This window comes from Brenneria alni (assembly GCF_003666245.1).
Lineage (GTDB): Bacteria > Pseudomonadota > Gammaproteobacteria > Enterobacterales > Enterobacteriaceae > Brenneria > Brenneria alni.
In genome coordinates, this window is the sequence record NZ_MJLZ01000018.1 from 1 (window position 1) to 57,671 (window position 57,671).

The 57,671-nt window shown below is 50.5% G+C and carries 53 protein-coding genes, 9 tRNA genes and 1 other RNA gene (1 of these 63 running past the window's edge); 26 read left to right on the plus strand and 37 right to left on the minus strand.

Annotation, left to right across the window (positions count from 1 at the left end; translation table 11 throughout):
• Positions 1 to 184, plus strand: a 184-nt coding sequence (locus BIY29_RS20390) for a hypothetical protein (protein WP_205680322.1), incomplete at its 5' end; no start/stop codon positions are given.
• Positions 185 to 757: 573 nt separating this feature from the next.
• Here the strand turns inward: BIY29_RS20390 and BIY29_RS09650 are convergent.
• The 23 genes from BIY29_RS09650 to sdhC form a co-directional block, all read right to left on the minus strand.
• A tRNA-Lys gene (locus BIY29_RS09650) sits at positions 758 to 833 on the minus strand.
• Between the two features lie 36 nt (positions 834 to 869).
• Positions 870 to 999: non-coding RNA, RtT sRNA (locus BIY29_RS09655), on the minus strand.
• 15 nt (positions 1,000 to 1,014) lie between these two features.
• Positions 1,015 to 1,090: transfer RNA gene (locus BIY29_RS09660), tRNA-Lys, on the minus strand.
• 35 nt (positions 1,091 to 1,125) lie between these two features.
• A tRNA-Lys gene (locus tag BIY29_RS20205) sits at positions 1,126 to 1,266 on the minus strand.
• 175 nt (positions 1,267 to 1,441) lie between these two features.
• Complete coding sequence (cpoB, locus tag BIY29_RS09670) at positions 1,442 to 2,215, minus strand: cell division protein CpoB (protein WP_121574923.1); 774 nt, start codon at positions 2,213 to 2,215, stop codon at positions 1,442 to 1,444.
• 9 nt (positions 2,216 to 2,224) lie between these two features.
• Complete coding sequence (gene pal, locus BIY29_RS09675) at positions 2,225 to 2,731, minus strand: peptidoglycan-associated lipoprotein Pal (protein WP_121574924.1); 507 nt, start codon at positions 2,729 to 2,731, stop codon at positions 2,225 to 2,227.
• 41 nt (positions 2,732 to 2,772) lie between these two features.
• Positions 2,773 to 4,065, minus strand: coding sequence for a Tol-Pal system beta propeller repeat protein TolB (gene tolB, locus BIY29_RS09680; RefSeq protein WP_121574925.1), 1,293 nt, complete (start codon positions 4,063 to 4,065; stop codon positions 2,773 to 2,775).
• 263 nt (positions 4,066 to 4,328) lie between these two features.
• Positions 4,329 to 5,456, minus strand: a complete 1,128-nt coding sequence (gene tolA / locus BIY29_RS09685; RefSeq protein WP_121574926.1) for a cell envelope integrity protein TolA — start codon at positions 5,454 to 5,456, stop codon at positions 4,329 to 4,331.
• Between the two features lie 64 nt (positions 5,457 to 5,520).
• On the minus strand, positions 5,521 to 5,946 hold the full coding sequence (tolR, locus tag BIY29_RS09690) for a colicin uptake protein TolR (protein ID WP_121574927.1): 426 nt from the start codon (positions 5,944 to 5,946) through the stop codon (positions 5,521 to 5,523).
• 12 nt (positions 5,947 to 5,958) lie between these two features.
• Positions 5,959 to 6,645 (minus strand): Tol-Pal system protein TolQ, encoded by a 687-nt coding sequence (tolQ, locus tag BIY29_RS09695; protein WP_121574928.1) that lies wholly within the window; start codon positions 6,643 to 6,645, stop codon positions 5,959 to 5,961.
• On the minus strand, positions 6,642 to 7,046 hold the full coding sequence (gene ybgC / locus BIY29_RS09700; protein ID WP_121574929.1) for a tol-pal system-associated acyl-CoA thioesterase: 405 nt from the start codon (positions 7,044 to 7,046) through the stop codon (positions 6,642 to 6,644). The genes tolQ and ybgC overlap by 4 nt, the downstream gene beginning before the upstream one ends.
• A gap of 132 nt (positions 7,047 to 7,178) precedes the next feature.
• A complete protein-coding gene (gene ybgE / locus BIY29_RS09705) occupies positions 7,179 to 7,472 on the minus strand; it encodes a cyd operon protein YbgE (RefSeq protein ID WP_121574930.1) in 294 nt (97 codons plus the stop codon).
• Positions 7,469 to 7,585: a cytochrome bd-I oxidase subunit CydX gene (gene cydX, locus BIY29_RS09710; protein ID WP_121574931.1), complete on the minus strand. Its 117-nt coding sequence runs from the start codon at positions 7,583 to 7,585 to the stop codon at positions 7,469 to 7,471. The genes ybgE and cydX overlap by 4 nt, the downstream gene beginning before the upstream one ends.
• Before the next feature lie 16 nt (positions 7,586 to 7,601).
• Entirely contained in the window at positions 7,602 to 8,741 is a 1,140-nt protein-coding gene (gene cydB / locus BIY29_RS09715) for a cytochrome d ubiquinol oxidase subunit II (protein WP_121574932.1), read from the minus strand.
• 13 nt (positions 8,742 to 8,754) lie between these two features.
• On the minus strand, positions 8,755 to 10,323 hold the full coding sequence (cydA, locus tag BIY29_RS09720) for a cytochrome ubiquinol oxidase subunit I (RefSeq protein WP_121574933.1): 1,569 nt from the start codon (positions 10,321 to 10,323) through the stop codon (positions 8,755 to 8,757).
• A gap of 725 nt (positions 10,324 to 11,048) precedes the next feature.
• The gene (sucD, locus tag BIY29_RS09725) at positions 11,049 to 11,921 is read right to left on the minus strand and encodes a succinate--CoA ligase subunit alpha (protein WP_121574934.1); all 873 of its coding nucleotides are present in this window, start codon (positions 11,919 to 11,921) and stop codon (positions 11,049 to 11,051) included.
• A complete protein-coding gene (gene sucC / locus BIY29_RS09730) occupies positions 11,921 to 13,087 on the minus strand; it encodes an ADP-forming succinate--CoA ligase subunit beta (protein WP_121574935.1) in 1,167 nt (388 codons plus the stop codon). Before sucC ends, sucD begins: the two co-directional genes overlap by 1 nt.
• Before the next feature lie 133 nt (positions 13,088 to 13,220).
• Positions 13,221 to 14,447 (minus strand): 2-oxoglutarate dehydrogenase complex dihydrolipoyllysine-residue succinyltransferase, encoded by a 1,227-nt coding sequence (gene odhB, locus BIY29_RS09735; protein ID WP_121574936.1) that lies wholly within the window; start codon positions 14,445 to 14,447, stop codon positions 13,221 to 13,223.
• A gap of 15 nt (positions 14,448 to 14,462) precedes the next feature.
• Positions 14,463 to 17,270, minus strand: coding sequence for a 2-oxoglutarate dehydrogenase E1 component (gene sucA, locus BIY29_RS09740; protein ID WP_121574937.1), 2,808 nt, complete (start codon positions 17,268 to 17,270; stop codon positions 14,463 to 14,465).
• A 242-nt stretch (positions 17,271 to 17,512) separates the two neighbouring features.
• Positions 17,513 to 18,229 (minus strand): succinate dehydrogenase iron-sulfur subunit, encoded by a 717-nt coding sequence (locus BIY29_RS09745; protein ID WP_121574938.1) that lies wholly within the window; start codon positions 18,227 to 18,229, stop codon positions 17,513 to 17,515.
• Positions 18,230 to 18,245: 16 nt separating this feature from the next.
• Positions 18,246 to 20,012, minus strand: a complete 1,767-nt coding sequence (sdhA, locus tag BIY29_RS09750) for a succinate dehydrogenase flavoprotein subunit (protein ID WP_121574939.1) — start codon at positions 20,010 to 20,012, stop codon at positions 18,246 to 18,248.
• Positions 20,012 to 20,359, minus strand: a complete 348-nt coding sequence (gene sdhD, locus BIY29_RS09755) for a succinate dehydrogenase membrane anchor subunit (protein ID WP_121574940.1) — start codon at positions 20,357 to 20,359, stop codon at positions 20,012 to 20,014. Before sdhD ends, sdhA begins: the two co-directional genes overlap by 1 nt.
• Positions 20,353 to 20,742 carry a succinate dehydrogenase cytochrome b556 subunit gene (gene sdhC, locus BIY29_RS09760; RefSeq protein WP_121574941.1) on the minus strand — a complete coding sequence of 130 codons (390 nt, stop codon included), beginning with the start codon at positions 20,740 to 20,742 and terminating at the stop codon, positions 20,353 to 20,355. Before sdhC ends, sdhD begins: the two co-directional genes overlap by 7 nt.
• A 630-nt stretch (positions 20,743 to 21,372) precedes the next feature.
• Here sdhC and BIY29_RS09765 point away from each other — a divergent pair.
• Positions 21,373 to 22,659, plus strand: a complete 1,287-nt coding sequence (locus tag BIY29_RS09765) for a citrate synthase (protein ID WP_121574942.1) — start codon at positions 21,373 to 21,375, stop codon at positions 22,657 to 22,659.
• 113 nt (positions 22,660 to 22,772) lie between these two features.
• On the opposite strand, the gene pxpA is transcribed toward BIY29_RS09765, so the two are convergent.
• The 7 genes from pxpA to BIY29_RS09800 form a co-directional block, all read right to left on the minus strand.
• Entirely contained in the window at positions 22,773 to 23,510 is a 738-nt protein-coding gene (pxpA, locus tag BIY29_RS09770; protein WP_121574943.1) for a 5-oxoprolinase subunit PxpA, read from the minus strand.
• Positions 23,500 to 24,429, minus strand: coding sequence for a 5-oxoprolinase subunit PxpC (pxpC, locus tag BIY29_RS09775; RefSeq protein WP_121574944.1), 930 nt, complete (start codon positions 24,427 to 24,429; stop codon positions 23,500 to 23,502). The genes pxpA and pxpC overlap by 11 nt, the downstream gene beginning before the upstream one ends.
• A complete protein-coding gene (gene pxpB, locus BIY29_RS09780; RefSeq protein ID WP_121574985.1) occupies positions 24,423 to 25,079 on the minus strand; it encodes a 5-oxoprolinase subunit PxpB in 657 nt (218 codons plus the stop codon). Before pxpB ends, pxpC begins: the two co-directional genes overlap by 7 nt.
• Before the next feature lie 135 nt (positions 25,080 to 25,214).
• Complete coding sequence (locus BIY29_RS09785; protein WP_121574945.1) at positions 25,215 to 25,958, minus strand: type 2 GTP cyclohydrolase I; 744 nt, start codon at positions 25,956 to 25,958, stop codon at positions 25,215 to 25,217.
• Positions 25,951 to 27,417, minus strand: a complete 1,467-nt coding sequence (gene phrB / locus BIY29_RS09790) for a deoxyribodipyrimidine photo-lyase (protein WP_121574946.1) — start codon at positions 27,415 to 27,417, stop codon at positions 25,951 to 25,953. Before phrB ends, BIY29_RS09785 begins: the two co-directional genes overlap by 8 nt.
• Before the next feature lie 23 nt (positions 27,418 to 27,440).
• Complete coding sequence (locus BIY29_RS09795; protein WP_121574947.1) at positions 27,441 to 28,400, minus strand: YbgA family protein; 960 nt, start codon at positions 28,398 to 28,400, stop codon at positions 27,441 to 27,443.
• Between the two features lie 247 nt (positions 28,401 to 28,647).
• A complete protein-coding gene (locus tag BIY29_RS09800; protein WP_121574948.1) occupies positions 28,648 to 28,854 on the minus strand; it encodes a YbfA family protein in 207 nt (68 codons plus the stop codon).
• A 279-nt stretch (positions 28,855 to 29,133) separates the two neighbouring features.
• On the opposite strand from BIY29_RS09800, the gene BIY29_RS09805 reads away from it, so the two are divergent.
• A complete protein-coding gene (locus BIY29_RS09805; protein WP_121574949.1) occupies positions 29,134 to 29,562 on the plus strand; it encodes an EamA family transporter in 429 nt (142 codons plus the stop codon).
• A gap of 93 nt (positions 29,563 to 29,655) precedes the next feature.
• Here the strand turns inward: BIY29_RS09805 and pgm are convergent, their stop codons facing one another.
• Positions 29,656 to 31,299, minus strand: coding sequence for a phosphoglucomutase (alpha-D-glucose-1,6-bisphosphate-dependent) (gene pgm / locus BIY29_RS09810; RefSeq protein ID WP_121574950.1), 1,644 nt, complete (start codon positions 31,297 to 31,299; stop codon positions 29,656 to 29,658).
• Between the two features lie 29 nt (positions 31,300 to 31,328).
• Positions 31,329 to 31,859, minus strand: a complete 531-nt coding sequence (gene seqA / locus BIY29_RS09815) for a replication initiation negative regulator SeqA (protein ID WP_121574951.1) — start codon at positions 31,857 to 31,859, stop codon at positions 31,329 to 31,331.
• Positions 31,860 to 32,077: 218 nt separating this feature from the next.
• Between seqA and ybfF the strand changes: the two genes are divergently transcribed.
• Entirely contained in the window at positions 32,078 to 32,845 is a 768-nt protein-coding gene (ybfF, locus tag BIY29_RS09820; RefSeq protein ID WP_121574952.1) for an esterase, read from the plus strand.
• A 176-nt stretch (positions 32,846 to 33,021) separates the two neighbouring features.
• Positions 33,022 to 33,303 (plus strand): LexA regulated protein, encoded by a 282-nt coding sequence (gene ybfE / locus BIY29_RS09825; RefSeq protein WP_121574953.1) that lies wholly within the window; start codon positions 33,022 to 33,024, stop codon positions 33,301 to 33,303.
• Positions 33,304 to 33,360: 57 nt separating this feature from the next.
• Here the strand turns inward: ybfE and BIY29_RS09830 are convergent, their stop codons facing one another.
• Positions 33,361 to 35,031, minus strand: coding sequence for a methyl-accepting chemotaxis protein (locus BIY29_RS09830; RefSeq protein WP_121574954.1), 1,671 nt, complete (start codon positions 35,029 to 35,031; stop codon positions 33,361 to 33,363).
• Positions 35,032 to 35,478: 447 nt separating this feature from the next.
• Here BIY29_RS09830 and fldA point away from each other — a divergent pair, with 447 nt between their 5' ends.
• Both fldA and fur read left to right on the plus strand, forming a co-directional pair.
• The gene (fldA, locus tag BIY29_RS09835; protein WP_121574955.1) at positions 35,479 to 36,006 is read left to right on the plus strand and encodes a flavodoxin FldA; all 528 of its coding nucleotides are present in this window, start codon (positions 35,479 to 35,481) and stop codon (positions 36,004 to 36,006) included.
• Between the two features lie 329 nt (positions 36,007 to 36,335).
• Positions 36,336 to 36,785 carry a ferric iron uptake transcriptional regulator gene (gene fur, locus BIY29_RS09840; protein WP_121574956.1) on the plus strand — a complete coding sequence of 150 codons (450 nt, stop codon included), beginning with the start codon at positions 36,336 to 36,338 and terminating at the stop codon, positions 36,783 to 36,785.
• 67 nt (positions 36,786 to 36,852) lie between these two features.
• Here the strand turns inward: fur and glnS are convergent, their stop codons facing one another.
• Entirely contained in the window at positions 36,853 to 38,511 is a 1,659-nt protein-coding gene (gene glnS / locus BIY29_RS09845) for a glutamine--tRNA ligase (protein ID WP_121574957.1), read from the minus strand.
• A 172-nt stretch (positions 38,512 to 38,683) separates the two neighbouring features.
• Positions 38,684 to 40,177, minus strand: a complete 1,494-nt coding sequence (gene nagE / locus BIY29_RS09850) for an N-acetylglucosamine-specific PTS transporter subunit IIBC (protein ID WP_121574958.1) — start codon at positions 40,175 to 40,177, stop codon at positions 38,684 to 38,686.
• Between the two features lie 318 nt (positions 40,178 to 40,495).
• Between nagE and nagB the strand changes: the two genes are divergently transcribed.
• The 10 genes from nagB (at position 40,496) to BIY29_RS09905 (ending at position 46,592) form a co-directional block, all read left to right on the plus strand.
• Positions 40,496 to 41,296, plus strand: coding sequence for a glucosamine-6-phosphate deaminase (nagB, locus tag BIY29_RS09855; RefSeq protein ID WP_121574959.1), 801 nt, complete (start codon positions 40,496 to 40,498; stop codon positions 41,294 to 41,296).
• A gap of 82 nt (positions 41,297 to 41,378) precedes the next feature.
• On the plus strand, positions 41,379 to 42,536 hold the full coding sequence (gene nagA / locus BIY29_RS09860) for an N-acetylglucosamine-6-phosphate deacetylase (protein ID WP_121574960.1): 1,158 nt from the start codon (positions 41,379 to 41,381) through the stop codon (positions 42,534 to 42,536).
• Between the two features lie 21 nt (positions 42,537 to 42,557).
• A complete protein-coding gene (gene nagC / locus BIY29_RS09865; protein ID WP_121574961.1) occupies positions 42,558 to 43,781 on the plus strand; it encodes a DNA-binding transcriptional regulator NagC in 1,224 nt (407 codons plus the stop codon).
• A 304-nt stretch (positions 43,782 to 44,085) separates the two neighbouring features.
• Positions 44,086 to 45,747: an asparagine synthase B gene (gene asnB, locus BIY29_RS09870; RefSeq protein WP_121574962.1), complete on the plus strand. Its 1,662-nt coding sequence runs from the start codon at positions 44,086 to 44,088 to the stop codon at positions 45,745 to 45,747.
• Between the two features lie 220 nt (positions 45,748 to 45,967).
• Positions 45,968 to 46,044, plus strand: a tRNA-Met gene (locus BIY29_RS09880).
• Positions 46,045 to 46,050: 6 nt separating this feature from the next.
• Positions 46,051 to 46,135 (plus strand) — tRNA-Leu (locus BIY29_RS09885).
• A gap of 55 nt (positions 46,136 to 46,190) precedes the next feature.
• A tRNA-Gln gene (locus tag BIY29_RS09890) sits at positions 46,191 to 46,265 on the plus strand.
• Positions 46,266 to 46,302: 37 nt separating this feature from the next.
• A tRNA-Gln gene (locus tag BIY29_RS09895) sits at positions 46,303 to 46,377 on the plus strand.
• Between the two features lie 57 nt (positions 46,378 to 46,434).
• Positions 46,435 to 46,511, plus strand: a tRNA-Met gene (locus tag BIY29_RS09900).
• A 6-nt stretch (positions 46,512 to 46,517) separates the two neighbouring features.
• Positions 46,518 to 46,592 (plus strand) — tRNA-Gln (locus BIY29_RS09905).
• Between the two features lie 87 nt (positions 46,593 to 46,679).
• Here the strand turns inward: BIY29_RS09905 and ubiF are convergent.
• Entirely contained in the window at positions 46,680 to 47,846 is a 1,167-nt protein-coding gene (gene ubiF, locus BIY29_RS09910; protein WP_121574964.1) for a 3-demethoxyubiquinol 3-hydroxylase, read from the minus strand.
• Between the two features lie 353 nt (positions 47,847 to 48,199).
• On the opposite strand from ubiF, the gene miaB reads away from it, so the two are divergent.
• From miaB to BIY29_RS09955, 9 genes are all read left to right on the plus strand, one after another.
• Entirely contained in the window at positions 48,200 to 49,624 is a 1,425-nt protein-coding gene (miaB, locus tag BIY29_RS09915) for a tRNA (N6-isopentenyl adenosine(37)-C2)-methylthiotransferase MiaB (RefSeq protein ID WP_121574965.1), read from the plus strand.
• Positions 49,625 to 49,910: 286 nt separating this feature from the next.
• Positions 49,911 to 50,966 (plus strand): PhoH family protein, encoded by a 1,056-nt coding sequence (locus BIY29_RS09920; RefSeq protein ID WP_121574966.1) that lies wholly within the window; start codon positions 49,911 to 49,913, stop codon positions 50,964 to 50,966.
• Positions 50,963 to 51,442: an rRNA maturation RNase YbeY gene (ybeY, locus tag BIY29_RS09925; protein WP_121574967.1), complete on the plus strand. Its 480-nt coding sequence runs from the start codon at positions 50,963 to 50,965 to the stop codon at positions 51,440 to 51,442. The genes BIY29_RS09920 and ybeY overlap by 4 nt, the downstream gene beginning before the upstream one ends.
• Positions 51,443 to 51,554: 112 nt before the next feature.
• Entirely contained in the window at positions 51,555 to 52,433 is an 879-nt protein-coding gene (corC, locus tag BIY29_RS09930; protein WP_121574968.1) for a CNNM family magnesium/cobalt transport protein CorC, read from the plus strand.
• A 7-nt stretch (positions 52,434 to 52,440) separates the two neighbouring features.
• A complete protein-coding gene (gene lnt / locus BIY29_RS09935) occupies positions 52,441 to 53,970 on the plus strand; it encodes an apolipoprotein N-acyltransferase (protein ID WP_121574986.1) in 1,530 nt (509 codons plus the stop codon).
• A 389-nt stretch (positions 53,971 to 54,359) separates the two neighbouring features.
• Positions 54,360 to 55,259: an amino acid ABC transporter substrate-binding protein gene (locus BIY29_RS09940; RefSeq protein WP_121574969.1), complete on the plus strand. Its 900-nt coding sequence runs from the start codon at positions 54,360 to 54,362 to the stop codon at positions 55,257 to 55,259.
• Positions 55,260 to 55,413: 154 nt separating this feature from the next.
• Complete coding sequence (locus tag BIY29_RS09945; protein WP_121574970.1) at positions 55,414 to 56,154, plus strand: amino acid ABC transporter permease; 741 nt, start codon at positions 55,414 to 55,416, stop codon at positions 56,152 to 56,154.
• The gene (gene gltK / locus BIY29_RS09950) at positions 56,155 to 56,829 is read left to right on the plus strand and encodes a glutamate/aspartate ABC transporter permease GltK (protein WP_121574971.1); all 675 of its coding nucleotides are present in this window, start codon (positions 56,155 to 56,157) and stop codon (positions 56,827 to 56,829) included.
• A complete protein-coding gene (locus BIY29_RS09955) occupies positions 56,829 to 57,554 on the plus strand; it encodes an amino acid ABC transporter ATP-binding protein (protein WP_121574972.1) in 726 nt (241 codons plus the stop codon). The genes gltK and BIY29_RS09955 overlap by 1 nt, the downstream gene beginning before the upstream one ends.
• A gap of 67 nt (positions 57,555 to 57,621) precedes the next feature.
• On the opposite strand, the gene BIY29_RS09960 is transcribed toward BIY29_RS09955, so the two are convergent.
• Positions 57,622 to 57,671 carry the 3' portion of a zinc ribbon-containing protein gene (locus BIY29_RS09960; RefSeq protein ID WP_121574973.1) on the minus strand. 433 nt of this gene lie beyond the right edge of the window, so only the last 50 of its 483 coding nucleotides appear in the window; its start codon lies beyond the right edge, outside the window; the stop codon is at positions 57,622 to 57,624.

Here is a 57,671-nt window from a genome sequence, read left to right on the forward strand (position 1 = left end):
GTTTTATAAACAAAAATACCTAAGTCAAATTTTCCTTAAGTCAAATTCAGGCAAAAAATTGCCCAGACTTCCCAGATCGTTTGCAAACATTGCCCGAAAAGTGATTTATGCTAAAAGCCGGGCAAGAAGTTGCCCCAAATGCGCACTTGTTCTGAAAATTTTAGTTATTTACATGACAAATTGATGACATAAAACCATGGAGCCGATTAATTATAAAAAAATGAATGGTTTTTCCTATCAGTAACAGACTGAAACTATGCCCCAAAAAACCTCTCATACCGCCGTTAACAGAATACAGTCATCATCTCAACACGCTGTGCCAAGTAGGTTGAAGGGTTATACGCAGCACGGGTCGAGTTGGCATCGGTGGTTCTGGCAGTCGAACCAGGGCGTTTATAGCGTTTTTTACCACTGGTTCTGACGAACAAACAGTTCGTAACCTTTATCGGCGGGTTTTGCTTTCTGGACTTGTGCGGCAGATAACGGACGGGTAAGAATAGCCATAAAATCACTCCTTATATATCAGCGGAAAATGACAGTGATGGAGCAGCGCAATATTCTGTTTTCTGGAGCATTTTTCAGCCCGCACTCAAAATGGGCCTGCGGAATTCCCACCGTCGGAGACATAGGCCCATTCATAGGCCCATTTACTCCGATCCGGAAGGGCGCATACAGACGAAAAAAAACCGTATCCTATTGACAGTGATACGGTTTTTTTACTTCCCCGGACGCGATGAGACGTCCCAAGAATGTATGTTGGTGGGTCGTGCAGGATTCGAACCTGCGACCAATTGATTAAAAGTCAACTGCTCTACCGACTGAGCTAACGACCCGCAAAGCGGAACTACTGAAAAACTTACTGCTGAAATTGGTGGGTCGTGCAGGGTTACTCGGCCTGCGGCCTCGCCCCTTCGGGGTCAACGCTGACGCGTTGTTCAAAATCGATTACTCGATTTTGTCGAACCTTACGGTTCTCATCCTTTACGATTCAAAACCCATTTTCAAACTTGAAATTGGTGGGTCGTGCAGGATTCGAACCTGCGACCAATTGATTAAAAGTCAACTGCTCTACCGACTGAGCTAACGACCCGCAAAGCGGAACTGCTGAAAACTTACTGCTGAAATTGGTGGGTCGTGCAGGATTACTCGGCCTGCGGCCTCGCCCCTTCGGGGTCAACGCTGACGCGTTGCTGTCTCGCTTCGCTCGGCTCGAACCTGCGACCAATTGATTAAAAGTCAACTGCTCACCGCCTGAGTTAACGACCCAAATTTCATGCTGCTTTAGCGTTTCGTTCTTGCCTTGGCAACGGCGGCATATATTACTAATTTAAATTTTCAGCGCAACCTATTTTCCATAAAAACAGTTTGACTGCTTATTCTTAAGACGTTCAGGCACAAAAATTGCCCATAAAGAGCAACTTTTATGTCTGAAGAAAAGGGATCATGACGCAGATAGGCGTTTTTGAGCCAGCTTCGCGCTTTCAGTATTGGGATACATTTTGACGACCTGCTGGTAAACGGCTTTGGCTTTGTCAGCCTCTCCTTTTTCCTGCATGATCACCCCAACCTTCAGCAAGGCTTCCGCACTTTTAGGTGATTTAGGGTAGTTCTTTACTACATTAGCAAAGTAGTAGGCGGCATCATCTTTCTTACCCTTGTTGTAATTCAACTGCCCAAGCCAGTAATTGGCATTGGGTTGATACGTTGAATCCGGGTATTTCTTGACGAATCCCTGCAATGCGCTAATAGCCTGATCGTACTGTTTTTTCTCCAGTATCAAGGCAACCGCCGCATTGTAATCACTGTTTGCATCACCAGTGCTGGCCGATGATGCGCTATTACTATTCTCAGCCCCGGTATCAGCAGCAGGCTCACTCTGCGTTGCCGTTGCTGACGAGGACGGTGAACTCAATCCATCAATTTGCTGATAGATCTGTTTTTGACGCTCAACAACCTGATTCAACTGGTACTGACTTTCCTGAATCTGACCGCGCAAATTATCGATATCACGCTGCGTATCGGAAAGCTGTTGCTGAAGTTGAGTTAATAGCTGACTGTGAGCGTTGGAAATACGCTCCAATTGAGTGACCCGATCTTCTACCGAGCCAGAGCCGACATTACTGATTGGCGCAGCCTGGACAGTAGCGGCCCAGGGGGCCGCTACGCCAACCAATAACGACAGACCCAACAAGCGACGTCTGAAGTTACTGCTCATGCGATTCTCTTAATATACCAGAACGGCACGACGGTTTTTGGCATACGCCGCTTCGTCATGGCCCAGAACGGCAGGTTTTTCTTTACCGTAAGATACGATAGAGATTTGATCAGAAGAAACGCCTTTACCTTGCAGGTACATTTGTACCGCGTTAGCACGACGTTCACCCAGAGCAATGTTGTATTCCGGCGTACCACGTTCATCCGCATGACCTTCGATAGTCACTTTGTAAGACGGGTTACTACGCAGGAATGCCGCGTGCGAGTCCAACATTTGAGCAAAATCAGAGCGAATATCGTACTTGTCCAGATCGAAGTAAACGATATTGTTACGCTGTAATTCCTGCATTTGCAGACGAGCCTGCTCGGAAGAAGACATGTTGCCGTTTTCCATACCGTTGCTGCCAGCACCAATGGAAGATTGGTCGCTATCCGCATTTTTATTAGAACTACATGCGGCAACTGCCAGTACCGGCAGAGCCAACATTAGGCCTTTCAGCACTTTATTAAATTGCATCTCGTTATGTCCTTTAAATAGTTTATTGTACATATCTGCACTTATAGATACGGCGACCAGGCAGGGAATTTAACCTGTCCATCCGTCGCCGGAAGACGCGCTTTGAAACGCCCATCTGTCGAAACCAGCTGTAACACGGAACCCAACCCTTGTTTGGAGCTGTAGATCACCATGGTGCCATTAGGCGCGATACTTGGCGTTTCGTCCAGGAACGTGTCCGTTAATACTTGCACGGCGCCCGTTACCAGATCCTGTTTGGCAATATGCTGAACTCCACTATTGGATCCCACCATTACCAGAAATTTACCATCAGCGCTCACTTCAGAATCCTGATTTTGGGCACCTTCCCAAGTCAGACGTTGAGGCGAACCACCATTCACATTCGTTTTATAAACCTGAGGACGTCCAGCCTGATCCGAAGTATAAGCCAGGGTCTGGCTGTCCGGGAACCAGCTAGGTTCAGTGTTGTTGCTACGTCCATCTGTTACCTGACTAATTTGACCTGAACCCAGATTCATCACATACAGGTTCAGGCTACCGCTCTTAGACAACGCAAACGCCAGTTTGCTGCCATCCGGTGAAAACGAAGGCGCGCCGTTATGACGAGGGAATGATGCAACTTGTCTGATAGCGCCATTCGCCAACGTCTGGATAACCAGTGCTGAACGTCCGCTTTCAAAGGTCACATAGGCCAGTTTGCTACCATCCGGTGACCAGGCTGGAGACATCAGTGGTTCCGGAGAACGGTGAACCACAAACTGGTTATAACCATCATAGTCTGCTACGCGCAGCTCATAGGGGAACTGGCCGCCATTCGTTTGCACAACGTAGGCGATACGGGTACGGAATGCGCCTTTGATGCCGCTCAATTTTTCAAAAACTTCATCACTGGCGGTATGTGCGGCATAACGCAACCATTGTTTCGTCACTTTGAACTGGTTCTGCGCCAATACGCTCCCTGGATTACCTGAAGTATCAACCAGTTGGTAAGAAATAACATAGCTTCCATCCGCACTGGGTTGTACCTGACCGATAACCACGGCATCAATACCGAGAGCCGTCCAGGCGGCGGACGTCACTTCGGATGCGGTGGCAGGCTGCTGAGGCATACGGCTGGCATCAATGGGGTTAAACTTACCACTGTTACGTAAATCAGCGCCCACAATACCAGCGATATCTTCAGGCGCTGCACCGGGTCCCACCCATTTAAACGGCACGACGCCAATCGGGCGTGCAGAGTCTACCCCTTGAGTAATCTCAATACGGACTTCTGCGTGCAGCACTGCTGTCCACAGCATTAAAAAACTTAATGCGACTTTAAATACCTGCTTCATTTAATCTCCCATATCCAGACGCAGCGTCTGCGATAAATATACCCTTCATCTTTCAAGCTGCAGGTGTGTTGGCTGCCCTCTCTCACCCCAGTCACTTACTAATGTAAGCTCATGGGGATTCATTCGGTTGCCGCCTTCCTGCACCTCGAAATATATTGGCTATAGCAGAATTTTAACAAAAACAAACCAATGTCAACGAAACACCATAACCTGGTTCATTTACCATAGTAATAATCTTAAACCTATATCGGTAAACAACCCGGTTACTGCGGTTTAAAGTCTATCGGTGCATTTTTGAACGCCTCATACACATCCGAACTTGGCGGCTTCGGAATTCTGGCCTGTTTCGCTGCGGCGATCGCGGCCTGGCATAAAGCAGGATCGCCACCTTCAGCATTAACATCAATCAGCAAGCCATCTGGCGCAAGTTTAATACGTAATGTGCAGGTGCGCCCTTTATAGAGCTGCCAGTCATAAAATTTGCTTTGGATCGCCGACCGCACCTGACTACCATAGCTATCAAGCGCCGCGCCTGATGCGCCGCTTGTCTTACTGTTTCCTGCACCTGCTGGCGCACCACCACCTGACTTGGGCGCATTTTTTGATGATGCCAACCCGCCCAGTAAATCATCAACTGCGTTGTCCTGTTTAGCCGCTTGTGCAGCCGCTTTCTTTTTATCATCCGCTGCTTTTTTAGCAACGGCGGCAGCTTCCGCTTTCTTAGCGGCCTCAGCTTCTGCTTTTTGTTTAGCCGCTTGCGCGGCCGCTTTTTGTTTTGCCGCCTCAGCCTGTTTCGCTGCTTCAGCAGCTTTCGCCTTTGCCTCGTCTTCCGCTTGTTTCTTCGCGGCGGCAGCGGCCTGGGCTTGCTTCTGCATCTCTTCTTCGGCTTTTTTCTTCGCATCTGCCGCGGCTTTCGCCTGTTGCTCTGCTTCGGCCTTCGCTTTAGCCGCCGCCGCTTCGGCCTGTTTCTGCTGTTCTTTCGCCTGTTGCGCAGCCTCTTCTGCCTGCTTACGTTGTTGAGCCTGTTCCTGCGCCTGCTGTTTAGCCTCTTCCTGTGCCTGTAAACGTTCTTTTTCTAACTCTTTCAGCCGCTGCTGTTCCGCCGCCTGTTTCTGCTGTAATTCTTCGGCCTGTTGCTCCGCCTGCCTTTTACGCAATTCCTCTGAACGCTTCGCATCAATTTGTTGCTGTTGCTGACGATTATATTGCTCGGCAACAGCACTTGGATCGACCATGACGGCATCGATTGATGAGCCGCCACCGCCGCCACTGGCATCCATCGTTTGCGTGAATGAACTCCAGATCAGCAAAGCAATCAGTATGACATGCAGAACAGCCGAAATAATAACGGCGCGTTTCAGCTTATCGTTTTGTTCGGTTGCCTTTAGCACAATCGATTCCCAAAAACAGTATTGCCAACAATATGCCCAACGATCATTACGCTGATTCGCTCATTCAGATCGGTTGTGTCATTAGCCCCACGGATTTGACTCCGGCCTGATGCAACAGGTTCAGTGCTTTAATGATTTCATCATAAGGAACATCTTTTGCGCCGCCAATCAAAAACACCGCTTTAGGATTTGCAGCCAGACGTGCCTGAGCTTCAGCAACAATCTGTTCCGCCGGAAGCTGTTCCATCCGGTTCTGTTCAATCACCAGGCTATATTGACCTACGCCTGACACTTCGACGATCACCGGAGGATTATCATTACTGGAAACTGTCTTTGAATCCGTGGCATCCGGTAAATCAACTTCAACGCTCTGCGTGATAATAGGTGCCGTTGCCATGAAAATCAGCAGCAGCACTAATAGCACGTCCAGCAATGGAACAATGTTGATCTCGGATTTCAGTTCACGACGGCCTCTGCGTACTCGTGCCATGATCCCCCCTGATTATTTGCTGTTATCGCTGGAGAACGCCTGACGATGCAGAATGGCGATGAACTCTTCCATAAAGTTGTCGTAGTTCTGCTCCAGCTTGTTCACCCGCTGATTAAGGCGGTTATACGCCATAACCGCAGGGATCGCCGCGAACAGACCAATAGCCGTTGCAATCAGGGCTTCAGCGATACCCGGCGCAACCATTTGCAGCGTTGCCTGTTTCACCGCGCCTAAGGCGATGAACGCGTGCATAATCCCCCAAACAGTACCAAACAGGCCGATATAAGGGCTGATGGAGCCAACCGTTCCCAAAAACGGGATATGCGTCTCCAACGTTTCCAGCTCACGATTCATAGAAATACGCATCGCCCGTGATGCCCCTTCCACCACCGCTTCTGGCGCATGGCTGTTGGCGCGATGCAAACGAGCAAATTCTTTGAAACCGGAATAGAAGATTTGTTCTGTCCCGGTCAGGCTATCACGACGGGTCTGGCTTTCCTGATACAGACGAGACAGCTCAATACCTGACCAAAATTTATCTTCGAACGCTTCGGCATCCCGCGTGGCCGAATTCAGAATTCGGGTACGCTGGATGATGATCGCCCAGGAAGCAATGGAAAAACAGATTAAAATCAGCATGATTAGTTTGACCAGAAGGCTTGCCTTCAGGAACAAATCAAGAATGTTCATGTCAGTCACTGCTTAAACTCCGCGACAATAGACTTAGGAAGCGCGATTGGCTTCATTTGATGTGGATCGATACATGCGATCAAAACGTTAGCATGGCTCAATAAGCTGTCATGTGAATTTAGAATGCGCTGTGAGAAAGTCAGAGAAGCGCCACGTATCGAAATGATTTCGCTTTGCACCTCCAACAGATCGTCAAGGCGCGCCGGGGCAAGATACTCCACCGTCATTCGGCGAACAGCGAAAGCAACATGTTCATTCATTAAGGCTTGCTGGTGAAAATTGTGTTCACGTAACATTTCTGTTCTCGCCCGTTCATAAAAGGCGACATAACGTGCGTGATAAACAATACCACCTGCATCAGTGTCTTCAAAGTAGACCCGAACTGGCCAGCGGAACAACGTATTACTCACTCTACATCCCGGAAATGCAATAAACATTGTTACTATACGCAAGAGAATTGAGGTTTGGAATGGATTGCAACAGCGGAAAGAAAATAATTATGGGTTGCAGGCAACCCATAACCAAATGGAATAGACGGCATTCTAGCTGAAGAAGTAATACAAACCGAGGGCCAGGATCACAAAAGCAGGAAGAGGGCTGAAAAAAGCGCGCCAGAGCAGCCGTTGAGGGCAGAAACCAACGCCATGTACAACCCCGGTGCAAACGGCCCAAATCAGCAACAGCCCCTGCCATATCGATAATTCGCTGGTTCTTGCCGCAAAGCGAGTTGGATCCCAGAAAACACATCCTGCCGCCGCCAGCGCCATGATAAGGGAAAGAGCCCGGAGCGGGCTCTTATCCATCAGGCGATACAGCTTATCGACCAGATCACTCATTGAGTTTTATCTTCAGTCGCGCTACTTGCCTCGCTCTGCTCAAGCGCCAGGGCGGTAATAATCCCCAGTGAACAAGCAAGAAGCGTTCCGAGTATCCAGGCAAAATACCACATAAATTAAGCTCCTTACTTAGTACATCGAATGGGTGTTTTGCTCAATCTGTTCTTTGGTAATCCGTCCGAACATTTTGTAGTAACACCACGCGGTATAAGAAAGCACAATCGGGACGAAGATAATCGCAACCACTGTCATCACTTTCAGTGTCAACAGGCTTGAGGTCGCATCCCACATGGTCAGGCTGACGTTTGGCACGGTGACCGACGGCATAATGAAGGGGAACATCGCTACTCCCGCTGTCAGAATCACGCACGCGATGGTCAATGAAGAGAACAGGAACGCACACGCGCCTTTCTCCATCCGGGCCATAATGATAGTCAGCACGGGTAATACCACGCCCAATAACGGAATCGCCCACAGCACAGGATGATTGTTGAAGTTAATCAACCAGGCGCCCGCCTGATGCGCAACTTCTTTATGCAGCGGGTTAGACTCAGCCGCCGTATTCATAACCGAAGTCACGACATAACCATCAATGCCGTAAACCACCCAGACACCAGCCAGTGCGAAAGTCACCATCATTATCAGAGCCGAAATCTGTGCAGCAGACTTGGCGCGCACGTGCAGATCGCCAGTCGTGCGCATCATCAGATAAGTTGCCCCCTGCGCCACAATCATCGTCAGACTGACCACACCGGTTAGCAACCCAAACGGGTTCAGAAGCTGGAAGAAGTTACCGGTATAGTACAGGCGCAGATATTCATCGACATGGAATGGCACGCCCTGTAACAGGTTACCAAAGGCCACGCCAATCACTACCGGCGGAACAAAGCTACCGATGAAGATGCCCCAGTCCCACATACCACGCCAGCGTGGATTTTCGATTTTTGAGCGATAGTCAAAACCGACAGGGCGGAAGAACAGTGATGCCAACACCAGGATCATCGCAATATAAAAACCGGAAAACGCGGCGGCATAGACCATCGGCCAGGCGGCAAACAGCGCGCCGCCAGCCGTAATCAGCCACACCTGATTTCCATCCCAGTGCGGAGCAATACTGTTGATCATCACACGGCGCTCGGTATCGCCCCGGCCCATCAGCCGAACCAACACACCTACCCCCATGTCAAAACCATCGGTGATGGCAAAACCAATCAGCAGAACGCCGATCAACAGCCACCAGATAAAACGCAATACTTCATATTCAAACATAGTGGACTCCTGTTTACCGTGCTTCCTGCGCGACCGCTATGGGCTGTTCAAAGTGGTAACGCCCTGTTTTCAGGCTGCTTGGCCCCAGGCGTGCGTATTTGAACATCAGATACATTTCTGCGATCAGGAATAGCGTATACAGACCACAAATCAGCGCCATAGAGAACAGGATATCCCCTGCGGTCAGTGATGAAGTGGCGACCGCCGTCGGTAGTATTTCACCGATAGCCCAGGGTTGACGGCCATACTCGGCAACGAACCAACCCGCTTCTACGGCAATCCACGGCAGAGGGATACCGTACAACGCGGCACGGAGCAGCCATTTTTTCTCGCCGATTTTTCCACGCAGCACCGTCCAGAAAGAGAGACCAATGATCAGCAACATCAATACACCGCACGCCACCATGATGCGGAAAGAGAAATACAGCGGTGCAACGCGTGGAATGGAATCCTTCGTCGCCTGCTGAATTTGCGCTTCGGTCGCATCAGAAACCTTCGGCGTATAACGTTTCAGCAGCAGACCGTATCCCAAATCCTGTTTGGACTGGTTAAATGCCTCTTTAACCGCAGGATCGGTGTTGCCGGCACGGAGTTCTTCCAGCAACTGATAGGCCTTCATACCGTTACGGATACGCACCTGATGCATTTCCATCAGCTCTTTCAGGCCGGTCACTTGTTTATCGGTAGAGCGCGTGACAATTAAGCCCAGAATATAAGGGATGCGGATGGCATAGTTGTTTTCCATATTATCCTGATTAGGCAAACCAATCAGCGTAAAGGAAGCCGGTGCCGGCTGGGTTTCCCATTCGGCTTCAATGGCGGCCAGTTTGGTTTTCTGCACATCGCCCAGTTCATAGCCTGATTCATCACCCAGTACGATAACGGACAGAACAGAAGCCAGGCCGAAACTCGCTGCAATGGCGAAAGAACGCTTGGCGAAAGCAATATCGCGGCCTTTCAGCAGGTAGTAGGAACTGATCCCCAGAATGAACATGGCGCCAGTGGTATAGCCCGCTGCAACAGTGTGAACGAATTTCACCTGCGCAACCGGGTTCAACACCAGATCGGCAAAGCTCACCATTTCCATACGCATGGTTTCAAAGTTGAAATCAGAGGCGACAGGGTTTTGCATCCAGCCATTTGCCACCAGAATCCACAGCGCAGAGAAGTTGGAGCCCAGTGCGACCAGCCAGGTAACCGCCATGTGCTGAACTTTGCCCAAACGATCCCAGCCGAAAAAGAACAGGCCAACAAAGGTGGATTCAAGGAAGAACGCCATCAGGCCTTCGATGGCCAGCGGAGCACCAAAAATATCCCCGACATAATGCGAGAAATATGACCAGTTGGTGCCAAACTGGAACTCCATCGTCAGCCCGGTGGCAACGCCCAGGGCAAAGTTAATTGCAAATAACTTGCCCCAGAATTTGGTCATATCTTTGTAGATTTGTTTGCCTGACAGCACATATACCGTTTCCATAATCGCCAGCAAAAACGCCATCCCCAGCGTTAATGGCACGAATAGAAAATGGTACATTGCGGTTAAGGCAAACTGTAAGCGCGACAGTTCGACTATATCAAACATCTTGACTCCTTGCTCCTCGCAGGAAGGTTTTAGCTTGCAGAACCTAACAAGCCACTAAACACCCGTCAGTAAACACCCAAAAGAACACAACAATAAATTGCTTCAGCGCAGGCTTTAACAAACGCCGATATATAACCCGGCGAATCCAACAGCAAGCCAAAGAAAAATCACAACTTTTACAACTACCGTATCCTAAGACAACGTATCGGTATATTACGCCTGTAATCCCCCACAATAAATAGGTTTTTACGTGACTCAGCTTGGGTTTTTGGTTTCAAATCAACTTCCCAATAAATTCAACGCCGTCAATAATTGACCTGGCTCAATTTAATCGTATTTCTTGAAATATATCCATAGACAGATTTTGATCTAAAACAAATTAACTATTTTTTTGTTAATGCCAGTTTATGTTAATTTCACATTCATACACATTGTTAATGCAATGTAGATTTATAGTTTAAATTAAAATTAATTCGGTAATATATTTTTTACTTTAATAGTGAAAATTCATCCTGAATGGTGTTCACCACTCTTCCTCCTTTTTGGATAATGCACTCTGTTTTATAGACGATAATGAAGTATTTTTATTGTTGGTATGTTGTTATGGAAAATTAACAACAACCATTACACATTAGAACTGGCTGAATACATTTATTTTTCTCTACAAAAAAAGGCCACGCAACGGTGGCCAAACATGTCGAACGTTAAATCGTGTTATTTTCGCATCAGCGGGAAAGCACCGCTTTTACCGCCTCGCCGATGTCAGCCAGACTGCGTACCGTTTTTACACCGGCAGCTTCCAAAGCAGCAAACTTATCATCGGCAGTGCCTTTACCACCGGCGATAATCGCCCCGGCATGTCCCATACGCTTACCTTTAGGTGCGGTTACGCCCGCAATGTAGCTGACGACGGGTTTAGTCACGTGATCTTTGATGTAGGCAGCGGCCTCTTCTTCAGCCGTACCGCCTATCTCACCGATCATAACAATCGCTTCAGTCTGCGGATCCTGCTCAAAAAGAGCCAGAATATCAATGAAGTTAGCGCCGGGGATGGGATCACCGCCGATACCCACACAGCTGGATTGCCCCAGGCCGATATCGGTGGTCTGTTTTACTGCTTCATAAGTCAGGGTGCCGGAACGGGAAACGATCCCCACTTTGCCCGGCAGATGGATGTGGCCCGGCATAATGCCTATCTTACACTCACCGGGCGTAATGACTCCTGGGCAGTTCGGGCCGATCATCCGTACACCGCTCTGCTCCAGCTTCACCTTGACTGTCAGCATGTCCAGCGTCGGAATGCCTTCGGTAATACAAATAATCAATTCAATACCGGCATCAATGGCTTCCAGAATTGAATCTTTGCAAAAGGGGGCGGGTACGTAGATAACCGATGAAGTCGCACCGGTTGCATCAATGGCTTCGCGCACGGTATTAAACACCGGCAGCCCCAGATGTTCAGTACCGCCTTTACCCGGCGTTACGCCACCCACCATCTGTGTACCGTAAGCAAGCGCTTGCTCTGAGTGGAATGTCCCCTGACTGCCGGTAAAACCCTGGCAGATAACTTTGGTATTTTTATCGATCAGAATGGACATTATTTATCCCCCGTGGCTGCAACAACTTGCTGTGCCGCATCCGTCAGGCTGGTCGCAGCAATAATATTCAGGCCGCTGTCCGCCAGCTTCCTGGCGCCCAATTCTGCGTTGTTCCCTTCCAGACGAACCACTACCGGTACGTTAACACCCACTTCAGCGACAGCGCCGATAATACCGTCAGCGATCAAATCGCAACGCACGATACCACCGAAGATATTGACCAATACGGCTTTGACTTTGTCATCAGAAAGGATGATTTTGAACGCCTCTGTCACACGCTCTTTGGTTGCGCCGCCCCCCACATCAAGGAAGTTGGCCGGCGTTCCGCCGTGCAACTTGACGATGTCCATCGTACCCATTGCCAGACCGGCGCCATTCACCATACAACCAATGTTGCCGTCCAATGCCACATAGTTGAGTTCCCACTGAGCGGCATGTGCTTCACGGGAATCTTCCTGACTTGGGTCACGCATTTCACGCAGCTCAGGTTGACGGAACAATGCGTTGCCGTCAGCCGCCAACTTACCGTCCAGACAAATCAAATCGCCCTGTTTGGTGATAACCAGCGGGTTGATTTCCACCAGCGCCAAATCGCGCTCCAGGAACATGGTTGCCAGGCCCATGAAAATTTTGGTGAACTGCGCGACCTGCTTACCGCTTAAGCCTAATTTAAAGGCCAGTTCGCGCCCCTGATACGGCTGCGGCCCGGTCAGCGGATCCAGCGCGGCTTTATAAATCAGCTCCGGGGTTTCCTCAGCGACTTTTTCAATCTCTACGCCGCCCTCCGTTGACGCCATGAACACCACACGACGGCTGCCACGGTCGACAACGGCTCCCAGATAGAGTTCTTTATCAATATCGGTCGCCGCTTCCACCAGAATCTGATGAACGGGTTGCCCCAGTGCGTCGGTTTGATACGTGATCAGATTTTTACCCAGCCAACTTTCAGCAAACGCACGGATATCTTCTTTATTACCAACAACTTTTACACCGCCTGCTTTACCACGGCCACCGGCGTGAACCTGACATTTAACCACCCACGGGCCAGCGCCAATTTTCGATGCTGCTTCTTCCGCTTCGCGCGGCGTAGTACAGGCATAACCGACGGGGGCCGGTAACCCATATCGAGCAAATAGTTGTTTTGCCTGATACTCATGTAGATTCATGATGTTCTATCCGTCTAAGTTTATAGATAAGTCAATGACTCTCTTATATTTTTTAGAATGCCGCAAACTGAACGGTCTGCACAGCACATATGCGGAGGGCGGCAAGTATGCTATGACTCGCCGCCCGGTTGGATCAGACATCCAGCAGCAGACGTGTTGGATCTTCCAGCAACTCTTTTATCGTTACCAGGAAACTTACGGATTCACGTCCATCAATCAAGCGGTGATCGTAGGACAGCGCCAGATACATCATTGGCAGAATGACGACCTGACCATCCACCGCCATCGGACGATCTTTAATCGCGTGCATACCAAGAATAGCGCTTTGCGGCGGGTTAATGATCGGGGTAGACATGAGTGAACCAAAGACACCGCCGTTGGTAATGGTGAAATTACCGCCCGTCAGTTCTTCAACCGTCAACTTGCCATCACGACCTTTTACCGCCAGATCTTTGATCTTCTTCTCGATATCGGCCATACCCAGCATATCAACATCACGCAGCACCGGGGTAACCAGGCCACGAGGCGTGGATACCGCAATGCTGACATCGAAATAGTTGTGGTAAACCACGTCTTCGCCATCGATGGAGGCATTAACTTCCGGGAAGCGTTTCAACGCTTCAACCACCGCCTTGAGATAGAAAGACATAAAGCCTAAACGGATACCGTGGCGCTTCTCGAACACTTCACCGTACTGCTTGCGCAGATCCATAATGGGCTGCATGTTGACTTCATTGAACGTCGTCAGCATGGCGGTGCTGTTTTTCGCTTCCAACAGACGTTCCGCTACCCGTTTACGCAGGCGCGTCATTGGTACGCGTTTTTCACTGCGTCCACCTAACGCCGGGGCGGACGGGGCGGACGGCGCTGCCGGTTTATCTTCTTTCATAACGTCTTTCTTCTGCGCGGACAGATGTTTGTCAACATCTTCACGGGTGATGCGCCCCCCGACGCCACTGCCTTTAATGGCAGAAGCATCCAGGTCATGCTCGGCAATCAGGCGGCGGATCGCCGGACTGAGCGCATCGTTATTCCCTTCTTCCAGCGCCGCCGTATGGCGCTGCGCCGGTGTGGATTCTCTATTTTGAGACTTCTCGCTGGTTTCTTTACCGGAGCTGTCGCCTGGACGAAGGCGGGCCAGCACCTGACGGGCCGTCACTGTGGCCCCTTCATCTTCCAGAATCGCATCCAGAATACCGGCTTCAGGCGCAGGTACTTCCAGTATGACTTTATCGGTTTCAATTTCGACCAGCACTTCATCACGCTGGACGCTATCGCCCGGTTTCTTATGCCAGGTAGCGACAGTTGCATCAGCTACCGATTCAGGCAGGTCAGGGACGAGAATATCTACGCTACTCATTATCTATCCTTTTATTTAATCAACGTTCAGCGCATCATTAACCAGAGCTTGCTGCTGTTTCTGGTGTACGGACAAATAGCCAACTGCGGGTGAAGCGGAAGCTGGACGCCCGGCGTAACGTAAAGAGGCCCCAAATGGAATGATTTCACGTAAATGGTGCTGGCTGCAATACCAGGCCCCCTGGTTCAGCGGCTCTTCCTGACACCACACAAAATCATGCACCTGAGAGAACGGCTCCAGAACGGCCTGCACCGCCTGATGCGGGAAGGGGTAAAGTTGTTCGATACGCACCACCGCCACATCTTTCTGATCATTCTTACGACGCTGCTCCAATAGATCATAGTAAACCTTGCCGGAACAGAGCACGACGCGTTTCACCGCTTTGGGATCCAGGTCGTCAACTTCACCAATCGCTGGCAGGAATTGACCGTTAGCCAGATCATCCAGAGAGGAAACAGCCAGCGGATGACGCAACAGCGATTTCGGCGACATAACGATCAATGGACGACGCATACCGCGCAACGCCTGCCTGCGAAGCATGTGGTAAACCTGTGCGGGAGTGGACGGAATACACACCTGCATATTCTGTTCGGCACACAATTGCAGATAGCGTTCGAGCCGGGCCGATGAGTGCTCAGGCCCTTGTCCTTCGTATCCGTGCGGCAACAGCATGACCAGCCCGCACATCCGGCCCCACTTCTGCTCACCGGAGCTGATGAACTGGTCGATGACCACCTGCGCACCGTTAGCGAAGTCGCCAAACTGCGCTTCCCAGATAGTCAGGGTGCGAGGCTCTGCCGTTGCATAGCCATATTCAAACGCCAGTACCGCTTCTTCAGAAAGCACGGAATCCCATACTTTGAACTCGCCCTGCGCATTATGCACATGTTCCAGCGGCGTATAACCTGAACCATTTTTCTGATTATGCACCACGGCGTGGCGGTGGAAGAAGGTGCCACGGGCAGTGTCCTCACCCGACAGGCGAACCGAAATCCCTTCATCAACCAGCGTAGCATAGGACAGCATTTCCGCTCCGCCCCAGTCAAACGGCTTATCGCCGTTCGCCATTGCCGCCCGATCGTGATAAACCTTGGCTACCCGCGGCTGCATTTCTATCGCTTCCGGGATCTCACTGATTCGTTTGGCGAGTTCCTGCAAACGCTTCATCTCGACTTTATGCGGATAGGGTTCGTCCCACTCATGATTCAGGTAGGGCGACCAGGTGAAAGTCTGCATGTCCATCTCACGCCACTCTTCCACCACGCACTCTCCGCCATCCAGGGCGTCGCGGTACAGATTGACCATCTCGGTGGCATCTTCCAGCGTCACCACCTGTTGCTGTTCCAGCCGATCCGCATACACTTTGCGCGGCGTCGGGTGCTTTTTGATTTTCTGGTACATCATTGGCTGGGTAGCGCTCGGCTCATCGGCCTCGTTATGACCGTGCCGACGGTAGCAAATCAGATCGATAAATACGTCACGCTTAAAGGTGTTACGAAAATCCAGTGCAATACGGGTAACAAACGCCACAGCTTCCGGATCGTCTGAATTAACGTGGAAAATGGGAGCCTGCACCATTTTACCGATATCCGTACAATATTCCGTGGAGCGGATATCCAGCAGGTTAGAAGTGGTAAAACCGATGCGGTTATTAATGACAATACGTAATGTTCCGCCCACTTCATAACCGCGCACCTTGGACATATTCAGCGTTTCCTGCACCACACCCTGCCCGCTGATAGCCGCATCCCCATGAATGGTGACCGGCAAAACCAGCGTACCGACCGGATTATCCAGTCGGTCTAACCGGGCGCGCACCGACCCGGTCACCACCGGGCTGACAATTTCCAGGTGAGAGGGGTTGAACGCCAACGCCAGATGCACCAGCCCGCCTTCCGTCTCCAGATCAGAGGAAAATCCCTGATGGTATTTTACATCACCGGTTCCCAGGTGCTCTTTATGCTTGCCGGAGAATTCATCAAACAAATCCTGCGGTTTTTTCCCCACCACGTTAATCAGCACATTCAGACGGCCACGGTGCGCCATGCCCAGCACCACTTCACGCGTACCATTTTTACCCGCATGACGAACCATCTCTTTCAACATCGGCACTAATACATCGCCCCCCTCCAGCGAGAAACGTTTGGCGCCGGGGAACTTGGCACCGAGGTAACGCTCCAGACCTTCCGCTGCAGTCAGCTCTTTCAGAAAAAGTTTTTTCTCATCGGCGCTGAAAGAGGGCTGCCCCACCACGGACTCAATACGGTGCTGGATCCAGCGTTTTTCTTCCGTATTGGTGATGTGCATATATTCCGCCCCGATCGGCCCGCAATAGGTCTGTTTCAGTGCCTGATACAGTTCCCCCAGTTGCATGGTGTCCTTGCCGATGGCAAACGACCCCACGTTAAAGGTTTCCTGCAAATCATCCTGCGTCAGATTGTGATAATCGAGATCCAGTTCGGGCACCGGAATTTGAGGACGCAAATTCAAAGGATCAAGATTAGCCTGCTGGTGACCACGGAAACGGAAGGCGTTGATAAGCTGCAACACCTTAACCTGTTTTGCATCACTATCAGGATCGGTAATCGACGAAGTATGACGTGAAGAATCTTTCGCCAGACGGCGAAAATATTCACGTGTTTTAGAGTGGAGTTGATCCGGTTTGATCCCAGCCGTAGGCAACTGCTGGAAGATCGAGCGCCAGCTAAGATCGATAGAATCCGGATCAGTTAAAAAATCTTCATAGAGCTGCTCTATGTAGGACTGGTTCGCGCCCGCCAGATAGGAGGAATCCAGCCAGGCCTTCATTGCGCCGTTCTGCATTATGATCCCTTAAGCTAATAAGCTTCAGTTTTCGCCATGGCCAACATGTCATGCGTGCCGTATAAAATCGGTTGCCGTAAAAACAGTTCACTTGTCGTACATGGGTACGCGCTATCAAGGTATTCATTACCTTTTAAGGAACCTTTAAAAACCGGTTCTGGCGCATAAGCCGGGTTTTAAAGGTTTCCTACAAGCCCCCGCAGCATCACGCCACGGGGGAGTATTCTCTAACAACTGTTACGTTACGCACTACGCTGCAACAGCATAGATTTAATGTGACCAATCGCCCGCGTCGGGTTAAGCCCTTTCGGACAAACACTGACGCAATTCATAATGCTGTGACAGCGGAATACGCTGAAAGCATCGTCCAGATTGTCCAGCCGAGGCGTGGTTTCCGTATCACGGCTGTCAATCAGGAAGCGGTATGCGGCCAGCAGGCCAGCAGGGCCGACAAACTTGTCCGGGTTCCACCAGAACGACGGGCAAGACGTTGAACAGCAGGCACACATAATGCATTCGTACAATCCATCCAGTTTCGCACGCTGCTCTGGCGATTGCAGATGCTCACGGGCCGGCGGATTCTTCCCATTATTCAACAGGTAAGGTTTTATTTTCTCATATTGGGCATAGAATTGCCCCATGTCCACTACCAAATCACGCACAACGGGCAATCCAGGCAGGGGACGGATGACAATTTTGCTGTTTCCGCGTCGCAGTACCGAAACCGGCGTGATGCAGGCCAGGCCATTTTTGCCATTCATGTTAACACCATCTGAACCGCAAACACCTTCGCGGCATGAACGGCGGAATGACAGGGTCGGATCCTGTTCTTTCAGCAGGATCAGGGCGTCCAGCAACATCATGTCACGCCCCTCTTCCGCCTCCAACTGGTAGTCCTGCATCCGCGGAACACCATCAACATCCGGGTTATAACGATAAATAGAAAATTCGAGTTTCATCAGTTGATCTCCGCAGTTAATAAGTACGTACTTTCGGCGGGAAAGCCGCACGTAGTTTAGGCTGCATGTTCACCTTACGGCGCGTCATGCTATCGGTTTGCGGCAGATACAACGAATGACATAACCAGTTTTCATCATCACGATCAGGATAGTCGAAACGACTGTGCGCGCCACGGCTTTCGGTACGGAAATTGGCGGAAACCGCTGTGGCATAAGCGGTTTCCATCAGGTTCTCCAGCTCCAGACATTCCACACGCTGGGTGTTGAATTCGGTGGAGGTATCATCCAGTCGTGCATTTTTCAGGCGCTCACGAATCACTTTCAGCTCTTCCAGACCTTTCGCCATCGCATCCCCTTCGCGGAATACCGAGAAATTATTCTGCATACAGGCTTGCAGCGCTTTACGGATTTCGATCGGATCTTCACCAGAGCGTGTGTTGTTCCAGCGGTTCAGGCGGTCGAGCGATGCTTCAATATCCGACTCGCCAGCGTCACGGCTCACACCCTGTTCTTCCAGCGATTCCTGCAAATGCATACCCGCTGCACGGCCAAACACCACCAGGTCGAGCAGGGAATTCCCCCCCAGACGGTTGGCGCCATGAACCGATACACAAGCAATTTCACCGACGGCAAACAGGCCGGGGATCAGCACATCTTCCCCTTTTTCGTTGACCGTCAGCGCCTGACCGCTGACTCTGGTCGGGATACCGCCCATCATATAGTGACAGGTTGGAATAACCGGAATCGGTTCTTTGACCGGATCAACGTGGGCAAAAGTACGGGACAACTCAAGAATGCCCGGCAGCCGGGATTCCAGCACCTCTTTACCCAAATGATCCAGCTTCAGTTTGGCATGTGGCCCCCACGGCCCTTCACAACCGCGCCCTTCACGAATTTCGATCATAATAGAGCGAGCCACCACGTCTCGACCGGCCAAATCTTTGGCGTTCGGCGCGTAACGTTCCATAAAACGCTCGCCGTGCTTATTGAGCAGATAACCCCCTTCGCCTCGACAACCTTCAGTCACCAGTACCCCGGCGCCAGCAATACCCGTTGGATGGAACTGCCACATTTCCATATCCTGTACCGGCACGCCGGCACGCAACGCCATGCCGACACCGTCGCCGGTATTGATATGTGCATTGGTGGTGGACTGATAAATACGGCCCGCGCCGCCGGTAGCCAGTACGGTGGCCCGTGCTTTGAAATAGACCACTTCGCCGGTTTCGATGCAGATCGCGGTGCATCCCACTACGGAGCCATCCTGATTTTTCACCAGATCGAGCGCGTACCATTCGGAGAAGATGGTGGTGTGATTTTTCAGGTTCTGCTGGTATAGCGTATGCAGCAAGGCATGACCGGTACGGTCAGCGGCGGCGGCAGTGCGGGCAGCCTGTTCGCCGCCAAAATTTCTGGATTGCCCGCCAAACGGACGCTGATAAATACGGCCATCGTCCAGACGTGAAAACGGCAATCCCATATGTTCCAGCTCCAGAACCGCTTCCGGGCCGGTTTTACACATATATTCAATTGCGTCCTGATCGCCGATGTAGTCGGAACCTTTCACGGTGTCATACATATGCCATTCCCAGTTGTCTTCATGGGTATTGCCCAGCGCAACGGTGATGCCGCCCTGTGCGGACACGGTATGAGAACGGGTTGGGAACACTTTGGATAGCAGGGCGCAGGAGAGGCCCATTTGGGATATTTGCAGCGCGGCGCGCATACCTGCGCCACCGGCGCCGACCACAACTGCATCAAATTCTCTGATTGGCAAATTCATTACGCCCCCCACACCACAATAGATCCATAAATGACGTACACCACCAGCACAACCACAATCGCCAACTGTAACGTCAGGCGTAAGGGCAGCGGTTTAATGTAGTCGGTCAGCACTTGCCACATCCCTATCCATGCATGTACCAGGATGGAAAATAACGTAAGTAGTGTGAATACTTTGGTGAGAGCCATAGCGAAAAAACCATGCCAGACTTCATAGGTTAATTCATTGGCTGCGATAACAAATCCAACCAGATAAATCACATACAGCACGATGACGATGGCGGAAGCGCGAATCAGTAACCAATCGTGTACGCCATTGCGTCCTAACGCAGAAGCATTGCTTACCATACGAGGACTCCAGCCAGAAGTGAAAGCACGACAGTAATAAGAAAAGAGAAGTTTGCAGAACGTTTACCGGCAACAAGGTCTTCTTCTATATAGCCAAAATCCATCATCAGATGACGTAAACCACCCACGATATGATAGGCCAGCGCGGTGAGGATGCCCCAAACGACAAATTTAGCGATGAAGCCATCCATTATTTCCGCAGCCCGCAAGAAGCCTTCCTCTGAAGAAAGAGAAAGCCCTAACAGCCACAGTAAAATACCGACAGCGACAAAGGTAATAACGCCAGAGACGCGGTGAAGAATAGAGGCTATCGCAGTAACAGGAAACTGGATCGTTTGCAGATCCAGATTAACAGGTCTTTGTTTTTTCACGGATTCGCCCACACAGTTTTTATTATTGTATCTTCCTCCGGACCTGAATTGAGGTCAGACAGCATGAACGTCGAAAACCTGAAACCGGTTCTACGGTACGCGTTGAAACATCGACATTCCGGTGTCTAAACAGCGCATGATTCATTCATACTGGGTGCTCCTACTGCAGGGTATTCCGGAGACCTGGCCGAAGTATAGGTGCTTCACATTCCCATTACAATTCCCATACAAATTGTTTGGGAACTATTCCCTTGAATAGTGATTCAGATCACGAACTTCACAATTTATACATAACTAATTATCTATTTTGACAAAAAATCAACATTTAAATTACAACTACAGCGCTAAATTTCTTATGATGATATAAAGCACAGCGGTTACTCTTTCCCACTGACATAAGTTATGTAACAGTGGGAATAAGAACCCACGTAAAAATCATAGGTAATGGCTATGATCAACTCAGGGAATGAAAATTGTCTGAAGAATGATGTACGTGTCCTGGAAGTGGCCGGCAGGGTTTTATGGCCCTACTCTGTACCCTACTGACAAGTGTTTCGCTGGTTGTGGTTAATCCAGGGCACAGGCATAACGGTAATTCTTCGGTGGAAAAACTTTAAAATTAAAGCGCTAAGGAGAATGTAAATGGCTGATAAAAAAGCAACGCTTACTCTAGAGGGTAAGGAACCTATTGAACTTAACGTACTATCCGGTACGTTGGGGTACGATGAAATCGACATTCGTTCTCTTGGTTCCAAAGGCTATTTCACTTTTGATCCCGGTTATACTTCCACTGCATCCTGCGAATCAAAAATTACCTATATCGACGGTGAAGAAGGGATTTTATTGCACCGTGGATTTCCTATCGCCCAGTTAGCGGAAAAATCCAACTATCTTGAAGTTTGCTACATTTTGCTGTTTGGCGAAGTGCCGACGCAAGAGCAGTTCGACACGTTTAAAACCACGGTGACACGGCATACCATGATTCATGAACAGATTACCCGTCTGTTCCACGGCTTTCGTCGTGACTCACACCCCATGGCCGTGCTGTGTGGTGTGACTGGCGCGCTGGCCGCGTTCTACCATGATTCTCTGGATATCAGTATTGAGCGCCACCGTGAAATCGCCGCCTATCGCCTGCTGTCTAAAATGCCGACCGTCGCCGCGATGTGTTACAAATATTCACTCGGTCAACCGTTTGTTTATCCGAGAAATAACCTCTCTTATGCCGGTAACTTCCTGCACATGATGTTCTCCACGCCTTGTGAGGAATATGTCGTGAACCCGGTGCTGGAGCGAGCGATGGATCGTATCCTGATCCTGCACGCCGATCACGAACAGAACGCGTCAACCTCAACTGTACGAACCGCGGGTTCCTCCGGCGCCAACCCATTTGCCTGTATCGCCGCAGGGATCGCTTCTCTGTGGGGGCCGGCACACGGCGGCGCTAATGAAGCCTGTCTACGCATGTTGGAAGAAATCAGCTCCGTTGAACATATTCCCGCCTTTATTGAACGCGCCAAAGATAAAAACGACTCCTTCCGCCTGATGGGTTTCGGTCATCGCGTTTATAAAAATCATGACCCGCGCGCCACCGTGATGCGGGAAACCTGTCACGAAGTGCTGAGGGAACTGGGCAGAAAAGATGATTTATTGGAAGTCGCTATGGAGCTGGAAAACATTGCCCTGAACGACCCCTATTTCATTGAGAAAAAATTGTATCCCAACGTCGATTTCTACTCAGGCATTATTTTGAAAGCGATGGGGATTCCCTCTTCCATGTTCACCGTCATTTTCGCTATGGCGCGTACCGTGGGCTGGATTGCCCACTGGAATGAAATGCATGACGACGGGATTAAAATTGCACGTCCGCGCCAGCTTTATACCGGCTACGACAAACGTGATTTCGAATCCAATCTGAAAAACGGCTAACTGCATCTGTAACCTTTTTAGTCAGAGCCGGAGCAATTCCGGCTCCTGATATGATCTCTGACGATGCGTACACCGGGAAAACGGGCCTCCGTGCAGGTTTACCTGCGAAGAGATCAGGCTGCCGTAACGTTAATTTGATGCTGGGTAAAACAGTTACGTAATTTACGCGCAAATGTCAGCGCGTGCGAACCATCACCATGCACACAGACGGTATCCGCCTGCACGCTAACCCAGGAACCATCACTGGCGCGCACACGCTGACGTTGGATCATTTCCAGCGTTTGCGCCAGCGCCAGATCATCGCTATTGATCAGCGCCCCAGACTGCTTGCGCGGCACCAGAGAACCATCCGGCATATAACAACGATCGGCAAAGACTTCCTGTCGGGTCATCAACCCTAAGCGCTGCCCGGCCCGAATCAACTCACTCCCAGCCAGCCCCACCAGACGTAAGGCCGGATTAATCACTTTGACCGCACGGGCTATGGCATCCGCCAGCGCGGGTTCACGAGCCGCCTGATTATAGAGCATACCGTGTGGCTTGACGTGAACCAGCTTTCCCCCTTCTGCCTCCGCTATCGCGGCCAACGCGCCAATCTGGTAAACCACTTGCGCAAAGACGGTCTCCGCAGGCAGTTGCATCTCTTTACGACCAAAATTTTCACGGTCAGGAAAGCTCGGATGCGCGCCAATCGCCACGCCATAATCAATTCCCCAACGCACCGACTGGCGCATGGTCTGTGCATCCCCCGCATGAAACCCACAGGCGATATTTGCCGAGCTGACTAACTTCAACAACGCTTCATCATTTTGGCCGCCTTCTCCCAGGTCAGCATTCAGATCAATAACCATGTAGCCTCCACGCCAATTGTTCCAGATAACGCTGCTGTTCCTGTGCCGCATGTTGGGCTTCTGCCAACGTACAACGAATAAAATGCACCGGTTCGCCCAGACGGATTTGCGCCAAATGATACAAATCGGCCTCAATCACGCAGGCAATGCGCGGGTAGCCGCCGGTGGTTTGTGCATCGGCCAATAGCACAATCGGATGACCGCTATGCGGCACCTGCACAATCCCCGGCAACAGGCCATGCGATGGCATTTCACGCTGCGCCGTTCTTTGCAACTCCGGCCCTTGCAGCCGATACCCCATCCGGTTGCTTTGTGGACTCAGGTGCCAGGGCGTGCGCCAGAAGGCTTCCTGCGCTTCTTCACTGAACTCCCGATATTCCGGCCCTGGCAAGGCCCGCACACGGTTTCCAAACAGTAGCTGTTTCACCCCTGTCTCCCTGGCAGGCAATCGAGTGGCGGTTCCCAGCAAAAGCTCGTCGCCATCCATCAGCAAACGCCCGGCAAATCCACCAAAACCCGCTTTCAGATCGGTGCTGCGCGATCCCAACGCTTCCGGCACATCAACGCCGCCGGAGAGGGCCAGATAACTGCGCATGCCGTGACGCGGTAAATGCATTTTTAATGTTTGTCCGGCTTTTACGGCAAAGCGCCAGCCGGTCCACAACGGTTTACCATCCAGATCAGCATGGCAGTCAGCCCCGGTGAGCGCCACCCAGCAAGGCGACATAAAGGTAGCGACAAATTTCCCCAGCGTAATTTCCAGCGCTGCGGCATCCTGCGCATTACCCACCAGCAGATTGGCTAATTTCAGTGCGGGAATATCGAGTGCGCCAGACTGACTGATACCCAGGCGACGAAAGCCAAAACGCCCGGTATCCTGTACCGAGGTATACAATCCGGCATGAATAATTTTCAGCATATGCCCTCCTTCTGGGGCAGAAACCGAATATTATCGCCAGGACGCAGCAAGGTAGGCGGCATACTCTGTGGGTTAAACAAGCTCAGTGAAGTGCAGCCAATCAGTTGCCAGCCGCCCGGCGTGGATAACGGGTAAATGCCGGTCTGGGCGCCACCGATACCTACCGATCCGGCGGCTACCTTGAGCCGGGGTTCAGCGCGACGAGGAACATGCAACTTTTCATCCAGGCCGCCCAGATACGCAAACCCCGGCTGAAAGCCAAGAAAATAGACGATATAGCTGGCAGACGCATGTGCCTCCACCACCTGCTTTTCGGTCAGGTTACAGTGGTCGGCAACCAGCGCCAAATCAGGCCCCGCTTCTGTGCCATAAACCACCGGGATATCAATGTCGCGGGGATCGAATATCAACGACTCGCTGTCTTCCCACCAGCGTTGCAGGCGTTCAATGGCATCCAGCGCAACCTGCTGTGGATGCTCGAGCAAAACCGTCAGGTTATTCATCCCCGGAATCGCTTCCTGCACCGCTTCAAGATGATTCAAACGCTCGGCCAGTCCCCAGATGCGCTGCTGACTTTGCAGTGTCATTGGCGGTTCCAACTCCAGAACCACGGTCTTCTCGCCCAGCAGATAACATCGTGCCCGTTGCAATCTTTTCTCCTGCATCACGTTATGTGCTTTTCCTATAATTATGGGGAAAGCAAGAAAGATACCAAAATGCCTTTTTATGCTTATATTTATCGATTTTTATGCATCTCATTAATAAACAATAAAAAAGCATTACCGTCAGGCCGGGTTAGGGATATCAATAAACGTTACGTCAAAACCATGCTGCTCATCCAGCCACTCCCCCAGCGCACGAACGCCTCCCCGCTCAGTGGCATGATGTCCGGCGGCAAAAAAGTGCAGCCCCATTTCACGGGCAATATGAATCGTCTGCTCTGACACTTCACCCGTAATAAAGGCATCAACCCCAAAACTGGCAGCCTGCTCAATAAAGCCTTGTCCTCCGCCGGTACACCATGCAAGGCGCTGTATCCGTTGCGGTGCATTATCCCCACAATGCAGCACCGAACGCCCCAGACGGTTTTCCAGACGCTGGCATAAAGCTTCGCCGCTCAACGCCTGAGACAGCTCGCCATATGGCAACAGCGGCTCGATGGCGCCCAATATGTTGATTTCCAGCAAAGCGGCCAACTGCGCGTTATTACCCAACTGGGGATGGGCATCCAGCGGCAAATGGTAGCCATACAGATTAATGTCGTTAACCAGCAATGTTTTCAGCCGGTTACGCTTCATTCCCCTCACAATCGGTGATTCATTTTTCCAAAAATAACCGTGGTGAACCAGAATGGCATCGGCCTGGTGTTCAATGGCCGCCTCCAGTAACGCCTGCGAAGCCGTTACACCGGTGATAATACGTTGAACCTCGCTGCGCCCTTCAACCTGTAAGCCATTCGGCGCATAGTCCTGAAAGGACTCAACATTGAGCTGCTGGTTGATCAGTTTCTCCAACTCACTATTACGCATACTTACTCTTCTCTGTTTGATCATTGTTCGCCATTGCCGAATTTTTCGCCGCTTCAAAGGCCGCCAGCGTCTGCCGTCTCGCCTGTTTATGATCGACAATCGGTAGCGGGTAATTCAACTGACACCGCTGTCGATCCGCCCATCGATAAGGCTGGTGAATATCTTTATCGGGCACCGCTGCCAATTCCGGCAACCAGCGACGGATAAAAGTTCCCTGCGGATCGAACCGTTCCCCCTGGGTGGTTGGGTTGAAAATGCGGAAATACGGAGCGGCATCCGTTCCGGTTGAAGCCGCCCATTGCCAGCCGCCGTTATTCGCTGCCAGGCAGCCATCCAGCAACTGCGACATAAAATAACGTTCCCCCTCGCGCCAGTCGATAAGTAAATCTTTTACTAAAAAACTGGCGCAAATCATACGCAGACGGTTATGCATCCAACCGGTTTGATTTAGCTGCCGCATGGCCGCGTCCACTATCGGATAGCCGGTTTTCCCTTGCTGCCATGCAGCCAGCATGTCAGGAGACTGCCGCCATTGAACCCATTGAGTCCAGCCGATAAATGGCTTGTGCTTGCACAATTCCGGCCAGAACACCAATAAATGCCGATAAAACTCACGCCAGATCAGCTCATTAAACCAGGTAAACGCTCCGCTCTCGCGCTGTTCCAGCATATCGGGACATTCGGTGCGCAAGCGGTTAAAACACTGGCGTGGAGAGACTACGCCCAACGTCAGGTAAGGCGATAATTTGCTGGTTCCCGCCAGCGCGGGTAAATCCCGCTGGCGTGAGTAATCCTGTACCTGTTCACGGCAAAACTGGCGAAGCTGATGCAGGGCGGCTGCTTCCCCGGCAGTAATATCGCCGTCAACGTCATGCCGGGGATAACTAAATGGGGCTAACGCTGCCGTGATATCAACCGCCCCACCGCTTCTCTGCTCAGGGGCCGGCACGCTGTTGGTATCCGCATCCAGCAGGCGTTTGATGAAAGCCTGACGAAATGGCGTAAATATCTTATACATATCGCCATTACCGGTCAGTACGCTACCGGGCGGCAACAGCAGGCTGTCATCAAATCCCCGGCACTGAACCCGGCCGGCAAGCTGCGCTTCCACCAGCCTGTCCCGTTGACGTTCGTTAACTTCATACTGATGGTTATAGAACAAATGCGTGACAGCCTGCTGCTGACAAAATTGCATCAGCCAGTTCGCCGCGTCCGAAAAATCAGTACATTCATGGTAATAAAGTTCGATCCCTTTTTCGGCTAATGCCTGCTGTACCGTCTGGAGATTCGCCAGCAGGAAAGCCGCCTGCCGTGGCGCCATATCATGCCGCCGCCACTGCTGCGGCGTGGCAATGAATAGCGCCAAAACCCGCGCCAGCGGATCCTGACAAGCGTTATGCAGCGCTAAATTATCCGTAATGCGTAAATCATTACGCAGCCAGACCAAATGTGTGGACATGTCTCATCCTCATCAAGAAAAATCTAGTTACCGTACCGCAACCTCAACGCTTCCGGGTAAGGTTCAAAGTAACGCTGATCTGCCAGGTAATCATCCGGGTACTCCGCCATGTAATGCTTCAGCAGAGTGATGGGGGCCAGCAGGGGTTGTAATCCCTGCCGGTAGCGATCGATTAATTGAGTGAGTTCCTGTCGCTGCGACGTACTAAGCCGACGGCGGAAATAGCCTTGAATATGCATCAGTACATTGGTGTGATTACGGCGCGTTGCCGGATGCGCCAGCAGTTTCATCAGCCGCAAGCGATATTCCACCGCAAAATCGTCCAGCGATTCCCATTGTTCGATAGCCGCCACAAAACGCCCCAGCTCACGGTATTCGGGCTGCGAATGCGCCAGCAGCAACAGTTTATAACGACTGTGAAACGCAATCAGCGCCCCACGGCTAAGGCCCTGCCGCCAAAGCTGATGCAACTCATGCAGCGTATAAACCCGCTCAATAAAGTTTTCCCGCAACCCCGGATCATGTAAACGGCCATCTTCTTCTACCGGCAACCAGGGCAACTGATGCAGCAGTTCCTGAGTAAACAATCCTATACCGCTTTTGCGCGCATTCTTTTGCGACTCGTCATACACTCTCACCCGCTCCATGCCACAACTGGGCGACTTGGCGCAGACAATATAGCCACACAGATGCTGTAGCTGGCTGACTTTTTGGGTGGAGAACAAACGCATCTGCTCAGTCACATCCAGCGGCGAACCATTACTGGCGCGTAGGGTAATGTTTCCCTCTGTGTCTTTTATCAGCCGCAACGCCGGACGCGGCACCGGCAATCCTACCGACATCTCCGGGCATACAGGCTCAAAACGGAAATAGGGCGCCAGTTGCTCAACCGCAAATGCCAGACGTTTATGTCCACCGTCAAACCGCACCGGATTTCCAAGCAGACAGGAACTGATGCCAACCGGGATCTGATCGAACGCCATGATTTGCCCTCATAAAAAATAATCCGCTCTCACCAGCATAGCGGATACCGTCCTATTCAAGGCAAATGATAGGGAGAAAAAGGGAGGAAATCATAAGATTAACAGGTGCGCGTTACGTAAAAAAAACGCCGGGAGCGGTTTTAAACGCCGCTTGTGGCGGGCAGGAAGCCCGCCATAAAAAAAGACCTCGCCAAAGCGAGGTTTGAACAAAAAAGAGGTATGAGACAGAATTTATATAGCAGACTAATCAGTAAAAATCACGGGCTGCGGCTTCCGACTGAGCCAACCACACAGGCTTGTTGCTGGTTTTCAGCCAGACACGGTGCAGATAGCTGTAAAAGCGGGGGCGATCGCGCCGAAACAGCATCACCGGTAATGCCACGAGACCGATCGCCACCACGGCAGTGCGACGCAGGAGAATACGGTATAAAGGATAAGCGGTATAAAGCGACATGGCGATCCTCCTCAGAAATATGAGTGCCGCATTCAGCGGACCCTCACGTTGACGGTAAAGCCAGAACGGGAAATTGATTGAAACTTTACCGCCTTTAGTAAAATATTACTACTCATCGGACCAGATAGAGATGAAATAATCGCCGTTTTTTTCTCTATCTTTTAACCGAAACGACGATGGGTTATCGTTTTATGCCATGAATCTGGTTATCTACAACCACCCGGCGTAACATTCCGGTTTTAGCCCTTTCCTTTTCTGTCTATTCAGAGAGCTGACATCATGAGTAGCTGGTTAATCTACGCCTTGCTTTCTGCGCTGTGCGCCGCACTGGTTGCCTTGTTCGGGAAAATCGGCCTGCAAAATCTGGATGCCAATACCGCAACCGCCATTCGCGCCGTGGTGATGGCGCTTTTTTTGGTCGGTGTGGTGGTGGCGCAGGGGAAAATCGCGCTGATTGGCGAGGTCATGGCCAACAAAAAAGCCTTGTTGTTTATTCTCCTCAGCGGTGTGGCGGGCGCCATGTCGTGGCTATTTTACTTTGTGGCGCTGAAGGCCGGGAATGTCGCCCAGGTTGCGCCTATCGATAAACTCAGCGTGGTGTTTGCTGTTGTCCTGGCGGTAGTGTTGCTGGGTGAAAAAATTTCGCTAATGGTAGGCGCAGGCATGGCGTTAATTTCAGCCGGTGCGTTGATGGTGGCGCTGGGATAAAAACGCCGGGAACAGGTTTAAACGTGGCGTAACAACAGCCCACAGGACGCCCACCATACAAAAAGGCGCTGCATTGCAGCGCCCGTTATGCACTTATTTGGCGTTAGCCAATACCGCACTGACAATCTCTACCGCTTCTTTCTCAATACGCTCCCGGTGCTCGGCGCCCAGGAAACTCTCGCAGTAAATTTTGTAAGCCTCTTCAGTACCGGACGGACGTGCGGCAAACCAACCGTTATCGGTCATCACTTTCAGCCCGCCAATAGAAGCACCGTTGCCCGGCGCCGCCGTCAAGCGGTCGGTAATCGGATCGCCAGCCAGCGTATTGGCGGACACCTGTTCAGGCGATAATCGGGATAACGCCGCTTTTTGCGCCTGGGTCGCCGGTGCCTGTATGCGGTTATAGCTTGGCGCGCCGAAGCGTTTTGCCAGATCATCATAATGCTGCTGTGGGTTTTTACCCGTCACCGCCGTAATCTCCGCCGCCAGCAGGCACATAATAATGCCATCCTTGTCCGTTGACCACGGTGTGCCATCAAAGCGCAGAAATGATGCCCCCGCGCTTTCCTCACCGCCGAAGCCAAAGCTGCCGTCAAACAGACCATCGACAAACCATTTAAAGCCGACCGGGACTTCCACCAGCTTGCGGCCCAGATCAGCCACAACACGATCGATCATCGCACTGGATACCAGCGTCTTACCCACCGCCACAGATTGCCCCCACCGTGGACGATGCTGATACAGATAATTAATCGAGACGGCCAGATAGTGATTCGGATTCATCAGACCCGCAGGGGTAACAATCCCGTGGCGGTCATAATCAGGATCGTTGGCAAAAGCCAGATCAAATTTATCGCGCAGCGCCAGCAACCCGGCCATAGCGGAAACCGATGAGCAGTCCATACGGATCACACCATCGTGATCCAATGCCATAAAGCGGAAAGTCTGATCGATGGCATCGTTCACCAGCGTCAGATCCAATTTGTAATGCTCGGCAATGCGCTGCCAGTAAGCAATACCGGAACCGCCCAACGGATCGACGCCTAATTTCAAGCCCGCACGCTGAATCGCAGCCATATCAACCACGCTGGTCAACCCTTCAACATAAGGTTGTACCAAATCCTGCTCGTGCACATAGCCGCTCTTCCAGGCTTGATCCAGCGTAATCCGTTTCACCCCCTTCAGTTCATCCGTCAGCAACGCATTCGCACGTTGTTCGATCACGCTGGTGACGTTGGTATCGGCAGGGCCGCCATTTGGCGGGTTGTACTTGATTCCGCCATCTTCCGGTGGATTATGCGACGGCGTAATTACAATGCCGTCTGCCAGTACGTCGCCTTGACGGTTATGCACCAGAATGGCGTTAGAGACCGCAGGCGTCGGCGTAAAACCGTTATCCTGCTGGACAATGACGTCCACGCCGTTTGCCGTCAACACTTCCAACACCGAAATGAAGGCCGGTTCAGACAGCGCATGGGTATCTTTACCGACATAGCACGGGCCGCTTACGCCTTGCTTTTTACGTTCTTCAGCAATGGCCTGCGCAATCGCCAGAATATGCGCTTCGTTGAAACTATGACGCCCGGCGCTACCACGATGGCCTGATGTGCCAAACTTCACCGCATGTGCCGCATTTCCAACTTCCGGGCGCAGAACATAATATTGTGACGTCAACTGAGCCACATTGATTAAATCGCTTTGCCGGGTAGGCTGCCCGGCTCTTGGGTGATTAGCCATTGGCGTTTCTCCCTGACGCTGTCATTAAATTAGATAGTTCCGCAAACTTTCTCTGTCAGTTCTGCCGGGAACTGCATCGTTAGCATAATGTGTTCGATCATGCCGCGTTTACGGCCAGTGTTGGTATTGGTAATAACCCAGTATGGCGTACCCGGAATATGTTTGGGCTTAGTATGCGTGCCATTCTGAAGTAAGGTTTGCTGATCGCCTGCAAAATAAACCCGCGTGCGGCCATGAAGCGATTCCGTTGCCAGCGCAAATTCCTGTGGCGATAAGAGATACAATTTGGACAATATCAGCATAAAGCGATTGATTGCCTTATTCTGTACCGCATATTCATCCGATAACAGCAACTCACGCAACGTCCGAACCCGATCGCTCGGGCGTGGAGACGATGTGGATTGTGCATTTACCATGACATCCGCCGATGACGTCACGGTAGACTGACCGGCGGTAAATTTCAGCATACGCCGTAAAATATCCGATGCGCTTTCACCGATATGCTGCGTGTGGCTTGCGATATAACGATAAAGCTCTTCGTCGACCTCAATAGTTTTCATCTTTATCCAGTACTTTTTATTACCCAAATCAATCGTCAAGGAGTATACAAGCGATCAAGCACACTCGAACAGCAGCAGGGCACAGGCAAAGCAAAAAGTCGGATTATGCCTTGCTATCGCTGTTCCAGCTCATGTGGTCATACTTGCTTCTTCCACGGCAACATAACGTCGTAAAGTCATGATACCCTAAGCGCCTGTCTCTCTGAATGAACTTCACCATGAAATTGAATTATCGCTGGCATTATGCGCATCAACCCAATGGCAGATTACCCGTTATCCTCATTCATGGGCTATTTGGCACACAGGATAATCTTGGTGTACTGGGTCGGGATTTGCAAAGTCAGCACGATATTCTACAGTTTGATTTGCGTAATCACGGCCTGTCGCCACAGTCACCGCAGATGACCTACCCGGCGATGGCGCAGGACGTTCTGGAAGTCCTGGACGAACGGAATATTGAGCGGGCGATTGTTATAGGTCATTCGATGGGGGGAAAAGTAGCTATGGCACTCAGCGCCCTTATCCCGGAACGGCTGGAAAAGCTGGTGGTCATTGATATCGCACCGGTTGATTATCAGACTCGCCGGCATGACTCGGTGTTTGCCGCCTTACGGGCCGTCACCGATGCCGGGGTCACCTCCCGTTCGCAAGCCGCCAGTCTGATGCGTCAATATTTGCAGGAAGAAGGGGTCATTCAGTTTCTGCTGAAATCATTCCAGCAGGGTGAGTGGCGATTTAACGTGCCGGTGTTGTGGGATCAATACGAAAATATCGTTGGCTGGCAGGACCTTCCCGCCTGGCAGGGACGGATTCTGTTTATTCGTGGTGAAAACTCGCCTTATCTGGACGATATTCACCGTGATGCGCTACTGCGTCAGTTCCCGCAGGCCCGCGCTTATGTGATAAGCGGCGCAGGTCACTGGGTTCACGCGGAAAAACCAGACGCGGTATTACGCGCTATTCATCGTTTTCTGGACGCCAGTTAACCAGACACCCTGATTAACCGTTGTCGCCGCCAGTATGGCTGGGGTATGATGACGCCCGCAGTAGAGGGGAAGGCTGATTCAGCCACAGGCATTGTAGCCATATCATCGACATGCACGCGTTATATCGATAAAGATGTGTGCATTTTGGTCCAGAACACCTTGCAGTATCATTACCTATGGCAAAAGAACAAACGGATCGCACCACGCTGGATCTGTTCGCAGACGAGCGACGCCCAGGTCGTCCGAAGACTAACCCGCTTTCACGTGATGAACAATTAAGAATCAATAAGCGTAATCAACTGCGACGCGATAAAGTACGTGGGTTGCGGCGGATTGAATTAAAAATTAACAGCGAGGCTGTGGATATACTTAACCACCTGGCTGAACAACAGAATATCAGCCGTAGCGAGCTTATTGAGCAAATCCTGCTGGCTCAATTGGCCGGGGAAAAAGCCTGAAATACCGCTCTTTCTCCGGCAGGGCGGCATCATCCCTGACGTCATGTAAAATCGAAATCAGAATTTTTCCCAATTATCCTGACTGGGTGGCAGCGCTTTTTTGGCTGGCTCCGCTACCACTGACTTTGGTATCTGCGCTGATTTCGCTGCCGTCACAGGTTGTGAATATTGCTCAGACAGCCGGAATATAGATACCGTCTCGTTTAGTAACGACGCCTGTTCTTCCAGCGACAATGCCGCCGCAGATGCCTGTTCAACCAACGCCGCATTCTGCTGAGTCACACTATCCATCTCCGAAACGGCCTGAGCGACCTGGGCAATCCCTTTACTTTGCTCTTCCGATGCAGAGGCAATCTCACCCATGATATCGGTGACGTTAGTCACTGCACGGACGATTTCATGCATGGTATTCCCGGCGTCCTCAACCAAATGAGAACCGGTATCCACGCATCTGACCGAGTCAGAAATCAGCCCTTCAATCTCTTTGGCTGCCTGTGCGCTACGCTGTGCCAGACTACGCACCTCACCGGCGACCACCGCGAAACCACGCCCCTGTTCCCCCGCGCGCGCAGCTTCTACGGCGGCGTTCAGCGCCAGAATATTAGTCTGGAAAGCAATACCATTAATAACGGTGGTAATCTCGGCTATTTTCCTTGAACTACCGGAAATTTCCGACATGGTTTTCACTACATTCTCAACAATATCCCCCCCTTTCTTCGCCGTCGTCGAGGCTTGCAAAGCCAATTGGCTGGCATGGTTGGCGTTTTCTGCGTTCTGTTTCACCGTTGCAGTCAGTTGCTCCATACTGGCGGCCGTTTCTTCCAGCGCGGAAGCCTGCTGTTCCGTTCGTGACGAAAGATCGTTATTACCGGCTGATATTTCCGATGCCCCCTGATAAATAGAATCCGAGCTGTTTCTGATGGTGCTGACCGTATTGGCCAGACTGGTTTGCATTTCACGCAGCAGCGGAAACAGCTTGCCCACACAGTTACGGCCAAAATCGACAATAGGCTTACCTAACTGTCCTGATGCAATCACGCTGAAATGATCGCGCAAATCATTTAATGGCCGTACCAGACACCTCACCAGATAGCGATCGGTCAGAAACAACAGCATCAGGCCAATAAGCAAACCTGCCAGCAAAATATTTCGACCAATTACGCTGATTTGTTCAAAACGCACACCAGCGGCAGCGAACTTTTCAGAACCCGCTTTATTGAAGGCGGATATCGATGCGCCAAACTGACGGCTCAACGGAGGCACAACTTCTTTAGCCTGGAGCTGATAGTCGTCCAGCGCGTTGGCTACCGCTTTTTGATACAACGGTTCAATACCCTGAACAATCAGGTTATTCCAATCACGGCTGACCGCCTGAACCAGCGCATCATCCAGCCCTGCATGGTCTATTCCATTGAATGCCGCTAAATCTGATTTTAACGTATTAAGCGCATTCAATGCAGACGCCTGCTCTTTATCCGCCGCTGCATTGTCCCCGTTGCGGCGAGCATCGACGGCGCGGGCCAAACGCGTGACCATGCGGAAATACTGATCGTTGCCTTGATTAACAAAATTCATGTTTTGCACCAGCAGGCTGCTGGTTTTGGATGTTGCCGTCATCTCCTTGAAAGAAAATAGGGTATATATCGATACACCGCCCCAGAGCACACAAAAAATGCCAAGCACCCATAGCATGGCCGTTCTGATGGCAATGTTCTTAAACAGTTTCATGATTAACTCCAGACTAAAGAATATTTTTATAATTAATCAACAATGACATACAGAAACCAACACCAATAAAATGCGTCACCTTTCCGCAGTGTTGATGTTCCGTAATGTTGAAAGCAGATAAGATCACGTTAACTAATCGACAAAATTCAGGGAATATTTAGCCTTAGCGTGGAATCTGGCCAATGCTTATTACTTTTATGTGAACAATTTCATAACTTCACATAAACATAAGATTTTTGGGTTCAATAATATGCAGCTAAAAGATTTAATAACGGATCACTGATTGCCTGAAAGGCCAGGGGAAAACGCGCATGAACAAAATACACGCCACAATTTACTTATCCTTACCGATACGAGTTTCTCATGCAGGTCGTGTCTGCTATTATTAGCCGATAAGTGGGCAAGACGCCGTCCAATATCATTAAGAATCAAGAGGTTATTCAATTCATGGCACTCATAGGCATTTTCTTTGGCAGTGACACGGGCAATACCGAAAACATTGCCAAGACGATCCAACAGCAACTGGGAACCGACGTTGCCGAAGTTCATGACATCGCCAAAAGCAGTAAAGAAGATCTTGAAGCTTTCGATATTTTATTGCTGGGTATTCCGACCTGGTACTATGGTGAGGCCCAATGCGACTGGGACGACTTTTTCCCTACGCTGGAAGAGATCGACTTTACCGGTAAACTGGTCGCTTTGTTTGGCTGCGGCGATCAGGAAGACTATGCTGAGTATTTCTGCGATGCCATGGGCACCATTCGCGATATTATTGAACCACACGGTGCGACTATTGTTGGGCATTGGCCGACAGAAGGTTATTATTTTGAAGCGTCTAAAGGTCTGGCTGATGACAACCATTTCATCGGTTTGGCAATCGACGAAGATCGCCAGCCTGAACTGACCAGCGAGCGCGTCACCGCCTGGGTAAAACAGATCGGCGACGAGCTGAATCTGCAAGATCTGGTTGGTTAACATGGTTCCCTGGCTCTGATAACTTGCCCCGTCAGAGCCAAATCAATAGAAAAAACCTTTCATAAAAATCGATACATTTTTTTAACTTCTATCAACAAGCCTGTACAATAGCCCTATCGGTTTTGTGCGTTCATCAACGTTTTCCTCATTTACCAACAATACATTGCGTAAAACTACCGTATTGTGTGTGGGAACAGCATTGTTAACATTTCATTGTTTTCATTTTGAATGCGCGGTTCTATAATTGAAGCGCTATTACATTTTTGAGCCGACCGATGTCATAGGCTAAATAGCCTCCATTGATAAGTAAGCAACAGGACTAAATCCGCATGACTGACAATAACACTGCATTAAAGAAAGCCGGCCTGAAAGTCACTCTTCCGAGATTGAAGATTTTGGAAGTATTGCAGGACCCGGAGTGTCACCACGTCAGTGCGGAAGATTTATATAAGAAACTGATTGATATGGGCGAAGAGATTGGTCTGGCTACCGTCTACCGCGTACTGAATCAGTTTGATGATGCTGGTATCGTAACCCGACATAATTTTGAAGGCGGCAAATCAGTTTTCGAACTGACTCAGCAACATCATCATGACCATCTGATTTGCCTGGATTGTGGCAGAGTGATTGAATTCCGTGATGAGTATATCGAAGCACGCCAACGCGAAATCGCAGAAAGACACGCTATCAAGCTGACTAACCATAGTTTGTATCTGTATGGCCATTGTAGTGAAGGGGATTGCCGTGAAGACGAAACCCTGCACGACGCAAAAAGATAAATCGACCGTATAACTGCATAAAATAAAACCGCCAAGGCGGTTTTATTTTTGCAAGTGAAACCCGCTGCTACCCTACCCAGGTATCCCGCAAGCCTACCGTCCGGTTAAACACCAGATGTTGTGGCGTGGAGTAAACCCTGTCAGCACAGAAATACCCTTCACGCTCAAACTGATACGCTTTTTCCGCTTCCGCTTGTACCAGACTTGCTTCAACAAATCCCTGAACCACGTTCAGTGATTGCGGATTGATGGTCGACAGAAAATCATCCGCCGCCGCAGGGTTAGCCACGCTAAACAACCGCTCATACAGACGGAATTCCGCCGGTAAGGCATGAGCCGCTGACACCCAATGAATAACGCCTTTTACCTTGCGGCCATCCGCCGGATCTTTACTCAAGGTATCAGGGTCGTAACGACAATAGATAGCAGTAATAACGCCCTGATCGTCTTTATCAATACGTTCCGCTTTAATCACGTAAGCATTACGCAGCCGAACTTCCTTGCCCAACACCAGACGCTTATATTGCTTATTGGCTTCTTCACGGAAATCAGCGCGATCAATATAAACTTCGCGGCTAAAAGCGACCTGGCGGGAACCCATTTCCGGTTTATTTGGATGATTCGGCATGGTCACCCACTCTTCATGCCCTGAAGCCAGATTTTCAATCACCACTTTCACCGGATCCAGCACCGCCATGGCACGTGGCGCGTTTTCATTTAGATCGTCCCGGATGCAGGACTCCAGCGCCACCATTTCAACATTGTTATCCTGCTTGGTTACCCCAATACGATAACAAAATTCACGGATAGACGCGGCGCTGTATCCACGACGGCGCAAACCGGAGATAGTCGGCATACGCGGATCGTCCCACCCTTCAACAATTTTTTCCGTCACCAGCAGGTTCAGCTTACGCTTGGACATGATGGCGTATTCAAGGTTAAGGCGGGAGAATTCATACTGCCGCGGATGGCAAGGTATGGTGATGTTATCCAGCACCCAGTCATACAGGCGGCGATTATCCTGGAATTCCAGCGTACATAAAGAGTGCGTCACCCCTTCGAGCGCATCAGAAATACAGTGGGTAAAATCATACATCGGATAAATGCACCACTTGTTGCCCGTCTGATGATGTTCGGCAAATTTGATCCGATACAGAACCGGATCGCGCATCACGATAAACGACGACGCCATATCAATCTTGGCGCGCAGACAGGCGGTTCCCTCAGCAAAGCCGCCGTTACGCATTTTTTCAAACAGCGCCAGGTTTTCCTGCACGGTACGATCGCGGTACGGGCTATTTTTACCCGGTGAAGTCAACGTCCCACGGTATTCACGGATCTGCTCCGGCGTCAGTTCATCAACGTACGCCAATCCTTTACCGATCAGTTCAACCGCATACTGATGCAACTGATCGAAATAATCGGAGGAATAGCGAATGTCGCCGCTCCATGAGAAACCCAGCCACTCTACGTCATGTTTGATCGACTCAACGTATTCAATATCTTCTTTCACCGGGTTGGTATCGTCGAAACGCAGGTTACATTGCCCTTGATAATCCTCGGCAATACCAAAGTTCAGACAGATAGATTTCGCATGGCCAATATGCAAGTAGCCGTTAGGCTCTGGCGGAAAACGCGTCTGAATATGGTCATGCTTACCGGATGCCAGATCTTCATCAATAATCTGACGGATAAAGTTAGTTGGGCGGGCTTCAGCCTCACTCATGCTTGATTCCTCAATGCTAAAACGACATATAACCGCTAATGATCCAACAAGCCAAGCCGGGAAACAACCGTTAGTTTCATTAAAAAATAAAAACGGGATGAGATAGCGATCTCATCCCGCAAATTTCATCTGTTCGCCGTGGTTCACACGGCAAATCGCTGCGCTTTAGCTGTTACTCGTCACTGACCTTTTTCAATGCAGAAGCTATCGATTCGGCCTGCGTGCCAACCACAATCTGGACATTCTGCTTATTCAGCCGGATTACCCCCGCAGCGCCTAATCGCTTGGCCAAATCTTCATCAATCAGGCCGGAATCTGCCACACTCAAACGCAGCCGGGTGATACAGGAGTCAATACCTACCAGATTGTCTTTACCGCCGATGGCCCGCAAATATCCACGGGCCAGCGTGGTGACATCGCCGGATGCCGATGTAGCCGTCGCGCTATTCACATCATAACCATCCGCTTCACTGCCGCTGACCAACAGTTCGCGTCCCGGAGTAAACAAATTGAAACGAGTAATGGTGAAGCGGAATACCAGATAGTAAATGAAGAAGAATGCCAAACCTTGCGGTATCAACATATACCACTGTGTTGCCAGCGGGTTACGGGATGACAGCATCATATCCACCAACCCCGCACTGAAACCGAAACCCGCAATCCACTGCATACTGGCCGCAATAAACACCGAGATCCCGGTGAGGGCCGCATGAAGAACATATAGCACTGGCGCCACAAACATAAAGGAGAACTCCAGAGGTTCCGTGATACCGGTAAAGAAGGAAGCAAATGCTGCGGCAAGCATAATCCCCGCCACCTTGCTTTTATTCTCAGGGCGCGAACAGTGATAAATGGCTAACGCCGCCCCCGGCAAACCGAACATCATAATCGGGAAGAAACCGGCCTGATAGCGCCCGGTAATACCGACAACAGCTTTGCCAGCCTCAATAGACTGCCGACCGGCCAGGAAATTAGGAATATCGTTAATACCCGCGACATCAAACCAGAACACCGAGTTCAGGGCGTGATGCAAACCGACAGGGATCAACAGGCGGTTAAAGAACGCATAAACACCAGCGCCGATCGATCCTAACTGCTGAATATGTTCACCAAAAGAGACCAGCCCGTTATAAATCATCGGCCATACATACATCAAAATGAACGCAACCAGAATCATCAGGAACGAGGTAAGAATGGGAACCAGTCGGCGTCCGCTAAAGAATGACAGCGCTTTCGGCAACTCAACCTGACTAAAACGGTTATACAACTCTGCTGAAATTACCCCGACTAAAATACCGATGAACTGGTTTTCAATCTTACCAAACGCCGCTGGCACCTGATCCAGCGGGATTTTCTGAATCATAGCAACCGCCGCTGGCGAACAGAGCGTGGTCAGAACCAGGTAGCCAACAAATCCGGTTAACGCCGCGGCGCCGTCTTTATCTTTCGACATACCATAAGCAACCCCCACGGCAAACAGGACGGCCATATGCTCGATAATGGCAGCGCCGGATTTAATAAACAGCGCCGCCAATGCATTTTCACTTCCCCAACCAACAGGATCAATCCAGTAGCCGACCCCCATCAGGATCGCAGCAGCAGGCAGCGTGGCGACGGGCACCATCAACGCCCGACCTATTTTTTGTAAATAGCTAAGAATACTCACCTTTTCCTCTCTTCCCCTGTGGGACAAAAAACTGCCAGTTAGACTCGCTCACTACCGGATAAAACCACTAACAGGTGGTTTTGGCATAGATGTAAGAAAAATATTTCGCTACGCAAATTAAACCCAGTCATTATGTGATAATCATCACTAGAAAAGCACATGCAAAATCTTTATACCTGAATAAAACGCCAACTTATTTTAAGTTAAAAAAAAACGAGCTACACTAACACCTGGTTTTATCTCAACGCCGAAACGCACCAATAACGCGATTCTGTCTGATACTTTTTTTATCGCTATCGAACGATCAGGAGACCACTGATGAGACTCATCCCTCTAACCACCCCGGCTGAAGTCGGCAAATGGGCCGCACATTATATCGTCCAGCGAATTAACGACTTTAACCCCAGCAGAAGCCGCCCGTTTATTCTGGGCCTGCCCACCGGCAGTTCACCGCTGGAAGCCTACAAAGCGCTGGTAGATATGCATCAAGCCGGGCAGGTAAGTTTTAAGCACGTTGTGACATTCAATATGGATGAATATGTTGGTCTGCCCGGCGATCACCCCGAAAGCTACCGTAGCTTTATGCATCAGAATTTTTTTAATCACGTTGATATTCCGCCGGAAAACATTAACCTGCTGAACGGTAATGCGCAGGACATTGCAGAAGAATGTCGCCGTTACGAAGAGAAAATCAAGTCTTACGGTAAGATCCACCTGTTCATGGGTGGCGTAGGAAATGACGGACACATTGCCTTCAATGAACCCGCCTCTTCTTTAGCTTCCCGGACTCGTATCAAAACCCTGACGGAAGAGACTCGCCTCGCCAACTCCCGTTTCTTTGGTGGCGACGTCAATCTGGTGCCGAAATTTGCCCTTACGGTTGGCGTTGGTACTCTGCTTGATGCCGAAGAAGTGATGATTCTGGTCACCGGACGCAACAAAGCACAGGCATTACAGGCTGCGGTAGAAGGAAATGTAAACCATATGTGGACCATCAGTTGTCTGCAACTCCATGCTAAAGCAGTAATGGTATGCGACGAGCCTTCTACGATGGAACTTAAAGTCAAAACCGTTAAATATTTCCGTGAGTTAGAAACGGAAAATATGAAAAATCTTTAATCTGTATCCAATGGATTTCAAGGTGCGGGAAGCCAATATGCCTGCAACACGAAAGATAGATGGGTATAGCAAGGAGTTGATGATGTACGCCTTAACAAATGGCCGGATCTACACCGGCCACCAGGTGCTTGATAATCATGCCGTTGTGATTGCCAATGGTCTGATAGATAACGTTTGCCCCGTTGGCGAGCTGCCCGAAGGGATGGAAAAACATGATATTGGCGGCGCGCTGCTCGCGCCCGGATTTATTGATCTACAGTTAAACGGCTGCGGCGGCGTGCAGTTCAATGACTCGCTGGAAGCCATCTCGGTTCAAACGCTGGAAACCATGCATATGACCAACCTGAAATCCGGCTGCACCAGTTTTTTACCGACACTTATCACTTCCAACGATGAATTTATGAGGCATAGTGTGAATGTTATGCGTGCCTATCTGGCACAGAACAAACATCAGGCTCTGGGTCTGCACCTCGAAGGCCCCTGGTTGAACGTGATCAAAAAAGGAACGCATAATGCGGCCTTGATTCGTCAACCGACGCAGGAATTAGTAGATTTTCTGTGTAAAAATGCTGATGTCATCATCAAAGTCACGCTTGCCCCGGAGAAAGTAACGTCAGCGATAATCCATCAGCTAACCGAAGCGGGCATCGTAGTTTCCGCTGGTCACTCCAACGCCACCTGGGAACAGGCCAAACAAGGCTTTGCCTCCGGTATTCGCTTTGCTACCCACCTGTTTAATGCCATGCCTTATCTGACAGGCCGCGAACCCGGTCTGGTCGGCGCCATTTATGATGCACCGGAAATCTATTGCGGCATAATTGCAGACGGCTTTCACGTTAACTGGGCCAACATCCGTAACAGTAAACGGATTAAAGGGGAAAAGCTGGTGCTGGTTACCGACGCCGTGGCACCGGCAGGATCGACGATTGAGCAGTTCATTTTTGCCGGTAAAACCATATACTATCGTGATGGTCTGTGCGTGGATGAAAACGGTGTCCTCAGCGGTTCGGCCCTCACAATGATGGAAGCGGTACGCAACTGTGTGGAACAGGCGGGGATCCCGCTGGATGAAGCGCTTAGGATGGCAACGCTTTATCCGGCACGCGCCATCGGCACAGACAAGCTGCTAGGCAGCATTGAAAACGGGAAAGTGGCTAATTTGACCGTTTTTGACCGTAATTATCATATTCTCAAAACGTTTGTTAACGGCAACGATGTGTTAACGGTGACAACTCATTGACTACATGCGAGTAACTTTTTCATGAGCATAGGCGGACAAGCGCTGATAGGGAATGTTGATCTGGTTAAACAACTAAACAGTGCGGTGGTGTACCGCCTTATTGATCGACAAGGCCCTATTTCACGGATACAGATTGCAGAACAGAGCCAGCTTGCCCCCGCCAGTGTCACTAAAATCACCCGTCAGTTGCTGGAGCGCGGGTTAATTAAAGAGGTTGACCAACAGGCTTCAACCGGCGGCAGGCGCGCCATTTCCATTGTTACCGAAACGCGCTCGTTTCATACCATTGCCGTGCGCCTCGGGCGTCATGATGCCACTATTGCGCTCTACGATTTGCAGGGCAAATCCTTAGGGGAAGAACACTACAACCTGCCGGAAAAAACGCAGGAAACGCTGGAAACCGCGCTGTTTAAAGCCATCGGCCACTTTGTTGATAACTATCAACACCGTATCCGCGAATTGATAGCCATTTCCGTGGTACTGCCAGGTCTGGTCGACCCGCTGGCCGGTATTGTCCGTTACATGCCGCATATCCATGTCAACAACTGGCCGCTGGTCGACAATATTCAGCGCCATTTCCTTGTGACCAGCTTTGTCGGCCATGATATTCGCAGCCTGGCGCTGGCCGAACATTACTTTGGCGTAACGCACGACTCGCCGGATTCGATCCTGGTGCGTGTCCATCGAGGTACGGGCGCGGGTATTCTGGTTAACGGGCAAATATTTCTCGGCAATAATGGCAACGTTGGGGAGATCGGCCATATTCAGATTGATGCGCTGGGGGAGAGATGTCACTGCGGCAATTTTGGCTGTCTGGAAACGGTCGTCGCTAATGCGGCTATCGAACAACGGGTGCAACATTTATTACAGCAAGGCTACCCAAGTAAGCTAGCAGCAGACAACTGTACTATTTCAACGATCTGCAAAGCCGCCAACCGGGGCGATATACTGGCGCGAGAAGTCATTGAACATGCAGGACAATATTTGGGTAAAGCCCTATCTATCGCCATCAACCTGTTCAATCCGCAAAAAGTCGTGATTGCCGGTGAAATTACCGAGGCCGAAAAAATCTTGCTGCCAGCCATTCAACGCTGTATTAATGCGCAGGTACTGAAAGATTTCCGTCATAACCTGCCCGTTGAAGTGTCCAGTCTGAACCACCTCTCTGCGATTGGCGCCTTTGCGCTGGTAAAACGAGCGATGCTAAACGGTGTTTTATTGCAACATTTGCTGGAAAATCACTGATTGCCGGATTCCCCCCTCAATGCCGAGGTATGGGATCGCTAAAAACCCAGCGATTCTGCCAGGGCAAATTATCGATTATTCATCAAAGCGCCATATAAATTATTCAAATAGCATCAACATAGCTTTTTTCATTAGATGATATTGAATTCTTATGGCATTTTGATGCTAAATCAATGTCACTGACACGGCATCTGTAATCATGATGCGGGTACAACGGAATACGACATTGGTATTCGTACGTTGCATCGGGTTAATCTGAAACAATTCGTCGCTTGGTCGTACAAGTGAACTGAGGGAGTTATCTATGTGTTCTATTTTCGGTGTGCTCGATCTTAAAACCGATCCTGTTGAACTGCGTAAGAAAGCGCTGGAATTATCACGCTTAATGCGTCACCGCGGGCCTGACTGGTCCGGCGTTTACGCCAGTGATAAAGCGATTCTGGCCCATGAACGCCTGTCCATCGTTGACGTGAACACCGGTGCTCAACCATTGTACAACGTTGAGCGTACCCACGTTCTGGCTGTTAACGGTGAAATTTATAACCATCAGGCGTTGCGTCAGCAATATGGCGACCGTTACACGTTCCAGACTGGCTCCGATTGCGAAGTTATCCTGGCGCTGTATCAGGAAAAAGGCCCGGAATTTCTGGACGACCTGCAAGGTATGTTTGCCTTCGCACTCTACGACAGTGAAAAAGATGCTTATCTGATCGGTCGCGATCACCTGGGCATCATCCCGTTGTACATGGGCTACGATGAGTTCGGTAACTTCTATGTGGCTTCAGAAATGAAATCGCTGGTTCCCGTGTGCCGTACGATTAAAGAGTTCCCTGCTGGCAGCTATCTGTGGAGCAAGGACGGAGAAATCCGCGAATACTATCATCGTGACTGGTTCGATTATGAAAATGTAAAAGATAACGAAACCGATGCCAGCGCCCTGCGTGACGCGCTGGAAGAATCGGTAAAAAGCCACCTGATGTCCGATGTGCCTTACGGTGTTCTGCTCTCTGGCGGCCTGGACTCCTCTGTTATCTCCGCCATTACTAAAAAATATGCCGCTCGCCGCGTTGAAGACGACGAGCGTAGTGAAGCCTGGTGGCCGCAACTGCACTCCTTTGCCGTTGGCCTGGAAGGCGCGCCCGATTTAAAAGCGGCGCAGGAAGTTGCCGATCATCTGGGCACCGTCCACCACGAAATCCATTTCACGGTACAGGAAGGATTGGATGCGATTCGTGATGTGATTTATCACATTGAAACCTATGATGTTACCACTATTCGCGCGTCTACGCCGATGTACCTGATGTCCCGTAAAATCAAAGCAATGGGCATTAAAATGGTTCTGTCTGGTGAAGGTTCTGACGAAGTGTTTGGTGGATATTTGTATTTCCACAAAGCGCCAAACGCCAAAGAGCTGCACGAAGAAACTGTGCGCAAATTACTGGCGCTGCACCAGTATGACTGCGCCCGTGCCAACAAGGCCATGTCAGCCTGGGGCGTGGAAGCTCGTGTGCCGTTCCTGGATAAAAAATTCCTTGATGTGGCAATGCGTATCAACCCTCGCGACAAAATGTGCGGCAACGGTAAAATGGAAAAACACATTCTGCGCGAATGCTTTGAATCATACTTACCGCACAGCGTCGCATGGCGTCAGAAAGAGCAATTCTCTGACGGTGTCGGCTATAGCTGGATCGATACACTGAAAGAAGTTGCCGCTCAACAGGTTAGCGACCAACAGTTGGAAACCGCGCATTTCCGTTTCCCGTACAACACGCCTACCTCCAAAGAAGGCTATCTGTACCGTGAAATCTTCGAAGAGCTATTCCCGGTTCCCAGCGCCGCAGAATGTGTGCCGGGCGGCCCATCTGTCGCCTGTTCTTCGGCTAAAGCCATTGAATGGGATGAATCCTTCAAAAAGATGGATGATCCATCTGGCCGTGCGGTTGGCGTGCACCAGTCTGCATACTGATCACTGGTTTTGTTTTTCTCACGACAACGGGCCGCGCAGGCCCGTTTTTCTGTTTGATTTATCAGGAAAGCCTGCTTTTTGGCGCTTTTCTCACCAGACTGTTCACAACCCAAACAAACGGCTCTTTGTATGCGCTTTTCGGGAAAAAATTTGTTGACGCAATTAGACCAACTACGCATAATGCGCCCCGCAACGCCGATGAAGGTGACGCGGAAAAGATGGCTACGTAGCTCAGCTGGTTAGAGCACAGCACTCATAATGCTGGGGTCACAGGTTCGATTCCCGTCGTAGCCACCATCTTTTGCGGGAGTGGCGAAATTGGTAGACGCACCAGATTTAGGTTCTGGCGCCGCAAGGTGTGCGAGTTCAAGTCTCGCCTCCCGCACCATTACTTTCACGGTTTGAAATGGCTTCTCGAAGCTGTTAGTCGTTTTATAGCATTTTGGGGTATCGCCAAGCGGTAAGGCACTGGTTTTTGATACCAGCATTCCCAGGTTCGAATCCTGGTACCCCAGCCATACTTTAAACAGCAATACTGAAAAGTTTTTGCCCTGTTGGGGTATCGCCAAGCGGTAAGGCACTGGTTTTTGATACCAGCATTCCCTGGTTCGAATCCAGGTACCCCAGCCATATGTTTGATAATTAAAGATTTTTGTTGTAATATAACAAAAAATGGTAGTACGATTCGGCTACGTAGCTCAGCTGGTTAGAGCACAGCACTCATAATGCTGGGGTCACAGGTTCGATTCCCGTCGTAGCCACCACATTTTTGGGGTATCGCCAAGCGGTAAGGCACCGGATTCTGATTCCGGCATTCCGAGGTTCGAATCCTCGTACCCCAGCCAAATAAAGCTGATAAAACAGCAAGTTATGGGGCGATAGTCGCAAGACGTCGCCCCGTTTTCTTATGTGTGGCGACAAAGACTACTCAATTAAACACCGATGGCGTATTTCAAGGCCTGTAGTTTAAGCTTTCCAGCACGTTGTGCGGCCATCAAAGCCAGATTGCGAGCAAGGCTCAATGGCGGTAAAGAATTGCTGAAGGCGTTATAGAATAAATCCATTCCGCTTTGCATCAGCAGGTTATCAGGCATACGGCGGCACTGGTAGCGGCGTAATACCCGCTCTGAATACCACTCCTCGCCCGCATCGCGGGCGCGCATTAAAACGTCAAGCAACGCATCCACGTCCCGATAGCCCAGATTAACGCCCTGTCCCGCCAGCGGATTGATGGTATGTGCGGCATCACCCAGTAATGCCAGCCCCTGTTGAACATACTGGTGCGCGTGGCGGCGCACCAGCGGAAACGAACCGGCAGACAGCGATTTAACCGCCCCCAGGCGCTCAGGGAAAGTCGCAGCAATCTCTTTATCCAGCTGTGTTAGCGGCATAGTCTGAAGCTGGCGGATCCTCTGGGGGCGGTCATACCATACCAGCGATCCCCAGCAGTCAAACAGCGGTAAAAACGCACGCGGGCCGGCTGGCGTAAAATGTTGCCAGGTAACATCCTGCTGCGGCGATGACATCTCAACACTTATCAACATGCAGGACTGACGGTACTGCCAGCCGCTGATACCAATCCCTGCCATTTGCCGTACCTGAGAATTGGCCCCGTCCGCACCTATCACCAGCTTCGCCGTCAGGACTTGCCCATCATCAAGCTGAAGAAGCCAGCCCTCTTTCGTCCGTTGCAGACTTTTCAGGTTGCCCGGGCAATAACACTGGCAAGTGTCCACATCACTCAGGCATTCCCACAGCGCCAATTGCAATACCCGGTTTTCCACCATAAAACCCAGTTCAGGCAAATGGATATCCGCCGCATTAAACACCACACGGGCATTCTCCCATTCCCACGTTTCCAGGCGGCGATAAGGCGCACTCCGCATCTGCTGAACCCGTTGCCAGGCCCCCAATTGCTTTAACAGCGCAACGGATGCATACCCAATTGCCGATATACGCAGGTCTGGCAAGCTGGCAATATCAAACGGCACCGGCCGTTCATGCTCAATAACGGCCACCCGAAACCCATTCCGGGCCAGTCCCAATGCGGCGGCAGCGCCCACCATTCCGCCCCCGACAACAATCGCATCATGATGCATACTGGTTTCATCCCTAATCTGTCTATGCCCGTCATACTTCAAGTTGCATGTGTGTTGGCTGCGCTCAGTCACCCAAATCACTTACCTGAGTAAGCTCATCGGGACTCCTTCCCTTGCCGTCTTCCTGCAACTCGAATTATTTAGGGTCTATGCTTAATAACAGCAAAAGATACATAAAAGCAGTGTACTGGATTTCAGATGACTTTTTCAGAAAAGCGAATGCTTTATCGATCCGTCGTTTTTTTACAAAAACGAAAATTTTCGGACTCTGGTCACAACGACGGCAAAAGATTACAATACGCGCCCCGAATAAAGGGAAAGCTTTCTTACCCGCACTGAGTAATGGCAAGTCGATGACAAAAAAACTGCATATTAAAACCTGGGGCTGTCAGATGAACGAGTACGACTCATCCAAGATGGCTGACTTACTGGGAAGTACGCACGGTTATGAACTAACCGAGGTCGCGGAAGAGGCCGATGTTCTGCTGCTGAATACCTGTTCTATCCGTGAAAAGGCGCAGGAAAAGGTCTTCCATCAACTTGGCCGCTGGAAAGCGCTGAAGGATATCAACCCAAATCTGATTATCGGTGTTGGCGGCTGTGTGGCTTCACAGGAAGGGGCGCACATCCGTGAACGTGCGCACTATGTTGATGTCATTTTTGGCCCTCAGACATTACACCGCCTGCCGGAAATGATTAATCACGTACAAGGGACCCGCAGTCCGATCGTGGATATCAGCTTCCCGGAAATTGAGAAGTTTGACCGTCTGCCGGAGCCAAAAGCGGAAGGGCCGACGGCATTTGTCTCCATTATGGAAGGCTGTAATAAATACTGTACCTTTTGCGTCGTGCCCTATACGCGCGGCGAAGAAGTCAGCCGCCCGTGCGATGATGTGTTGTTTGAAATTGCGCAACTGGCGGAACAAGGCGTACGTGAAGTGAACCTGCTGGGGCAGAACGTTAACGCCTACCGTGGCGCGACTTACAACGGTGAAATCTGCTCATTCGCGGAACTGCTGCGTCTGGTGGCGGCGATTGACGGCATCGATCGTATTCGTTTCACCACCAGTCATCCGATTGAATTTACCGACGACATCATCAGCGTTTATGAAGACACGCCGGAACTGGTGAGCTTCCTGCATTTGCCGGTACAAAGCGGGTCTGACCGTGTGCTGACCATGATGAAACGCCGTCATACCGCACTCGAATACAAGTCGATTATCCGCAAGCTGCATAATGCGCGACCAGGAATTCAGGTCAGCTCAGACTTTATTATCGGTTTTCCCGGTGAAACCCAGGCTGACTTTGAACAAACCATGAAGTTGATTGCCGATGTGAATTTCGATATGAGTTTCAGCTTCATTTATTCTGCGCGACCGGGAACGCCAGCGGCGGACATGGTCGACGACGTACCGGAAGAAGAGAAAAAACAGCGTCTTTACATCCTGCAAGAGCGTATCAGCCAACAGGCAATGCAGTTCAGCCGCCGTATGCAGGGAACCATTCAGCGTATTCTGGTGGAAGGCACATCGCGTAAGAGCGTGATGGAGCTGTCCGGACGCACGGAGAACAACCGTGTGGTTAACTTTGAAGGATCGCCCGATATGATTGGTAAATTTGTCGATGTGGAAATCGTTGACGTTTACCCTAATTCATTACGCGGTATCGTCGTGCGAACCGAAGATCAAATGGATTTACGCGTTCATGAATCTCCTTCCGCCGTTATTGCCCGTACCCGTAAAGAGAACGAAATCGGCGTGGGTATCTACCAGCCTTAACTGTCGTCAGAACAGGCAACATCTTCATTGTGGGTGGCATTGCCGCCCATTTTTTATGGCGGGCTATCCCTGTCCCCCCCTGAGAGCCGTTACTTCATAATGTTAAAAAACGCTCCCGGCCCTGTTGTTGCAATTGGTTTTGCGAAGCGGCATCCCAATATAGATATTGCTACTTGCACCATTTGGCATTAGCGATAAATAATTCATAAATCTGGTGCAGCGAAAACTGCGCAATCTGATACAGGCCTGCACTCGGCCTGTGCGATAAAGCCCAACGAGGAATAATTTGAACGTAACGACAAAAGAGATTGCCCTTGACCCTGCGGATAATCAACGCCTGCTCAACCTCTGCGGCCCGTTTGATGACAACATTAAACTGATGGAGCGCCGTTTAGGTATCGAAATTAGTCGGCGGGATAATAAATTCAAGCTGGTAGGCAAAGCGCTCTGTGTTGAGGCCGCCGCTGATATTCTGCAACGTCTGTATGTCGATACCGCACCTGTACGTGGCGCCATTGGCGATATTGAACCCGAGCAAATTCACCTCGCGATTAAAGAATCTCGCGTGTTGGAACAATCCGCCGAAAGTATTCCTGATTACGGTAAGGCCATTAATATCCGAACCAAGCGTGGCGTGATTAAACCGCGCACCCCCAATCAGGCGCAGTATATTGCCAACGTGCTCGACCACGACATCACCTTTGGCGTGGGCCCTGCGGGGACAGGGAAAACCTATCTGGCCGTGGCGGCTGCCGTTGATGCCCTGGAGCGTCAGGAGATCCGCCGTATTCTGCTGACCCGCCCGGCGGTTGAAGCCGGTGAAAAGCTGGGGTTTCTGCCCGGTGACCTGAGCCAGAAAGTCGATCCTTATCTGCGTCCGTTGTATGACGCGCTGTTTGAAATGCTGGGGTTTGAGAAAGTCGAAAAGCTGATCGAACGCAATGTGATCGAGGTGGCGCCTTTAGCCTACATGCGTGGTCGTACCTTGAACGATGCGTTTATCATTCTGGATGAAAGTCAGAACACCAGCATCGAACAGATGAAAATGTTCCTGACCCGTATCGGCTTTAATTCCAAAGCAGTGATTACCGGTGACGTGACGCAGATTGACCTGCCACGCAACCAGAAATCCGGTCTGCGCCATGCTATTGAAGTGCTGGCTAATGTCGAGGAGATCAGCTTTAACTTTTTTAATAGCGAAGATGTCGTGCGCCACCCGGTTGTGGCCCGAATCGTCAACGCCTACGAAGCCTGGGAGCTTGCCGACCAAAAACGCAAAGACGCCCTGACTGAACAGCGTAAACGTGAAGCGCAGTCGACTTCGGAGCAGGAACATAAATGAGTCAGGTCATTCTTGATTTACAGATCGCCTGCGAACAGGCACAGGGATTGCCTGATGAAAAGGATTTTCAACGCTGGCTGGAAGGAGTTCTGCCCCAGTTTCAGGACGTTTCAGAGGTGACAATCCGCATCGTTGACGAGGCGGAAAGTCACCACCTGAATCACACCTACCGGGGTAAGGATAAACCGACCAATGTGCTCTCCTTCCCGTTTGAAGCACCGCCGGAAGTAGAGCTGCCTCTGCTGGGCGATTTGATCATCTGCCGACAGGTGGTTGAACGGGAAGCGGCGGAACAGGAAAAGACGCTGGAGGAGCATTGGGCACATATGGTTGTGCATGGTAGCCTGCATCTGCTAGGTTATGACCATATCGAAGACAGCGAAGCCGAAGAGATGGAAGCGCTGGAAACGGAGATTATGCAAAACATGGGGTATGCCGATCCCTATCTTGCAGAGAAAGATGGCCTTGCCGACTAAATAACCCGATTTGTTTTATCCAGTTTTATATTACGTCAGTCAGGCTGCATCGTTATTATTCCCAGCCTGTTGATAATGATCCATTAACATGAGTGATATTAATTAAAACGCCATGAGCGACGACCATTCTCAAAACAGCGACAGCCCCAGTCCCAAGAAGGGTTTCTTTTCCCTTATTCTCAATCAGCTTTTTCATGGTGAGCCCAAAGATCGTAATGATCTGCTGACGCTCATCCGTGATTCGGAACAGAACGATCTGATTGATCCGGAAACCCGCGATATGCTTGAAGGCGTGATGGATATCGCTGAACAGCGCGTGCGCGACATCATGATCCCGCGTTCACAAATGATTACCCTGAAACACAATCAGACGCTGGAAGAGTGCCTGGATGTCATCATCGAATCCGCCCACTCCCGCTTTCCGGTGATCAGCGAAGACAAAGATCATATTGAAGGGATCCTGATGGCCAAAGATCTGCTGCCGTTTATGCGCAGCGAGTCCGAGCCATTCAGCATGGACAAAGTGCTGCGCTCCGCAGTGGTGGTGCCGGAGAGCAAACGCGTTGACCGGATGCTCAATGAATTCCGCTCGCTACGCTATCACATGGCCATCGTGATTGACGAATTTGGCGGCGTCTCTGGGCTGGTGACCATTGAAGACATTCTAGAATTGATTGTGGGTGAAATTGAAGACGAATACGACGACGAAGAAGATCGTGATATTCGCCAGCTCAACCGTCAAACCTATACCGTCCGCGCCCTTACCGATATTGAAGATTTCAATGAAGCGTTTGGTACACAGTTCAGCGATGAAGAGGTGGATACCATCGGCGGCTTAATCATGCAGTCTTTCGGCCATCTACCTGCCCGCGGGGAAACCATTGAAATAGAAGGTTACCTGTTTAAAGTTGCTATGGCTGACAGCCGTCGTATCATTCAGGTACACGTCAGAATCCCTGACAATGCGCCTCAACCGCACCTGGAAGATTGAATTTAACATGCCTGTAGCCTCTTTACTGCAACGCCAGCAGGTTCGCATCTTGCTGGCGCTCTTGTTCGGCGCCTGCGGCACGCTGGCCTTCTCTCCATTTGACGTCTGGCTGGCTGCGTTGATCTCGTTAATGGGATTGCAAACGCTGACGCTGAACCGTACCGTACGCCAGTCAGCCGGGATTGGTTTCAGTTGGGGATTTGGCCTGTTCGGCAGCGGCGTCAACTGGGTGTACGTCAGCATCTCCCAGTTTGGCGGTATGCCCGGGCCGATCAATATCGCGCTTGTCATACTGCTGGCCGCCTATCTGGCACTCTATCCCTTACTCTTTTCCGCACTGATCTCACGTTTATGGCCGAAAACCACCTGGTGGCGGCTGGCAATCGCCGCCCCCGTGTTATGGCAGTTGACGGAATTCCTGCGCGGATGGGTGCTCACCGGCTTTCCGTGGCTACAGTTTGGCTACAGCCAGATTAACGGGCCGCTGAAAGGCATTGCGCCTATTCTTGGCGTCGATACCATTACCTTCATGCTGATAAGCATCAGTGGACTGTTGGTTTTCGCGTGGTATCAGCGCAGGATAGGGCCTGCGGTTATCGCCCTGGCGCTGCTCGCCTTGCCGTGGCCGTTACGTAATATCAAATGGTTCAATCTGCTGCCCGAACGCACGGTCAATGTTGCGCTGGTACAGGGGAATATCCCACAGGAAGTAAAGTGGAACCCGGATCAGCTACTGAGTACGCTGCGTATTTACCTCGATAACAGCCTGCCCTATATGGAAAAGGCGCCGATTATCATCTGGCCGGAATCCGCGGTTCCCGATGTCGAAAGCAATCAGGGGGCTTACCTCACTCAGATCGACGATTTACTGCGCAGCCACAATAGCAGTCTGGTCACTGGCATTGTTGATTCGCGCCACAATGGCACTCAGTTTGATTATTACAACAGTATTATTGTGCTCGGTGATAAAACGCCTTATCACTACCCGACCAGCAACCGCTACAACAAGCATCACCTGGTTCCATTTGGCGAATTCGTCCCCCTGGAGACACTGCTGCGCCCGCTGGCTCCGCTCTTTGATTTGCCGATGTCCTCTTTCAGCCGCGGCAATTACCGCCAACCTCAGCTAACAGTCAACGGCTATAAGCTGACGTCAGCCATCTGCTATGAAATTATTCTGGGCCAGCAGATGCGTGATAACTTCCGGGAAGACACGGATATGCTGTTAACCATCTCGAACGATGCCTGGTTCGGCCACTCTATCGGGCCGTGGCAGCACTTCCAGATGGCACGGATGCGTGCGCTGGAATTAGGCCGTCCTTTGGTTCGCGGCACCAACAATGGCGTTACTGCCGTGATTGCTCCCGACGGTGAAATCAGCGCCAGCTTGCCGCAATTTACTCGCGCAGTACTGGATACCCAGATAGTTCCCGCTTCCGGACTCACGCCCTATGCCCGTTTCGGCTCCTGGCCGCTATGGGTTATCAGCCTGCTGTTCGGCTTTATCGCCATTATATTCAGCTGGCGTCGCCGTTAATCCTCGTCTCTCCAACTAAAGGCATGTTAATGGATGCCTTTAGTTATATATGGCATGATCTTTGCCTGTTAAACATATTGTAAATGGTTGTCTCAATGTTTTTTATCGTTTCGCTTCGGTACAGCACAGCTTTAGGGCATATAGTGCACCGTTTTTGTGCGAAGTGATTTTATTGCCACCATATGGTGCGAGACGCTTTGTAAAAAATAAACATTTGCATATCAAATCATTTACAATAAGCTATTTTTAACAGCATATGTCGTTACTTCGCTCTTTCGCGGTGCATGATTTTCATGCCGCAGAAGCATCAGAGCGTTATCATTAATTTAGCGGCACAACTTTATAGAGCCACAATTACAGCGCCACAACTACAGCAAAGGAGTTAGAACATGCAAATGCGTAAACTGGCACTATCACTGCTTCTGCTTGGCACCACAGCCAGCCTGGCTGCCCAAGCCGAAGAGCTGACGGGTACGCTGAAAAAAGTAAAAGATAATGGCGTTATCGTTATCGGTCATCGTGAATCTTCCGTTCCTTTTTCTTACTACGATAACCAGCAAAAAGTTGTCGGCTACTCTCAGGCCTATGCGGATAAAATCGTAGACGCCATTAGGGAAAAATTGGATGCGCCTAACCTACAGGTTAAGCTGCTGCCCGTCACCTCTCAAAACCGTATTCCATTGTTACAGAATGGGACGTTCGATCTGGAATGCGGATCGACGACCAACAATCTGGAACGCCAGAAACAAGCCGCGTTCTCTAACACCATTTTCGTTGTCGGCACCCGCTTGTTAACCAAAAAAGATTCCGGCGTTAAAGACTTCCCGGATCTGGCTGGTAAAACGGTTGTTGTCACTTCCGGTACAACATCTGAAATTCTGCTGAACAAGCTGAACGAAGAAAAACAGATGAAAATGCGCATCATCAGCGCCAAAGACCACGGTGACTCTTTCCGCACGTTGGAAAGCGGTCGCGCAGTGGCCTTTATGATGGACGATGCCTTGCTGGCCGGTGAACGCGCTAAAGCCAAAAATGCAGATCAGTGGGATATCGTCGGCACCGCGCAATCAGAAGAAGCATACGGATGTATGCTGCGTAAAGACGATCCGCAGTTCAAGAAACTGGTTGATGACACCATTGCTGAAGTACAGACCTCTGGCGAAGCGGAGAAATGGTTTGATCGTTGGTTCAAACAACCCATCCCGCCAAAAGATCTCAATTTGAACTTTGCACTTTCCGACGAAATGAAAGCCCTGTTCAAAGCGCCAAATGATAAGGCCTTAAACTAATTAATAATGAAAAGAAGGGCAGATATCTCTCTGCCTTATGATTGCTGATTCGTGGCAGACAGACGGACATGTGGTGGTCGTTCCCCATCACATGTCGATCGCCGCTCATCAATCTTCGGGGTAGCTTCGCTACCCTTTTTTACCGGAGTTAGTTATGTCAATAGATTGGAACTGGGGCATATTCCTGCAAGCAGCCCCATTCGGCAATACCACCTATCTCGGATGGATATTGTCAGGCCTGCAAGTCACGGTCACATTGTCTATTTGTGCCTGGATTATCGCATTTTTGCTTGGATCCCTGTTTGGGATTTTACGTACCGTCCCCAATCGTTTCCTTTCGGGAATTGGTACTTGCTATGTTGAATTATTCCGTAACGTACCGCTGATCGTGCAATTCTTTACCTGGTATCTGGTGGTGCCGGAGTTGTTGCCCGTCGATATTGGTATGTGGTTTAAGGCCGAGCTCGATCCTAATATCCAGTTCTTTTTGTCTTCCATGATATGCCTGGGACTGTTTACCGCAGCTCGCGTATGCGAACAGGTTCGTGCGGGCATCCAGTCGCTGCCGCGTGGTCAACAGGCGGCAGGACTGGCAATGGGGCTGACGCTGCCGCAGACTTACCGCTACGTCTTATTACCCAATGCCTATCGCGTTGTTGTTCCGCCGTTAACATCCGAGATGCTCAACCTGGTCAAGAACTCCGCCATTGCATCAACGATTGGGCTGGTGGATATGGCGGCACAGGCTGGCAAGCTGCTGGATTACTCTGCACATGCGTATGAGTCTTTCACCGCCATTACGCTGGCCTATGTCGGGATTAATGCCATCATTATGCTGGTTATGCAGGTGGTAGAGCAGAAAACCCGTTTGCCGGGCAATGTGGGGAGCAAATAGATGTACGAATTTGACTGGAGCTCAATTGGGCCAAGCCTGCCCTACCTGTTGCAAGGCATGGCGGTCACGCTCAAAATCACCATTACCGCCGTGATTGTCGGTATTGTCTGGGGAACGATTCTGGCGGTCATGCGTCTCTCGCCGATAAAACCCATCAGTTGGTTCGCCAAGATATACGTTAACCTGTTCCGCTCTGTGCCATTAGTGATGGTGCTGTTGTGGTTCTATCTGGTTGTGCCGAGCTTATTACAAAATGTGCTTGGCCTTTCGCCGAAAACCGATATTCGATTAATTTCGGCTATGGTCGCTTTTTCATTATTTGAGGCAGCCTATTATTCCGAAATTATCCGCGCAGGCATACTCAGCGTATCACGTGGTCAGTCATCGGCGGCATTAGCGCTGGGAATGACGCACTGGCAATCCATGAAGCTGGTGATCCTGCCGCAGGCCTTCCGCGCCATGGTGCCTCTGCTTCTCACGCAAGGTATTGTTCTGTTTCAGGATACCTCGCTGGTTTACGTACTCAGCCTGGCTGATTTCTTCCGTACCGCCTCCACCATTGGTGAACGTGACGGAACACAAGTTGAAATGATCCTGTTTGCCGGATTTATCTATTTTATTATCAGCATTAGCGCATCAATGCTGGTCAGTTACCTGAAAAAAAGGACGGTTTGATGATTTTCCTGAAAAATATTTCTAAATGGTATGGTCAATTTCAGGTGCTAACCGACTGCTCCACAGAAGTCAAAAAAGGTGAGGTGGTCGTGGTTTGCGGGCCTTCCGGTTCCGGTAAGTCAACCTTGATCAAAACCGTTAACGGCCTGGAACCTATCCAGCAAGGCGAGATTGAAGTCAATGGCATCATCGTTAACGACAAAAAAACCAATCTGGCCCAGTTACGTTCAAAAGTCGGCATGGTATTCCAACATTTTGAGTTGTTTCCGCATCTGTCCATTATCGACAACCTGACGCTGGCGCAGGTAAAAGTGCTGAAACGGGATCGTGAAGAATCAAAGGTCAAAGCGAAAAAACTGCTGGAGCGCGTTGGGCTGGCGGTTCAGGCGAACAAATACCCCGGTCAATTGTCCGGCGGGCAGCAGCAGCGTGTCGCCATTGCCCGTGCGCTATGTATGGATCCCATCGCAATGCTGTTTGACGAACCCACTTCCGCACTCGATCCGGAAATGATCAACGAGGTGCTGGACGTCATGGTTGAACTGGCGCAGGAAGGGATGACCATGATGGTAGTAACGCACGAAATGGGTTTTGCCCGTAAAGTGGCCCACCGGGTTATTTTTATGGATGAAGGAAAAATTATTGAAGATACCCCGAAAGACGATTTCTTTAATAATCCACAATCTGATCGGGCGAAAGACTTTCTGGCGAAAATCCTGCACTGATCCCCGAAAAAAGCGTGCCACCCGGCACGCTTTCTGCTTTTACTGGCCTGGGTTTTTCACAAAACCATCATGGCTGGAAAGGCTGTCGGTGGAAGAGATCGTGTGAGCATTTAGGGC

Bases quoted from the DNA above. Each gene is read 5' to 3' on its own strand.
- BIY29_RS09800 (WP_121574948.1), bottom strand. From the start codon at position 28,854: ATGTCGCTTTATACCGCTTATCCTTTATACCGTATTCTCCTGCGTCGC.
- ybfF (WP_121574952.1), top strand. From the start codon at position 32,078: ATGAAATTGAATTATCGCTGGCATTATGCGCATCAACCCAATGGCAGA.
- pxpC (WP_121574944.1), bottom strand. From the start codon at position 24,429: ATGCTGAAAATTATTCATGCCGGATTGTATACCTCGGTACAGGATACC.
- tolR (WP_121574927.1), bottom strand. From the start codon at position 5,946: ATGGCACGAGTACGCAGAGGCCGTCGTGAACTGAAATCCGAGATCAAC.
- cydB (WP_121574932.1), bottom strand. From the start codon at position 8,741: ATGTTTGAATATGAAGTATTGCGTTTTATCTGGTGGCTGTTGATCGGC.
- corC (WP_121574968.1), top strand. From the start codon at position 51,555: ATGAGCGACGACCATTCTCAAAACAGCGACAGCCCCAGTCCCAAGAAG.
- BIY29_RS09805 (WP_121574949.1), top strand. From the start codon at position 29,134: ATGAGTAGCTGGTTAATCTACGCCTTGCTTTCTGCGCTGTGCGCCGCA.
- pal (WP_121574924.1), bottom strand. From the start codon at position 2,731: ATGCAATTTAATAAAGTGCTGAAAGGCCTAATGTTGGCTCTGCCGGTA.
- sucA (WP_121574937.1), bottom strand. From the start codon at position 17,270: ATGCAGAACGGCGCAATGAAGGCCTGGCTGGATTCCTCCTATCTGGCG.
- BIY29_RS09955 (WP_121574972.1), top strand. From the start codon at position 56,829: ATGATTTTCCTGAAAAATATTTCTAAATGGTATGGTCAATTTCAGGTG.
- cpoB (WP_121574923.1), bottom strand. From the start codon at position 2,215: ATGAGCAGTAACTTCAGACGTCGCTTGTTGGGTCTGTCGTTATTGGTT.
- glnS (WP_121574957.1), bottom strand. From the start codon at position 38,511: ATGAGTGAGGCTGAAGCCCGCCCAACTAACTTTATCCGTCAGATTATT.
- fldA (WP_121574955.1), top strand. From the start codon at position 35,479: ATGGCACTCATAGGCATTTTCTTTGGCAGTGACACGGGCAATACCGAA.
- nagB (WP_121574959.1), top strand. From the start codon at position 40,496: ATGAGACTCATCCCTCTAACCACCCCGGCTGAAGTCGGCAAATGGGCC.
- pxpA (WP_121574943.1), bottom strand. From the start codon at position 23,510: ATGGTTATTGATCTGAATGCTGACCTGGGAGAAGGCGGCCAAAATGAT.
- lnt (WP_121574986.1), top strand. From the start codon at position 52,441: ATGCCTGTAGCCTCTTTACTGCAACGCCAGCAGGTTCGCATCTTGCTG.
- BIY29_RS09945 (WP_121574970.1), top strand. From the start codon at position 55,414: ATGTCAATAGATTGGAACTGGGGCATATTCCTGCAAGCAGCCCCATTC.
- seqA (WP_121574951.1), bottom strand. From the start codon at position 31,859: ATGAAAACTATTGAGGTCGACGAAGAGCTTTATCGTTATATCGCAAGC.
- nagC (WP_121574961.1), top strand. From the start codon at position 42,558: ATGAGCATAGGCGGACAAGCGCTGATAGGGAATGTTGATCTGGTTAAA.
- gltK (WP_121574971.1), top strand. From the start codon at position 56,155: ATGTACGAATTTGACTGGAGCTCAATTGGGCCAAGCCTGCCCTACCTG.
- ybgE (WP_121574930.1), bottom strand. From the start codon at position 7,472: ATGAGTGATCTGGTCGATAAGCTGTATCGCCTGATGGATAAGAGCCCG.
- ubiF (WP_121574964.1), bottom strand. From the start codon at position 47,846: ATGCATCATGATGCGATTGTTGTCGGGGGCGGAATGGTGGGCGCTGCC.
- BIY29_RS09785 (WP_121574945.1), bottom strand. From the start codon at position 25,958: ATGCGTAATAGTGAGTTGGAGAAACTGATCAACCAGCAGCTCAATGTT.
- miaB (WP_121574965.1), top strand. From the start codon at position 48,200: ATGACAAAAAAACTGCATATTAAAACCTGGGGCTGTCAGATGAACGAG.
- sdhD (WP_121574940.1), bottom strand. From the start codon at position 20,359: ATGGTAAGCAATGCTTCTGCGTTAGGACGCAATGGCGTACACGATTGG.
- BIY29_RS09940 (WP_121574969.1), top strand. From the start codon at position 54,360: ATGCAAATGCGTAAACTGGCACTATCACTGCTTCTGCTTGGCACCACA.
- tolB (WP_121574925.1), bottom strand. From the start codon at position 4,065: ATGAAGCAGGTATTTAAAGTCGCATTAAGTTTTTTAATGCTGTGGACA.
- sucD (WP_121574934.1), bottom strand. From the start codon at position 11,921: ATGTCCATTCTGATCGATAAAAATACCAAAGTTATCTGCCAGGGTTTT.
- BIY29_RS09795 (WP_121574947.1), bottom strand. From the start codon at position 28,400: ATGGCGTTCGATCAGATCCCGGTTGGCATCAGTTCCTGTCTGCTTGGA.
- fur (WP_121574956.1), top strand. From the start codon at position 36,336: ATGACTGACAATAACACTGCATTAAAGAAAGCCGGCCTGAAAGTCACT.
- pgm (WP_121574950.1), bottom strand. From the start codon at position 31,299: ATGGCTAATCACCCAAGAGCCGGGCAGCCTACCCGGCAAAGCGATTTA.
- phrB (WP_121574946.1), bottom strand. From the start codon at position 27,417: ATGTCCACACATTTGGTCTGGCTGCGTAATGATTTACGCATTACGGAT.
- ybfE (WP_121574953.1), top strand. From the start codon at position 33,022: ATGGCAAAAGAACAAACGGATCGCACCACGCTGGATCTGTTCGCAGAC.
- BIY29_RS09745 (WP_121574938.1), bottom strand. From the start codon at position 18,229: ATGAAACTCGAATTTTCTATTTATCGTTATAACCCGGATGTTGATGGT.
- cydA (WP_121574933.1), bottom strand. From the start codon at position 10,323: ATGTTTGATATAGTCGAACTGTCGCGCTTACAGTTTGCCTTAACCGCA.
- asnB (WP_121574962.1), top strand. From the start codon at position 44,086: ATGTGTTCTATTTTCGGTGTGCTCGATCTTAAAACCGATCCTGTTGAA.
- BIY29_RS09765 (WP_121574942.1), top strand. From the start codon at position 21,373: ATGGCTGATAAAAAAGCAACGCTTACTCTAGAGGGTAAGGAACCTATT.
- cydX (WP_121574931.1), bottom strand. From the start codon at position 7,585: ATGTGGTATTTTGCCTGGATACTCGGAACGCTTCTTGCTTGTTCACTG.
- sdhA (WP_121574939.1), bottom strand. From the start codon at position 20,012: ATGAATTTGCCAATCAGAGAATTTGATGCAGTTGTGGTCGGCGCCGGT.
- nagA (WP_121574960.1), top strand. From the start codon at position 41,379: ATGTACGCCTTAACAAATGGCCGGATCTACACCGGCCACCAGGTGCTT.
- BIY29_RS09830 (WP_121574954.1), bottom strand. From the start codon at position 35,031: ATGAAACTGTTTAAGAACATTGCCATCAGAACGGCCATGCTATGGGTG.
- sucC (WP_121574935.1), bottom strand. From the start codon at position 13,087: ATGAATCTACATGAGTATCAGGCAAAACAACTATTTGCTCGATATGGG.
- odhB (WP_121574936.1), bottom strand. From the start codon at position 14,447: ATGAGTAGCGTAGATATTCTCGTCCCTGACCTGCCTGAATCGGTAGCT.
- ybeY (WP_121574967.1), top strand. From the start codon at position 50,963: ATGAGTCAGGTCATTCTTGATTTACAGATCGCCTGCGAACAGGCACAG.